This window comes from Microbacterium flavescens, assembly GCF_018588945.1.
In the GTDB taxonomy this organism is placed as follows: Bacteria; Actinomycetota; Actinomycetes; order Actinomycetales; family Microbacteriaceae; genus Microbacterium; species Microbacterium flavescens.
This window is the reverse complement of sequence record NZ_JAFIWA010000001.1, coordinates 1-57,671: the sequence shown is the minus strand read 5'-3', so window position 1 is coordinate 57,671 and position 57,671 is coordinate 1. Positions and strand designations below refer to the sequence as shown.

Annotated in this window: 32 protein-coding genes (1 of these 32 running past the window's edge); 11 read left to right on the top strand and 21 right to left on the bottom strand. The window is 69.4% G+C overall.

The genetic code is table 11. From position 1 onward, the window contains the following. The 13 genes from JX005_RS00160 to JX005_RS00100 all read right to left on the bottom strand — a co-directional run. Nucleotides 1-485, bottom strand: the 5' end (the start) of a protein-coding gene (locus tag JX005_RS00160) for an immunoglobulin-like domain-containing protein (RefSeq protein ID WP_214465300.1). The gene continues 2,500 nt to the left of window position 1, outside the view; only the first 485 of its 2,985 coding nucleotides appear in the window; it begins with the start codon at nt 483-485; its stop codon lies beyond the left edge, outside the window. A 38-nt stretch (nt 486-523) separates the two neighbouring features. Continuing rightward, entirely contained in the window at nt 524-2,035 is a 1,512-nt protein-coding gene (araA, locus tag JX005_RS00155; protein WP_214465298.1) for an L-arabinose isomerase, read from the bottom strand. A gap of 33 nt (nt 2,036-2,068) precedes the next feature. Beyond that, the gene (locus JX005_RS00150) at nt 2,069-3,664 is read right to left on the bottom strand and encodes a xylulokinase (RefSeq protein WP_214465296.1); all 1,596 of its coding nucleotides are present in this window, start codon (nt 3,662-3,664) and stop codon (nt 2,069-2,071) included. Continuing rightward, nucleotides 3,661-4,386 carry an L-ribulose-5-phosphate 4-epimerase gene (locus JX005_RS00145; RefSeq protein ID WP_214465295.1) on the bottom strand — a complete coding sequence of 242 codons (726 nt, stop codon included), beginning with the start codon at nt 4,384-4,386 and terminating at the stop codon, nt 3,661-3,663. Before JX005_RS00145 ends, JX005_RS00150 begins: the two co-directional genes overlap by 4 nt. Further along, nucleotides 4,386-5,456, bottom strand: a complete 1,071-nt coding sequence (locus JX005_RS00140; RefSeq protein WP_214465294.1) for an ABC transporter permease — start codon at nt 5,454-5,456, stop codon at nt 4,386-4,388. Before JX005_RS00140 ends, JX005_RS00145 begins: the two co-directional genes overlap by 1 nt. Next, nucleotides 5,453-6,541, bottom strand: coding sequence for an ABC transporter permease (locus JX005_RS00135; RefSeq protein WP_214465291.1), 1,089 nt, complete (start codon nt 6,539-6,541; stop codon nt 5,453-5,455). The genes JX005_RS00140 and JX005_RS00135 overlap by 4 nt, the downstream gene beginning before the upstream one ends. Then, a complete protein-coding gene (locus JX005_RS00130) occupies nt 6,538-8,145 on the bottom strand; it encodes a sugar ABC transporter ATP-binding protein (RefSeq protein WP_214465289.1) in 1,608 nt (535 codons plus the stop codon). Before JX005_RS00130 ends, JX005_RS00135 begins: the two co-directional genes overlap by 4 nt. A gap of 114 nt (nt 8,146-8,259) precedes the next feature. Continuing rightward, nucleotides 8,260-9,279, bottom strand: coding sequence for a substrate-binding domain-containing protein (locus JX005_RS00125; RefSeq protein WP_214465287.1), 1,020 nt, complete (start codon nt 9,277-9,279; stop codon nt 8,260-8,262). 251 nt (nt 9,280-9,530) lie between these two features. Then, nucleotides 9,531-10,550: a LacI family DNA-binding transcriptional regulator gene (locus JX005_RS00120; protein WP_214465285.1), complete on the bottom strand. Its 1,020-nt coding sequence runs from the start codon at nt 10,548-10,550 to the stop codon at nt 9,531-9,533. Between the two features lie 8 nt (nt 10,551-10,558). Continuing rightward, the gene (locus tag JX005_RS00115; protein WP_214465284.1) at nt 10,559-10,966 is read right to left on the bottom strand and encodes an LPXTG cell wall anchor domain-containing protein; all 408 of its coding nucleotides are present in this window, start codon (nt 10,964-10,966) and stop codon (nt 10,559-10,561) included. Between the two features lie 5 nt (nt 10,967-10,971). Beyond that, complete coding sequence (locus JX005_RS00110) at nt 10,972-12,048, bottom strand: DUF916 domain-containing protein (RefSeq protein WP_214465282.1); 1,077 nt, start codon at nt 12,046-12,048, stop codon at nt 10,972-10,974. Nucleotides 12,049-12,124: 76 nt separating this feature from the next. After that, the gene (locus JX005_RS00105; protein ID WP_214465281.1) at nt 12,125-12,757 is read right to left on the bottom strand and encodes a hypothetical protein; all 633 of its coding nucleotides are present in this window, start codon (nt 12,755-12,757) and stop codon (nt 12,125-12,127) included. 345 nt (nt 12,758-13,102) lie between these two features. After that, nucleotides 13,103-17,251 carry a beta-L-arabinofuranosidase domain-containing protein gene (locus tag JX005_RS00100; protein WP_214465280.1) on the bottom strand — a complete coding sequence of 1,383 codons (4,149 nt, stop codon included), beginning with the start codon at nt 17,249-17,251 and terminating at the stop codon, nt 13,103-13,105. 233 nt (nt 17,252-17,484) lie between these two features. Here JX005_RS00100 and JX005_RS00095 point away from each other — a divergent pair, with 233 nt between their 5' ends. Continuing rightward, nucleotides 17,485-20,181: a LamG-like jellyroll fold domain-containing protein gene (locus JX005_RS00095; RefSeq protein WP_214465279.1), complete on the top strand. Its 2,697-nt coding sequence runs from the start codon at nt 17,485-17,487 to the stop codon at nt 20,179-20,181. Between the two features lie 253 nt (nt 20,182-20,434). Here the strand turns inward: JX005_RS00095 and JX005_RS00090 are convergent, their stop codons facing one another. The 3 genes from JX005_RS00090 to JX005_RS00080 all read right to left on the bottom strand — a co-directional run bounded on the left by JX005_RS00090 (nt 20,435) and on the right by JX005_RS00080 (nt 30,397). Then, on the bottom strand, nt 20,435-23,833 hold the full coding sequence (locus JX005_RS00090; RefSeq protein WP_214465278.1) for a family 43 glycosylhydrolase: 3,399 nt from the start codon (nt 23,831-23,833) through the stop codon (nt 20,435-20,437). Nucleotides 23,834-23,847: 14 nt separating this feature from the next. Beyond that, entirely contained in the window at nt 23,848-26,775 is a 2,928-nt protein-coding gene (locus JX005_RS00085; protein ID WP_214465277.1) for an immunoglobulin-like domain-containing protein, read from the bottom strand. A 112-nt stretch (nt 26,776-26,887) separates the two neighbouring features. Continuing rightward, complete coding sequence (locus tag JX005_RS00080; protein WP_214465276.1) at nt 26,888-30,397, bottom strand: LamG-like jellyroll fold domain-containing protein; 3,510 nt, start codon at nt 30,395-30,397, stop codon at nt 26,888-26,890. A gap of 222 nt (nt 30,398-30,619) precedes the next feature. On the opposite strand from JX005_RS00080, the gene JX005_RS00075 reads away from it, so the two are divergent. The 3 genes from JX005_RS00075 (at nt 30,620) to JX005_RS00065 (ending at nt 38,293) form a co-directional block, all read left to right on the top strand. Further along, on the top strand, nt 30,620-34,054 hold the full coding sequence (locus tag JX005_RS00075) for a family 43 glycosylhydrolase (protein ID WP_214465274.1): 3,435 nt from the start codon (nt 30,620-30,622) through the stop codon (nt 34,052-34,054). A gap of 274 nt (nt 34,055-34,328) precedes the next feature. Further along, entirely contained in the window at nt 34,329-37,220 is a 2,892-nt protein-coding gene (locus tag JX005_RS00070) for an immunoglobulin-like domain-containing protein (RefSeq protein ID WP_214465271.1), read from the top strand. A gap of 179 nt (nt 37,221-37,399) precedes the next feature. Continuing rightward, entirely contained in the window at nt 37,400-38,293 is an 894-nt protein-coding gene (locus JX005_RS00065; RefSeq protein ID WP_214466024.1) for an oxygenase MpaB family protein, read from the top strand. Nucleotides 38,294-38,350: 57 nt separating this feature from the next. Here JX005_RS00065 and JX005_RS00060 read toward each other — a convergent pair whose 3' ends face one another. From JX005_RS00060 to JX005_RS00050, 3 genes are all read right to left on the bottom strand, one after another. Continuing rightward, nucleotides 38,351-40,342: an Ig-like domain-containing protein gene (locus tag JX005_RS00060; protein WP_214465269.1), complete on the bottom strand. Its 1,992-nt coding sequence runs from the start codon at nt 40,340-40,342 to the stop codon at nt 38,351-38,353. 25 nt (nt 40,343-40,367) lie between these two features. Next, nucleotides 40,368-42,674: a glycoside hydrolase family 127 protein gene (locus JX005_RS00055; protein WP_246533375.1), complete on the bottom strand. Its 2,307-nt coding sequence runs from the start codon at nt 42,672-42,674 to the stop codon at nt 40,368-40,370. Nucleotides 42,675-42,972: 298 nt separating this feature from the next. Then, on the bottom strand, nt 42,973-47,634 hold the full coding sequence (locus JX005_RS00050; RefSeq protein WP_307858462.1) for an Ig-like domain-containing protein: 4,662 nt from the start codon (nt 47,632-47,634) through the stop codon (nt 42,973-42,975). Between the two features lie 226 nt (nt 47,635-47,860). Between JX005_RS00050 and JX005_RS00045 the strand changes: the two genes are divergently transcribed. Together JX005_RS00045 and JX005_RS00040 are read left to right on the top strand one after the other, a co-directional pair. Further along, nucleotides 47,861-48,709 carry an NAD-dependent epimerase/dehydratase family protein gene (locus tag JX005_RS00045; protein WP_214465263.1) on the top strand — a complete coding sequence of 283 codons (849 nt, stop codon included), beginning with the start codon at nt 47,861-47,863 and terminating at the stop codon, nt 48,707-48,709. 77 nt (nt 48,710-48,786) lie between these two features. Beyond that, nucleotides 48,787-49,365 (top strand): DnaJ family domain-containing protein, encoded by a 579-nt coding sequence (locus JX005_RS00040; protein ID WP_214465261.1) that lies wholly within the window; start codon nt 48,787-48,789, stop codon nt 49,363-49,365. Between the two features lie 38 nt (nt 49,366-49,403). Here the strand turns inward: JX005_RS00040 and JX005_RS00035 are convergent, their stop codons facing one another. Further along, nucleotides 49,404-50,384, bottom strand: coding sequence for a LacI family DNA-binding transcriptional regulator (locus JX005_RS00035; protein ID WP_307858461.1), 981 nt, complete (start codon nt 50,382-50,384; stop codon nt 49,404-49,406). Nucleotides 50,385-50,603: 219 nt separating this feature from the next. Here JX005_RS00035 and JX005_RS00030 point away from each other — a divergent pair, with 219 nt between their 5' ends. From JX005_RS00030 to JX005_RS00010, 5 genes are all read left to right on the top strand, one after another. After that, a complete protein-coding gene (locus JX005_RS00030) occupies nt 50,604-51,902 on the top strand; it encodes an ABC transporter substrate-binding protein (protein ID WP_214465258.1) in 1,299 nt (432 codons plus the stop codon). A gap of 71 nt (nt 51,903-51,973) precedes the next feature. Then, on the top strand, nt 51,974-52,885 hold the full coding sequence (locus JX005_RS00025) for a carbohydrate ABC transporter permease (RefSeq protein ID WP_214465256.1): 912 nt from the start codon (nt 51,974-51,976) through the stop codon (nt 52,883-52,885). A gap of 1 nt (nt 52,886) precedes the next feature. Next, on the top strand, nt 52,887-53,783 hold the full coding sequence (locus JX005_RS00020) for a carbohydrate ABC transporter permease (RefSeq protein WP_214465254.1): 897 nt from the start codon (nt 52,887-52,889) through the stop codon (nt 53,781-53,783). Then, nucleotides 53,780-55,714 (top strand): glycoside hydrolase family 127 protein, encoded by a 1,935-nt coding sequence (locus JX005_RS00015; protein ID WP_214465252.1) that lies wholly within the window; start codon nt 53,780-53,782, stop codon nt 55,712-55,714. Before JX005_RS00020 ends, JX005_RS00015 begins: the two co-directional genes overlap by 4 nt. 133 nt (nt 55,715-55,847) lie before the next feature. After that, nucleotides 55,848-57,089, top strand: coding sequence for an MFS transporter (locus tag JX005_RS00010; protein WP_214465250.1), 1,242 nt, complete (start codon nt 55,848-55,850; stop codon nt 57,087-57,089). Here the strand turns inward: JX005_RS00010 and JX005_RS00005 are convergent. Continuing rightward, nucleotides 57,064-57,546: a GNAT family N-acetyltransferase gene (locus tag JX005_RS00005; protein ID WP_214465247.1), complete on the bottom strand. Its 483-nt coding sequence runs from the start codon at nt 57,544-57,546 to the stop codon at nt 57,064-57,066. The two genes, JX005_RS00010 and JX005_RS00005, sit on opposite strands and share 26 nt — an antisense overlap. Between the last annotated feature and the right edge of the window lie 125 nt (nt 57,547-57,671).

The following is a 57,671-nucleotide window of genomic DNA, read 5'->3' as shown; positions in this document are numbered from 1 at the left end:
TTGGTGTAGCCGCCCTGCGAGGAGCGCGGGCTCAGGAAGACGTGGTTACCGAGCTGCGTGGTGTTCCAGGGGCCGACGCCGTCGCCGATGACCCAGCCGAAGTGGTTCCCCGAGGTCTGGCTCGAGACGGTGTACTCGACGGTGAAGTTGTTGTCGGTGCCCGTCACCAGGCCCTTGGGGAGCGACGCATAGCCGTCCGCGCGGAAGCGCAGGATGTCATCGGCGCCCGCCTGGGCGAACGACGCGTCCGTGAGACCGGAGAGCGTCGCATTGCGGCCGTTGCCCGACACGTCGAGCAGCGACGTGCCCGAGTGCGACATGTCGTAGTGCGCGCTCGGCGCCGGGACGACCGCGGCGTTCGCGGCCAGAGGGGCGGTGAGGCCCATGACCGAGACCGCGAGGGCGGTGGCGACGGATGCCGCGACCGCGCGGCGTGCGGAACGCCGGCGCGGTGCGCGAGTGGACGGTGGCGATTGCGGTCTCATCGGTGAGGCCCCCCTCGGGTCGGGTGGTGTGTGGCTGCTCAGAAGCCCTGAGCGAGCCGGTAGTACGCCTGGTTCCAGCGCAGCTCGCGCTGGAAGCCGCGGACGGTGGTGTCCTCGTCGATCACGACGAGCTCGGTCTTGGCGATCTCAGCGAAATCGCGGAACACATCGATGCCGACGGCAGTCGTCATCACGGTGTGATGGGCGGCGCCCGCGGCGAGCCAGCAGGCGGCGCTGGTCGCGAAGTCGGGCGCGGGCTCCCACACGGCGCGGCCGACGGGGAGCTTGGGCAGATCGGGCGCGTCGACGTTCTGCACGACGTTGGCGACGAGGCGGAAGCGGTCGCGCATGTCGCTCATCGCGACCACGAGCGCCGGTCCGGCGTCGGCCGTGAAGACCAGGCGCACCGGGTCGTCCTTTCCGCCGATGCCGAGCTCGTGCACCTCGAGGCGCGGCTTCGCGGTCGTCAGCGACGGCGACACCTCGAGCATGTGGGCGCCGAGGATGCGCTCCGAGCCGGGCACGAGGTCGTAGGTGTAGTCCTCCATCAGCGACGCGCCGCCAGGGAGTCCGGCGCCCATCACGTTGGCGACGCGCACGAGGATCGCGGTCTTCCAGTCGCCCTCGGCGCCGAACCCGTAGCCCTCGGCCATGAGGCGCTGCACCGCAAGACCGGGAAGCTGCTTCAGCGCACCGAGGTCTTCGAACGAGGTCGTGAAGGCGCCGAAGCCGCCCTCTTCGAGGAACGAGCGCAGCCCGAGCTCGATCGCAGCGCCGTCACGCAGCGACTGGTGACGCTCGGCGCCCGGCTTCAGCTCGTCGGCCACGTCGTACGCGTCGAGGTACTCGGCGACCAGGGCGTCGACATCCGCCTCGCTCGCGCCCTCGACGGCCTCGACCAGCTCGTTGACGCCCCACGTGTTGACCTGCACGCCGAAGCGGATCTCGGCCTCGGTCTTGTCGCCCTCGGTGACCGCGACGTAGCGCATGTTGTCGCCGAAACGGGCGAGCTTGAGAGTGCGCACCGCGGCCCAGCCGGCGGCCGCGCGCTGCCAGTCCTCGACCTGCTGCACCACGACCGGGTTCGACACGTGGCCGACGACCGTCTTGCGTGCCACGCCGAGACGCGTCTGGATGTACCCGAACTCGCGATCGCCGTGCGCGGCCTGGTTGAGGTTCATGAAGTCGAAGTCGATGTCGGCCCACGGCAGCTCGACGTTGGCCTGCGTGTGCAGGTGGAGCAGCGGCTTCTGGAGCGCGTCGAGGCCCGAGATCCACATCTTCGCCGGGCTGAACGTGTGCATCCACGCGATCACGCCGATGACGTCGTCACGGCCGTTGACCTCGAGGGCCAGGCGCCGGATGGAATCGGAGTCCTTCAGGACCGGCTTCCACACCACCTTGACGGGCAGACCGCCCAGTCCGTCGGCCACGGCCTGGGACTGCTCGGCCACCTGACGCAGCGTCTCCTCGCCGTAGAGGTTCTGACTGCCTGTGACGAACCACACCTCGTACGAGTCGAGGCTGGTGGCGAGAGGCTGACGGGTCATGGGGATGTCCTTCTGGGTCTTCCGGGGAGGGGTTCAGAGTGCCTGCACGGCGGCTCGCTCCACGGCGAGTCCGGCGCGATAGCGCGAGAGGTAGGCGGCGAACCCGGGCACGTCTTCGGGGTCGGGCTTCACGGTGTCGAACTGCGCGTCGGCGAACACGCGATCACGCAGGTACGCGTCGAGAGGGAGATCGGATGCCTCGCCGAGGTACGCCGCGAGCACCGCGATGCCCCACGCGCCGCCCTCGGAGGCCGTCTCGGCCACCGCCACCGGCGCGTCCAGCGCTCCGGCGAGGAAGCGCTGCGCCACACCGGCGGTGCGGAACATGCCGCCGTGCGCGAACATGCGGTCGAGCGCGACGCCTTCCTCTTCGAGCACGCGCATGCCGAGCGCGAGTGTGCCGAAGACGCCGTAGATCTGCGCGCGCATGAAGTTCGCGAGCGTGAGGCGGCTGTCGGGCGTTCGCACGAACAGCGGACGACCCTCCGCCAGCCCCGCGATCGGCTCGCCGGCAAGATGGTTGTACGCGAGCAGGCCGCCCGCATCCGGGTCACCGTCGAGCGCCTCGCGGAAGAGCGCCTCGAAGACGTCATCCTCGTGGAGCTGTCCGCCGCCCACCGTGGCGAAGCGGTCGAAGAGGCTGACCCAGGCGGCGAGCTCGCTCGCACCGTTGTTGCAGTGCACCATGGCGACCGGGTCGCCGGCGGGGGTGGTCACGACGTCGAGCTCGTGGTGCACCCGCTCGAGCGGCCGCTCGAGGACCACCATCGCGAAGATGCTCGTGCCGGCGCTCACGTTGCCGGTGCGGGGCGCGACCGAGCACGTGGCCACCATGCCGGTGCCGGCGTCGCCCTCGGGCGGACACAGCGGCGCACCGGGGCGCAGCGTCCCGCTCGGGTCGAGCAGCGCCGCGCCCTCGGGCGTGAGGTCGCCTGCATGCCGGCCGGCGTCGAGGACCTCGGGAAGGAGCTCCGCGACCTGCAGTCCGTACGCGCGCTCGGAGACGAGACGATCGAATTTCTGCAGCATGTCGGCGTCGTAGTCGTGCGTGACCGTGTCGATCGGGAACATGCCCGACGCGTCGCCGACACCCAGGACCTTCCGCCCGGTGAGCTTCCAGTGGACGTAGCCGGCGAGCGTGGTGAAGAAGTCGACGTCGGTCACGTGAGGCTCGTCGTCGAGCACGGCCTGGTAGAGGTGCGCGACAGACCACCGCAGCGGGATGTTGACCCCGAAGAGCTCCGACAGCACGGCGGCCGATCGGTCGGTGTTGGTGTTGCGCCAGGTGCGGAACGGTGTGAGCAGCTCGCCCTCTTCGTCGAACGCGAGGTAGCCGTGCATCATCGCCGAGACGCCGATGGCGCCGACCGCCTCCAGCCCGACGTCGTGCCGATCGCGCACGTCGGCGACGAGGTCGGCGTATGCGGCCTGCAGGCCGGCCCACACATCGTCGATGTCGTAGGTCCACAGCCGGTCGACGAAGCGGTTCTCCCAGGCGTGGCTGCCGACGGCGATCACCGTCGACGGATCGTCGGCGAGCACGAGGCAGGCCTTGATGCGCGTCGAGCCGAGCTCGATGCCGAGCGCGGTGCGGCCGTCGAGGATCGCCTGTGCCGCCTCCGACGTCATGACTGCTCCTCTGCGTCGCGGCGCTCGTCGCCCGACTGCCCGTACACGTTCTGGTAGCGGTCGTACAGGCGGTCGATCGCCTCCTGCGGGATGGGGATCAGCGGCCCGGCCTCGCGCGCATAGTGCACGGTTCGGGCGACGTCCTCCACCATGACCGCGGCCTTGACGGCGTCCTTGGCCGAGACGCCGATCGTGAACGGACCATGGTTCTGCATCAGCACCGCTCGCGAGCGGTGGCCCGACAGCGTCTCGACGATTCCCCGGCCGATCGAGTCGTCGCCGATGATCGCGAACGGCCCGATGGGGATCGGCCCGCCGAACTCGTCGGCCATGGCCGTGATCACACAGGGGATCTCCTCACCGCGCGCCGCCCACGCCACTGCGAACGTCGAGTGGGTGTGCACCACTCCCCCGACGTCGGGCATGTGGCGGTACACGTACGCGTGCGCCGCGGTGTCGCTCGACGGGCTGCGGTCGCTCCCCGGAGTGCCGGGGATGACGTTGCCGTCGAGGTCGCACAGGATCATGTTCTCGGGAGCGAGGTCGTCGTACGAGACGCCCGACGGCTTGATCACGAAGAGGTCGGCGCCGGGCACGCGACCCGACACGTTGCCGCCCGTCCAGACGATGAGGTTGTACCGCACCAACTCGCCATGGAGCTTCGCGACGTCGGCGCGGACAGCATCGACGGATGCCTGGACCTCGGGCGTGAGGTCGGTCATCAGTGGGCCCTCCGCCTCGTCAGCACGCGCTGCAGCAGCACGAAGACGAGCAGCACGGCGCCGGTGATGATCGTGAGGTACTCGGGGTTGATCGTGCCGTCCTTGGTGATGATGAGGCGCATGGCCGCGATCACGAACACGCCGACGACGGAGCCGAGGATGTACCCGTAGCCGCCGGTGAGCAGCGTCCCGCCGATGACGACGGCGGCGATCGCGTCGAGTTCCCAGCCGATGCCGGTGACGTTCTGCGCCTTGCCGCCGACTTCCGCGGTGTACACGATCGCTGCCAGACCCGACAGCGCACCGGAGATGATGTAGATCCCGACGCGGGTCTTCGCGACCGGCAGGCCCATCAGCCCAGCGGACGACTCGCTGCCGCCGATCGCGTACACCGTGCGCCCGCTGCGGGTGCGGTGCAGGTAGAACATCCCGCCGAGCACGACGAGCACGGCGATGATCAGGCCCGGCGTCACGGTGAGGTCGTTCACCTTCGGGCCGTCGATGATCTTCCAGTCCGTGGCGAGCAGGTGGATCGGCGAGTTCTCGGGGGCCTGCACGGGCGTGGTCGAGAGGATCGAGGCCAGTCCGCGCGCGAGGAACATCATCGCGAGCGTCGCGATGAACGGCTGCACGTTGAAGTACTGGATCATGACGCCGGCGATCACTCCGAAGAGCGCGCCGAACAGGATCATGAGCAGCATCGAGAGCCAGCCGTCGATGCCGATGTTCATGAGCATGACGCCGGCGACCGAGCTGAACGCGACCACCGCACCGACCGACAGGTCGATGCCGCCCGACACGATCACGATCGTCATTCCGACGGCCAGGATGATCGTCGGCGCGAAGCTGATCAGGAGGCTCGACATGGTTCCGGCGTGGAACACCCTGCCGTACGCGACCTCGGCGTAGATGAGCATGCCGAACAGCAGCACCAATGCGGCGAGCGTGGGGATCAGCGTCTGATTGCGCTCCCACAGTCGCGCCAGGCGACCGGCGACGGCGGTGTTCTTGGTCTCCGGCAGGTTGGGGACGGGGGGAATGGCTTCGGCGAGCGTGCGCGAGGAGCTCATGCGACGGCCTCCTTCGAGACGGGCGGCGTGCCCTGTTCCGCTGCGGGTCGAGTCGGTCCGCTGGGTGTGCGCGGCGGCTTCCCGCGCCCGAGGGCCCAGGAGCGCACGCGCTCGGACTGCAGCAGCACGAGGACGATGATGACGACGGCCTTGAACGCCGGCGTGGCCGCAGCGGGGACGCCGAGGAAGAGCACGGTCTTGTTCAGGGTCGCGATGAGGAGCGCTCCGATCGTGGAGCCCACGATCGAGAACTTGCCGCCGGCGAGCGAGGTGCCGCCGATGACCACGGCGAGGATGGCGTCGAGCTCCATCAGGTTGCCCGTGCCGCCCACGCTCACCGTCATCACTTCCGAGACGCTGAACAGGCCGCCGACCGCGGCGAGCGCGGCGGAGAGGACGTAGACGCCGAACAGGATCGGACGCGGACGGATGCCGGCGAGCCGGCTCGCATGCGGGTTGATGCCGATCGACTCGATCATGAGACCGAGCGCCGTCCGGCGCATCGCCAGGGCGATGAGGGCGACGATCGCGATGGCGACCACGAAGCTCGTGGGGATGCCGAAGATCTGCCCGTTGGCGAGGAGACGGAACGGCTCGTTCGTGGCGTTGGTGTTCTGGCCTCCGGTCACGACGCGCGCGATGCCGCGGGCGGCGAGCATCATGATCAGCGTCGTGATGAAGGGCTGCAACCCGACGACCGATACCAGGAAGCCGTTGATCGCTCCGAGGACGATGGCCAGTGCGAGCGCGAGGCCGATCGCCGCCAGCATCGCGCCGATCGGCGAGGACCCGTCCAGGCTGCGGAGAGTCTCCATGGCGACCGCCCCACCGACCGCCATCATCGAGCCGACGGAGAGGTCGATGCCTCCCGTGGCGATGACGAACGTCATGCCGAGCGCGATCATGATGATCGGCGCCGAGACGCGGAGGATGTCGAGCAGGTTGCCGGTCAGCATCCCCGTCGTGGGGTTGACGCTGAGCGCCAGGTAGGCCGGATTCTTGATCGAGTTGATCAGCAGCAGCAGTGCGATGCCGACGAGGCCCCAGAACCAGGGCGTGCGCAGCGCGGTCTTGACGCGGTTCACGACGCGCTCCCTTCATGGTTGGCAGCGGAGTCTCCCGCAGTGGCCTCTTCGACGAGGGCATCCGCGGACTTCTCCGCCTCGTCGCCGGACTCGGCGGCGATGATCGAGACGATGCTCTCGGCGGTGACCTCCGGTCCGTTGACGACCTCGCCCACCTTCTCGTGGTCCTTCAGGATGACGATCCGCTCGGAGAGCCGGACCACCTCCTCCAGTTCGGAGGAGATGAACACGACGCCCATTCCGCCTTCGGCGAGCTCGGCGACGGTCTCCTGGATGTCGGCCTTTGCGCCGACGTCGATTCCGCGCGTCGGCTCGTCGAGAAGGAGAAGGTCGGGGTTGGTGGCCAGCCACCGGCCGAGCAGCACCTTCTGCTGGTTGCCGCCCGAGAGCAGGCGGATCGGACGGTCGGGGTCGTTGGGCCGCACACTGAAGCGCTCCATGTAGGTCTTGACCAGCTGGTCGACCTCGCGGGCGGGAACGCGGCGGAGCCAGCCGCGGCGGGCCTGTACGGCGAGCATGATGTTCTCGCGGACGCTGAGGTCGCCGACGATGCCGTCGTCGCGGCGGCTCTCGGTCGAATACGCGATGCCCTGCGCGAGGCCGGCCACGGGAGAGTTGAGCGAGACCTTCTTGCCGCGGAGCCGGATGGTGCCGCTGTCGGGCTTGTCGGCGCCAGCGACGAGCCGGGCGAGCTCGGTGCGACCGGCACCCAGGAGGCCGGCGAAGCCGACGACCTCGCCCGCGTGGATCTCGAGATCCGTGGGTTCGATCGCGCCCTTGCGACCCAGGTTGTCGGCGGCGAAGAGCGGAGTCACGGTCCGGTCGCGCTGCTGCGTCTGCCGGTTGGAGCCGAGGGCACGGAGCGACTCGAAGTCCTTGCCGATCATCTTCGAGATGAGCTGCGTCCGGTCGAGGTCGCGCTTGAGGTACTCGCCCACGAACTGACCGTTCCGCAGGACGGTGATCCGGTCGCTGATCGCGTACACCTGATCCAGGAAGTGTGAGACGAAGAGGATCGCGACGCCCTGATCGCGAAGGCGGCGGATGACGTCGAAGAGCACCTCGACCTCATTGGCGTCGAGGCTCGACGTGGGCTCGTCGAGGATGAGCACCTTGGAATCGGTGACCATCGCGCGAGAGATGGCGACGAGCTGCTGAAGTGCGATGGAGATCGACGACAGGGGCGCGTGGGGGTCGAGGTCGCCGAGTCCCATCCGGGTCAGGGCTTCACGGGCACGGGCGTGGGTCTTGCGCCAGTTGATGCCCGTCCAATCCCGCACCTCGTGTCCGAGCATGACGTTCTCGCCGATGGAGAGGTTCGTGCAGAGATTGACCTCTTGGTAGACCGTGGAGATGCCTGCGGCCTGAGCGGACGCGGTGCCGTTGAAATGCCTCACCTGTCCGGCGACGACGATCTCGCCGGAGTCGATCTGGTAGACGCCGGTGAGCGCCTTGATGAGGGTCGACTTGCCGGCGCCGTTCTCGCCCATGAGGGTGTGGACTTCGCCGGGAAGCAGCCGGAAGCTGACGTCGTCGAGCGCCTTCACTCCCGGGAAGGTGATGGACGCGTTGCGGACTTCGACGATCGCAATCGGTTCGATCATGGCTGCGTGGATCCTTTGCTGCAGGGGGGTACTGGGCGAAGACGAGCACGAGCGGGGGCCGCCGGAACGGCGACCCCCGCTCGCATCAGTTATCGTCTCGTCGACTGGGTCGAATCAGAAGCCCTTGCCGTCGTCGATCGCGGCCTGGCCGGCCTCGGGCGAGTCGAAGGTCTCACCGGGGACGATGATGTTCTTCTCGACGCTGTCACCCGCGAGTGCCGAGTTGACCGCCTCGACGGCGAGGTCGCCGAAGAAGGGGTTGTACTGGGCGACGAAGCTGAGCTCACCGGCGGCGAGTGCCTCGAGTGCGGGCGTGGTGCCGTCGATCGTGGCGATCTTCACGTCGGTGCCCGGTGCGAGACCGGCGGCGGTCACGGCAGCAGCCGCGCCGATGCCCATCTCGTCGTTCTGGGCGAAGATGAACTGGAGGTCGGGGTTCTCGCGCAGGACGGTCTCGATGACCGACTTGCCCTCGTCAGCGGTCCAGTTGGCGGTCTGCGCGCCGATCTTGGTCCAGCCCTCGGCGCCCTCGATGACGGCCTCGAAGCCCTCGTTCCGCTCGTTGACGACCGAGAGGCCCGGGACGCCCTCGAGCGTGAAGTAGCTCGCGCCCTCCGGGAAGGTCTCGACCGCCCACTCGCCGACGGTGCCGGCGACGTTCACGTTGTCGGGGGCGATGCGCGTGACGTAGAGGTCGTCGCTGGAGTCGACGCCGCGGTCGAGCAGGATGACGGGGATCTCGGCCTCCTGGGCCAGCTCGAGCGAGTCGTCCCAGCCGGACGCCTCGGTCGCGGTGAGGAGGATCACGTCGACCTCGTCGTTCACGAACGTCGCGAACGCGTCGATCTGCGACTTCTGATCGGTCGGGCTCGCCGCGGGAGCGTACTTCAGATCGAAGCCGGCCTCCTCGGAGAACGCGTCCTTGATCGCCTGCTCGTTGGCGTTGCGCCAGCCGCCCTCGGGGCCGACCGCGACGAAGCCGACCGTGGTCAGTTCGCCGTCGCCACCCGCGTCGCCGCCGTCGCCGTTGTCGCCGCCGCCGTTGCCGCCGCCTGCGCAGCCGGCGAGACCGAGGGCGAGGGCCCCCGCGCCGACGAAGCCGATCAGGCCGAGCATCCGCTTCTTGTTTGCCATCTCTTCTCCTCCTTGAGACTCCCCGACGCTTCTTGGTCGGCGAGGAAGTGCCGGTGCCCCAGCGGGACACTCTCGGGTGTGTGCGAGTCCATTGTGCGCGCTAACATGTCTGCGCGCAACTGGAACTTCCAGATTCGTTACTTCTCCGTTACCGCGAACATTAACACGATTGCGTGAGCGGCAACATCCCTCCGCCGTCACGAACGGCGAAGGCGCCTCTCCCACCCGGGTCGAGGCGCCTTCCGCAGAGGTCAGGCGGGCGGTGCCGCGCTCGAGCCGCGCACGATCAGCCGGGGCTCGATGATGTCGTGCTCGGTGACTTCCTCGCCTTCGATCGCGGCAATGATGATCTGCAGCGCGAGGGCGCCGAGCGCGGCGAAATCCTGCCGGACCGTGGTGAGCGGCGGCAGGAAGTGGCGCGCGTCGGGGAGGTCGTCGAAGCCGACGACGCTGATGTCCTCAGGAACGCGGAGACCGCGCTCGGACAGGCCGTGGATGAGCCCGAGGGCCATCTGGTCGTTCGCCGCGAACACCGCGGTCGCATCGGCGAAGTCGTAGGTCTTGCCGAACGAGTAGCCGTAGTCCGACGTCCAGTCGCCCACGACCGGCGGAGCGATCGGGAGGCCGGCGTCGGCGAGGGCATCCCGCCATCCCTGTTCGCGGGCGCGCGCGTCGAACCAGTCCAGCGGACCCGAGAGGTGGGCGACCGAGCGATGGCCCAGCTCGATCAGGTGCATCACCGCGGTCATGGCTCCAGCGCGCTGGTCGACCGCGGCCGTGTGCATCTCGGGGTCGGGCTCGGCCTTGATGACGAGGGTGGGAAGGCCGGTGCTCTGCTGACGCAGCATGTCGAGGGACGACGCGCGGGGGGCGATGACGCACAGCGCGTCCACGCCCTGGGTCACCAGCTCGACGACGCCCGTGTCGTTCTGCGACTCCTCGTCGTCGGAGATCGAGAACGCGCTGATCGCGTAGCCGGCGTCGCGCGCGGCGCTCTCGATCGCGCGGAGGGTGCTGTTCGGACCCCACTGGACCGGGCTGTCGACGAGCACGCCGATGCGCATGGCGCGGCGGGTGGCGAGCGCCCGGGCGATCGAGCTGCGCGTGTAGTTCATCTCATCGATGGCCTGGAGCACGCGCTCCCGGGTCGACTCGCGGATGTTGGGGTGCCCGTTCAGCACGCGGGACACCGTCATGTGCGAGACCCCGGCCTGCTTGGCTACGTCGTAGATGCTCGGGCGCTGCCAGCCCTTGGCGATCTGTTCCGACATTCTGAGACCTACCTCGCTCGACGTGAGCGGCCGGGGGCGTCACCCCGCGAGGGAACCGCCGCGTCCGTGAACGGGAGTCCCTCGGCCGCGTCGTCGGCATGCCGACCGCTGAGCACATAGTAGGGCGCGACGCCCGGCGCGTCGCGCGAACCGCTCTGGGAAGCGCGCACACGCCTCCCGATCAGCAGCGCCGTGCCCGCAGCCACGAGCACGAGTGCGAGCCACACGAAGAGAGCCGGGTAGTCCGCACCGGTGGTCGGGAGCACCCCGCCACCGCAGTCCACCGCGCAGCGGATCGGATCGATCTCGACGGTGACCAGCACGCCGCCCGAGCCCTCGATCTCATCCGCGAGCGCTGCGCCGGGCGCGAGCACGGCGGCGACGATGAGAGCGGATGCCGCGGCCATCCTGCTCACGCGGCTCACGAGGCGTCCGCCGACGCGTCGTTCGCCGGCGCGTCGTTCGCGCGGCGGCCTTCTTCACGGGCTTGATCGAGCATGTCCTGGAGCCTTTTCTTGGATCGGCGGCGGCCCCAGACCAACGCGAGGATGAGAAGGGCGATGCCCAGCAGCAGCAGCAGCTGCGGCCAGGGCACGGCCCAGACGATCGTATCGGCGGTGACCGGCTCCATGGTGGAGCTCTCACCGCCCATCGTCACGACGGTGGGCGTGACGACGACGCTCGCCGGCACGACGAACAGCGGCCAAACGTCGTCGACGAGCACTTCGAAGCGATGCGTGTCTCCGGGAAGGAGCTCCTGCGGGTTCTCCCCCTCGGCCGGGAAGGCGGCGCTCTGGCCGCCCGCGGAGACCGTTCCTCCAGCCAGAAGGATGGTGTTCCCGCGGTTCTCGACCTCGAGGCCCACCAGCACCTCGCCCGGACGGAACGGGTTCCACGAGAGCGTGTATTCGCCGGCGACAGCCTGGACGGCCGCCTCCGGTGTGAGCACCCCGGTCACTCGCGTCGTGACGCGGAAGCCGACGCGGCTCTCGACACCGACGGCGGTGCCGTCTTCGCTCTCCTGGACGGAGGTGATGGACGCCGTGATGCCCGCGGCGTGATCGCCGGGCTCGGCGTTGTCGGGCACCGTCAGGGTGAACGGCACCACGGCCGTCTCGCCCGGTCCCACTGTGACGGACTCGGGAAGCGAGATCCACGTGCCCGCGTCGACCGACTCTTCGCCGGCCGGGAGGATGTCGAACCTGCCCGCGCTCGTGTAGAAGCCGTCGGCGGCGAGCAGCGCGAACTCGACCGTCTCGCCGCTCACGTTGCGGACGGCGAAGTGATCGTCGACCGACTCCCCCGGATCGAGGGTGTTCTCGACGAAGGTGCGACCGTCCGGCCCGGACTCATTCGCCGGCGTCACCGACCACCGGATGTCGGGCGCGTCGTCATCGGCGAGAGCGGGCGCCGCGGCGCCCGCGGCCAGTGTGAGCCCGGCGAGCAGGCCGATGAGGGTGCGAAGCGCTCGGCGAGAGCGGGAGGCGTGGGACAGCACGATGGATCCAGACGTCAGGGTCGGGGCCGCTTACACGGCCCCGACCCGATTCAACACGATGAAGACGGGTGCGCGATCAGTACGCGTCTTCCCACAGCGTCAGCGTGATCGTCGCCGAGTAGCTGCCCGGCTCGACGTCAGCTGCGGTCTTCAGCTTCAGGTCGGCGTCAGCCGACCACGAACCGACCGTGCGCGCCTCGTTGGAGTCGAGGGTCAGCGCGAGCAGCTCGGCGCCCGCGAGACCGACGTTGTTTCCCGGAGCCGTGGGCTCGTCGAGTTCGGGCACGGTGCCGTCGCCCGCGGCGACCTCGCCGTCGCCCTCAGTGACGAGCGCGGGCGTCCAGCCGAGGTTCTCAGCGCCGATGGTCAGGCCGCCCGTGGCGGTGAAGTCGGACGACTGGCCGTTGACGTACCAGAACACACCGGCCGGCACCTCTTCACGGTCGTCGGTGACGGTCACGGTCGGCAGGGTTCCGGTGAACTCCCGGAACTCGGTGTCATCGGCCGCGGTGACCTCGGTCAGCGACGTCGAGTCATTGGCGACGCTCATCGTCAGCGCGCCGACGGGCTCGACGGCCTCGATGTTCACGTTGACGTCGACCTGGTCGTTGCCGACCTCGTCGGCGATCGCGGCGCCCGCGACGCCGATCAGCAGCATCCCGCCGAACGCACCGGCGGCGGTACGTGCGAACAGTCCTCGCTTGTTCATTCGTTCTCTCCAATTTCCCGGTCGGCACCCCTGCCGATCCGAACTCGCGAGCGACCGGACCATCCGGTCGTCGGGACTCGCTGGAAGCCTCAGCCGCGGCCGAGAGCCCCCGTCTCACTTGGGTCATGGCCGGCGCATTGCGCTCCGGCCCGATCGCTCGATGCCCGGAGACTCCGCGGCGCGGCGACGACCGCGTCCGCGGTCTGTGCCGTGCGGCTGGTGGAGTGACTGAGCATGTTGCACCTTTGCTCTCGGATCCGACGGTGGATCGACTGGCTCGTGTTGAATGTTACCGGCAACAGTTAGCGAGAACAAGACTCGAAACCGTTTTCGGTGTCCGAAATTTCACCCGCAGGTGGTCTCGGGGTAGGCGACCGGCACGGTGACCTCGACGGCTTCCCCGCCGAGGGTGGCCGATGCCGCGACCGACGCCTGTCCTGCCGGCAGATGCGCCAGCCGTGTCGTGAACGCAGCCGACGTCGCCTTGCCCGCTGCGAGCGCGGCGATGTCCTTGCTGCCGGCCGACGTCGTGATGCGCAGCGCCACGGGCACATCCGCGCCGTTGCGCGCCTGCACCGTCAGAACCGCCTTGCCCGCCACGCAGCGCACGGCGGCGCTGGCAGTGACTTCGAGCTGCGGTTCCTCCGAGGCACGCACGATCTCGATGCGGTACGTCGCGGACGTCGTGTGGTCCTGCGCCGTCGCGCGGAGCGTGAGGACAGTGGGCTCGTCGCCGGCGGCCAGAGTGACGGTACGCGGCTGGGTGTCGTCGATCAGCACGTCGCCCACGTACACCAGACCGCTCGCCACCGCGGGATCGGCGTCGAACGTCGCCGTCGTCGCGTCCGCGGGAACCGTGGCGGTGTACTCGTAGACGCCGTCCGTGAGCGAGGGTGCGAGCGCGCCGTCCTCGAAGGTGAGACCCGCGAGATCCGCGTCCGTGTCGTACGTGATCTTCGAGGTCGTGTAGACGCCGAACACGCCGCCGACGTAGCTCGTGCCGTTGCCCTGGAAGCGCACGGTCACCACCGGGATCTTCTGGCCGTCGCCGTCGAGGACGTACTGGCCGTTCTGGTCGCGCTTGTAGCTGTCCTTCGCCTCGATGCCCGCGAGGACGGATGCCGGGATCTCGTCGTACTGCACATAGAACGTGTTCGACCCCGCCGCGTTGGTGACGCGCTCGTTCTTGAGGAGCACGTCGTTGAGGTAGACGCTGAACGTGCGGCCGTTGTCTCCGCCGAAGTAGCGGACGCCGAGGTAGTTCTTCGGCAGGCTCGGATCGACGATCATGTCGTACTGGAAGTACGCGTCCGTGGCGATCTGGCCGTCGCGGTATCCCTCACCGAGCCACACGCCGACGCCGGACTTGTTGAACTTGTAGTTCTTGTCGGCCTCGCTGTTGTTGTCGTCGAACGACGTGAGCGAGTCGATCGTCGTCTCCTCGATGCGCTGCTGCTGCTTCCCCTTGAGGATGAGCTCCTGCGCCTGCGGTGAGTCCGGCTCGACGAGGTCCATGTAGATCGCGTAGCGGGCGCCGTACAGCGAGTACCACGGCTCGAACGTGAGCGCCTCGGTCGCGGCATCCGCATTCTGGATCTTGAAGCGCATGGTCTCGATGCCGTTCGCGTTCTCGCCGTCCGCGATGCGCACCAGGTTGTCGGCGATGCCGGCCTTGAACTGCTCCGCGTCGTCGACGACCACGTCGTTGCTGACCGTCTTGTCCGCCGTGCTCATGCGCACGAGCACTCCGGCGACGTACGTCGCGTCGACGTTGCTGCGGTTGAGCTCCGTCGCCAGCAGCACCGGGCCGTAGGCGAACGCGACCCAGTTGGGGTTCTCGGTGTTGTCGATCACGCGGACCTCGGCAGGGAGCGTGTAAGTGAGCTCATCGCCGACCGCGACGTCGACCACGACGTAGCCGTCCTCGGTGAGGGCGGCGACGTCCTGCGCCTGGCCGTTGATCTCCAGCGACGGGGAGCCGGCGACCCAGCCGGGCACCCGCAGCCGCAGCGTCGTGCCGTCGGCCAGCGCGCCTCCGTCGATCGAGTCGACCGAGTAGGTCACGGTCTCCTCGGCAGGGACGTTCGCGGTCTGCGTGAGCCGCAGATTGTGCGCGTCGTCGGTGTAGACCGAGGAGCGGAACATGTTGACGTAGACCGACTCGCCCTTGCGGAAGTAGATCGAGTCGCCGAGCTTCGTGAAGCTCTCGGTCGCCGTGCCGTGGTCGCACCAGAACTCGTCGTACGGGCGGCCGAAGACCTTGGCGTAGCCGGCCTGCATCGGCTGGAAGTACGTCATCATGCCGGTCTCGGGGTTCTGCTGCGCGACGATGGCGTTGATGTACGCGTGCTCGTAGAAGTCGGCGTACTTCACGTCAGGGGCCAGCTGGAACAGCGCCCGCGTCAGCTTGAGCATGTTGTACTCGTTGCAGATCTCGGAAGTCGAGTTCTCGCCGTAGCCCGAGGTCGTGCCGTTCGTCGCGTGCTCGTGCAGCTCGTCCGGGCCGTGGAAGTGCTCGGACTGGCTGTTGCCTCCGTTGGCGTAGGTGTGGTCGTCGACCACCATCTGCCAGAAGTTCTCGGCAGCCGTCCGGTACATGCCGAGGCTGCTCTTCTCAGCCGCCGTCAGCGTCGCGTAGAGGTGCGGGTTGTCGGTGAAGACGGTGTACCGCTTGAGCGCGCCGACGAGCTTCGGGATCGTCGTGTTCGCGTGCTTGCCGTTGAGGACGTCCTGGCCGGCGGCCAGCTGCTGGAACAGCGTCACCTCGTCGAAGTACTCCGCCGCCCGCTTGTGGGTGGGGTTCTCGGTGATGGCGTACAGCTCGTACAGCGCCTCGTTCATGCCGCCGTACTCGGTGTTGAGGATGGACGCCGGGTTGGCCTGGCGACCCGCCCAGTTGCGCACCCAGGTGCCGAAGCCGCTGGCGACCGAGAGAGCCTTCGCCGCCACGTCGGACGGAGCCTGGTCGTGCGCGTCGATGAGACCGGCGAGCACCTTGTGCAGGTTGTAGAAGGGGACGAGCAGGCCGCCGCCACCGCTCGGCAGGACGCTCGTCGAGAACGGCGAGACGTAGCCGGCATTGGTCGGATCGATGGCCGCGTACGCCGTCTGCGCGCTCTGCAGTCCCTCGACGGCGGTGGTGAGCTTCGCCAACAGCGCGGCCTTGGTGCCGGGTTCGGTCGTCGTCGCGTACGCCTGCGACAGCGCCGAGATGTAGTGGCCGAAGAAGTGGCCCTGGAACCGAGTGCCGCTCGCACGCTCCCATCCGCCGTACGGCTGCGCCGTCGTGGGCAGCCCCGCCTGCGTGTAGAAGGAGTACAGGAAGCGCTCGGGGTCGAGGCTCAGGAGATAGTCGATCATCTTCTGGTTGCCGTTGACCAGGTAGGGGTCCTCGAGCAGCACCTCGTCGAGCTCGGTCGACTCGACGTAGATCGAGGTCGAGGCTCCTTCCTGAGGCACGTCGACCTGGAACGTCTTGGTCACGGGCTCGCTTCCGCCGTAGCTCGCCGATGCCGTGAGCGTCACGGTCGCCGGCGCCGAGCTCGGACGCGTGACGGTCGCGACGCCGCCGTCGATGGCGATGACATCGGCGTCGGACGTCTCCCAGGAGATCGTCGCGCCGTTGGCCGCCTCGAGCGGCAGACCGAAGTCGGCGGCGGACGAGGACGGCACGGTCACGGTGTCGAGCCCGCGCTGGGCGATCGCCTTCGGGTCGAACGCGGGGTCGTTGGACTGCGTGAGGGACACCACGTCGGCGACCGTCGCCACGCCGTTGTAGAGCGTGTAGTCGTCGAGCAGGCCGTTCGCGTGGGCTCCGTTGTACTGCGGGCCGTTGTAGCCGAGGGTCTTCACCGTCGTGCTCTCGCCGACGATCGCGCCGGTGGCCGTGCCGGTCGCCGGGTACTTGACGGTCGAGATCTGCCGCTCGCCGTTGCGGTAGAACCGCACGTCCTTCGTCGCCTTGTCGTAGGTGACGACGACGTGCGTCCACTGCCCGGTCGGGAAGAACGCGGCCCGTGCCGTGTCGACGGCCACCTTGTACGGCTGATCGGATGCGGGACCCACCGACAGCACCAGCGGAGAGGTGTTGCTCTCGGACGTGAGGTACCAGCCGGGCGAGTTGTACGCGAGCTTGCTCCAGGCGAAGACCTGCTCGCCGCTCATCGTCGCGTTCGGCTTGTACCAGAACGACACCGTCAGGTCTGCGGGCTGCAGGTACGCGGCCGTGCCGAGCCGGATCGCGTTCGTGCCGTTCAGGTTGAACGCCTGGCCGTCGATGCCGGCGCCGTAGGCGGCCGTGCCCTTCTGCATCGTCACGGCGGCGGCGTTCGGACCCGCGTCCGTCAGATCGCCGTCGAAGTGCAGGTCGAGGACCTTGGCCGACTCGATCGAGAGAGGGGCAGCGGATGCCGCGGTCGGTGCGATGACGGCGAGTCCGGCGGCGGTCAGCGCCGTAGCCGTCGCGAGCGCCACTGCTCTGCGGAAGTTCTTCATGGTGTCAGGGCTCCTTTGGCCTGATCCCGACTCCGCGCCCCTGCTGTTAGCGGTATCAGGATGGTTCGAGTCATTGTTAGCGCGAACCGCCCAGGCTGTCAAGCAATCGGGCGAGACGTTATCGACCCTTGCCGTACCTCAGCGTGAGCGCTAACATTCCCAGCGCGCGCGACCAATCCGCGACTCTTCGCGCCCGCTCGGCCGCGCACAGCAAAGGAGCTGGAGTGACCCTCATGCCACGAACCACCTGGTCCGATGCCGGCATCCGCCGCAGGCGCCGGCCCCGCACCGCCGTCGCCGCGCTCGTCGGCGCCAGCCTGATCGCCACGGCCCTCGTCCCCCTCGCTGCTCCGGCGGCGGCGGGAGCGAGCGCAGCCGCTCCGACCAGCGGGCTGCTCGCCGAATACCTCTTCGACCAGACCTCGGGCTCCAGCATCCCGAACCGCGTCGACGGCGGCGCGCCCGCGACCGTCGTCAACGGCACCGACGCGCAGTGGACCGGCTCCTCCCTCGTCTTCGCCGGCGGCGCGAAGACGAGCACGACGGCGAACTGGGTGGAGCTGCCCGACGACGTTCTGGCCGGCGAGACCTCGGCCACCGTCACGATCGAGACGAAGCTCGACCCGACGATGAAGAACAACTGGAACTTCCTCTGGAACATCGGCAGCAACTCGACCACGCAGTACTACTTCGCCTCCGTCCGCGATAATCCGCGCACGTCGATCACCACGGGCGGCGGAGGGGGCGAGGTCAACGCCCGCTCCGGGACCGCGCTCGACGCGAACCGCTGGTACAGCCTGACCTCGGTGATCGACGGCGCCGCCGGACACATCACCTTCTACGTCGACGGCGAGCGCGTCGCCCGCACGAACACGGCGCTCACCCCGGCATCCATCACCGACCAGACTCTCAACGCCATCGGCCGCGCGCCGTACCCCGACCCGATGTACAAGGGCGAGGTGTCGTCGTTCCGCATCTACGACCGCGCGCTGAGCGCCTCGGAGGTGGCCGACGTGTCGGTGGCGGATGCCGCGATCCACGCGGCATCGCACCAGCAGGCCGCCCAGACCATCGCCGACGGCGTCGCGGGTGTGACCTTCGACGAGCCGGTGGCGACGCTGCCGACGTACGGCGGTCGCGTGAGCTGGTCGTCGGAGGACCCGTCGATCGAGATCGGCGAGGACGGCGTGACGGCGACGGCATCGCAGCCCGCGGCCGGCGAGCCCGCGCTTCAGACGACCCTCACCGCCACGGCGACCGTCCGCGGCGCCACCGCGACCCGTGAGGTCACGGTCACCGTGCAGCCCACGGCCGCCGCTGACGATGCGTTCGGCTACGCGATGGTGCACTTCATCGAGAACTCCGCCGGCTACGCCGAGAAGATCTACCTCGACGTCTCGCGCGGCGACAACCCCGAGCAGTGGGATCCGCTCAACGGCGGGCAGCCGATTCTGGCGTCCGACCTCGGCACGACCGGCGTGCGCGACCCCTACCTGACCTACAACCCCGAGACCGGGACGTACTACATCATCGCGACCGATCTGCGCGTCTTCGGCGGCGACCGGGGCGTCAGCGGCTGCATGGAATGGTGCTACTGGAGTTCGCAGGGAAGCACCAAGCTCAACGTCTGGGAGTCCAAGGATCTCGTTACCTGGAGCGACCTGCGCCAGTTCGACGTCGCCCTCTCGGATGGTGCGAAGGTCGGCGAGCTCGGCATGGCGTGGGCACCGGAGGCCACATGGGTTCCGGACTACTACGGCCCGGGTGAGGGCGGGTTCGTCCTGTACTGGTCCTCGAACCTCTACGCGAACCCCGAGCACACCGGCTCGTCGTACTCGCGCGTCCTCTGGGGCGCGACGCCCGACTTCACCCAGGAGACCTACGAGTATGGCGGCGTGTTCATCGACGCCGGCGGCAACACCATCGACACCACCATCACCCAGCACGATGGCAAGACCTACCGCGTCACGAAGGACAACTCCGCGGGCAAGGGCCTGTACCTCGAGTCGACGCCCGCCGCCGAGTGGTGGAAGCCCTCTGCGACGTGGACTCAGCTGCAGACGCGCATCGGCGCGGAGTGGGCGGGCGGAAACGCCGGCGGCGTCGAGGGCCCGGCCATCTTCCAGCGGCACGACGAAGACAGGTGGTACCTGTACGTCGACGTCATTCCGTCGACGGGCTACCGGCCGATGGAGACCACCGACCTCGACGCGGGCTTCACCCAGCTCATCAGCAGCAGCTTCTACATGGCGCCCAGCACCAAGCACGGCGGCATCGTGGGGCTGACCAAGGCCCAGTACGACGAGATCCGTGAAGCGGATGCCGCATCCGCCGTCGCCGGTGACCTCGGCGCCGTCGAGGTCGACGCCGATGCCTCCGAGGCCGACGTGCGGGCGGCCCTGCCGGCCGAGGCCGACGTGGTGCTCGCCTACGGGCGCGGTACGGCCTCGCAGCCGGTGACGTGGGACCTGTCCGACCTGGACACCGGCACGGGCGGCACGTATGAGGTGACCGGCACCGTGCGCACGATCGGTGCGAACCTCAACCAGTGGGTCGGCGCCGGCGGCTCGACGGCATGGAACGCGCCGGGCAGGCAGCTGTACAGCTCGACGGCGATCACCGTGACAGCGGACGTGGTCGTCGCGGCACCGGTGCTGCCGGTGACGGTGACGGCCGACACGCGCTGCGTGTCGGGCAAGGTGACGCTCACCGTCAAGGCGACCAACGACGGCGACGCGCCGGTCGGACTGACCGTCTCGACCACGTACGGGTCGAAGGCGATCGCCGTGCTGCAGCCCGGCAAGTCCACCACCAGCGCGTTCTCGACGCGACAGGCTTCGATCGCCGGCGGCACCGTGTCGGTCGACGTCACCGCGGCGGGTGACCGCGCCGAGGCATCCGCCTCCTACGCCGCGGCCACCTGCGGCTGAGCCTCCCCCGAGAAGGGCCCCGCCGGCATCGCCGGCGGGGCCCTTTCTTTCGCCGGCGGCGGTGGGGCGAGCGGAGCGAGGGGAACGCTCCTCGGCGGGGAACCCGTTTCGTCTCGTCGCTTCGCTCCTCGCTCAACGACCCGGACCTGCCTGCCTGAACCCGGGTCGTTGGGCGAACGCACGACAGCGCGCCGCGGGGTCCGTCCACACCCGCGGCGCGCGTCGCGTCGACCGCTCTCGCGGCCGGGTCAGGTCACCCGCACGAGGCGGGCGAGGCGTTCACCTCCACGGTGTCGGTCACCGGCGATCCGCCGATGTTCGCGGAGGCCGTGAGCGTCATCGTTCCACCGGGGATCGCCGCCAGCCGTGTCGTGAACGAGGCCGATGCGCTCTTGCCTGCGCCGAGCGCCGCGAACGTCTTCGAGCCGTACGCGCCGGAAGCGGTGGCCGACACGGGCACGTCCTCACCATTGGTCACCGTGACGACCTGAACGACCTTGCCGCTGACGCAGCGGGTGGTGACGGATGCCTCCACATCGAGTCCGGCCGGTCCGGTGACCATCACCGTCGCCGTCACCGTGCGGTTCGCCGTGGCGAGCCATTCGGTGTCGGTCATGTCGAGGATGGGGCTGCCGTCCTGGCGGAAGTACACCATCCGCACGCCGGAGTCGCGCGTGCCGTTCTGCGTCGCCTTGGCGTGGAAGACGTTGATCAGGTTTCCGTCGTCGTCGTACGTGTACGAGTTGTGACCCGGTCCCCAGTTGTCGGAGAAGACGCCCTCGTAGCTCCAGATCGCGTTGTCGCGCACGTGCCATGCATCCGGGTCGAGCAGGTCGGCGCCGGACGACGCCGTCGCGAGCCCCACGGCGTAGGTCCAGTCGATGTTCGAGCCCGAGAACGTGATCATGACCTTTCCGGCGCGCTGGATGACGAACGGTCCTTCAGCGACGGCCGAGGTGTTGGTCGACCAGCCCTTGTCGGGATACACGATCGTGGACCGCGGGCTCGAGAGCCGCCACGGGCCCGTCGTCGACGGCGTCACCGTCGCGATCTTCAGGACCGCCGGCCCTGTCGCCGGCGAGACGATCCGCTCCGACCAGGCGACGTAGTCGGTGCCGTCGTCCTCGAAGTGCGTCATGTCGAGCGTGATGCCGGTGCCATAGGTCGTGAGGGGCTGACCGGCGGCGTCGACGACGCGCTGCGGGGCCTCCCAGTCGGCGCGGACCAGAGGGTTCCCGCCGGTCTTCAGTCGCATCGTGTACGACTGCACGCCGGTCCACGAGTTGGCGCTATTGGCGTTGGCCGCGAACAGGATGTACAGGTCGCCGTCCACGACGTGCAGCTCCGGTGCCCACAGCTGGGCGTTGGTGCTGGTGCCCGACAGTCCGTAGCCGAGGATGCGGTTGTCCGGCGCTGATCCGAGCCCCGCGATCGTGTCGGCCTGACGGATGAAGAACTCGTCCTGCCCGCTGTCGTCGGTGGCGATGTACAGCCAGGTCTTGTCGCCGTTCGGCAGCGTGTAGCGCAGGACGTGCGGGTCGGCGCGGTTCGGCAGCAGCGGGAAGATCGTGTCGGTGCGCGCGAGGGTTCCGGTCACGGTGTACTCGCCGGGCGTCGACGTGTCGACGGCAGACGTGTCCCAGTCCACGCCGAAGTCGTGCGTGCCGCCGTCGGAGAACTCGGCCGTCACCTTCCCCGGCAGCTCGACCTCTCCGCCGGCGGCGATCGTCACGTCATCAGGCGCCTGCAGTCCGGTGTTCCGCACCCGTCCGAGCAGGTGCTCGGCGGTGCGGGCCTCGGTCACGGTGACGGGAACGATCGACGCCGTCTCGGCGTAGGCCACGTCGATCGTGCCGGCGCGTCCGGCGGGCTGCTGGCCGGCCTTCACGGCGGTCACCGAGCTGAAGTCGGCGGTGGTGCCGGTCAGGGTCGAGCCGGAGGCGCTGGTCCACGCGACGCGATAGGCGCTGACGCGGGAGTCCCACTCCGCCGAGACGACACCGGTCGTGCCCTGGCCCGGAAGCGGGAGGTATCCCACCTCACTCCAGTCCACGAGGTCCGGCGAGGTGAAGACGAGCGCACCGGCCGCGTCGGCCGCGCCGGCGTCGGACGTACGGCGTGCGATCATCCCGAAACCCTCATCGCCCGACAGGCGGAACACGTAGGGCCGCGCGAGGTAGCGCTTCGTCCCGTTGTTCGTCTCGGTCATGCCGCTGACGGTGGGGAACACGACGCCGGCTCCGGAGTTCAGGGCGGTGAACGTCGTCCCGTCGGAGCTGAGCGCGAGGTGGCCCGAGCGCGTGACCTCGGGATCGTCGCCTCCGCGGGTGTTCTTCGACGTGGTGTAGGCGGCGAGGCGCGAAGCCCCCGCCTCGGCGATCCGCACGTCGAGCTCGGTGGTCGCGGCGTCTTCACCGGTGCCGACAACCGCCTGAAGCGTGGCCGCTGCCAGGCCCGTGGCGGGCGCGCCCGCGATCGCCCCATCGGAGACCGAGCCCGCGCCCGATACGTGCGACCACACGACGGGCAGACCGAGTGCCGTGTCCGGCAGCACGTAGCCCTGCTCGAGCACGGAGGGCAGCAGCAGGGTCTCCGCTGCGCGCGCCGCCTGCTCGGCTGCGGTCGGCGCCTTCCGCACCGTGACCTCGAAGTTTCTGGTGGCGGTCTGACCGCGCACGGTGGCGGTCGCCGTGAGGGTGACGATCGTGTCGGCCGAGGGCTGCGTGACGTGCCCGTTCGGCGCGACGATCCCGGCGGGCTGCGACGTCCACGTCACACCGCCGGCCGTCGGAAGCACGAGGTCGGACTCGACCTGCGAGAGGTCCTGCACGTTGGCGGCGTCGAGGTCGATCGCGTTCGCCACCTCCGTGGCGGTGGCCGCGGCATCCGTCCATGACGCCGTCGCGATGTCCGCAGCCGACAGCTCCTCGTTGTACACGCGGAACGCCGAGACGCCGCCCTGGTACAGGGAGTCGCCCGCGTAGGCGCTCTTGCCGATGTAGTTCATCGTGTGGGTCGCGAGGTCGCTCAGGGCGACGGTGGAGTCCGCCTTCTGAGCGACGAGCGCTCCGTTGAGGTAGAGCTTCAGCGTCGATGTCGTCGCGTCGGCGTTCTTCGAGATCGTGGCCGCGACCGACTGCCACTGGCCCTGAACCAGCTTGGTCGCGGACGTCACCGACTGCTCGCCCGACCAGTTGGACGGGGAGATCGCCACCCGCGGTGCGACCGGCTGGATGAAGAACTGGCCGGTCGCCGAGTCGCCCGAGCCGCCGAAGTTCCACAGGAACCTGTTCCCGGACAGCGCCGTCGGGCTCGTCTCGATGACGATCGTCGCCGCGCTCTGCCCGGCGAGGAGGTCGTTCGGCAGATGAACGTGGTTCGACCCGGTGAACTGCATGTAGCCGCCCCGCCAGGCCGCTCCGCCGACGACGGTGCCGTTGCGACCGGCGCCGGAGACGTCGTTCAGCACCGTCCCGCTCGTCTCCGAGAAGTCGTACGAAGCGAGCAGCGAAGCCGGCTCCGCGCCGGCCGCAGCCGGACCGGTGACGCCGATCGCGCCGGCGACCAGCGCGGCTCCGATGAGGCCTGCGAGCGTCTTCTTCCTGCGCGCTGTGCGCGAGGCGCCTACGGCGGGGAGGTGTGTGCGATCCACCGGATCTTCCTTTCTCAGCCGCAGTTCGCGGCGGGGTAGCCGGCGTCGGTCGTGACCGTGACGGGCGCACCGCCGACGGTCGCCGTCGCCGTGAGGGTGACCGCGCCGAGCGGGATCGATGCCTGCCGCGTGGTGAACGAGGCGGACGCGCTCTTGCCCGCGCCGAGCGACGCGAAGCTCTTCGAGCCGTACGGGCCGGTCGCCGTCGCCGAGAGCGGGACGTCGTCGGCGTTGGTCACGGTGACCACCTGGACGACCTTCCCCGATACGCAGCGCGAGGTGACGGATGCCTCGACCGCGAGCGCCGGCTCATCGCCGAAGTTCACTTCGACCGTCGCGGAGGAGCCGGAGAGCACGTCGAAGCCGAGGAACTCGGCCTTCAGCTCGACCGGCTGGCCCGCGGCATCCGATTCCGGTACGACCGCCTCAGCCACGTACCCGCCGTCCCGCGCGGTCAGGACCGACTCGAACTCGACGTCGCCGACCGAGAAGCGCACCGCACCGGCCACGGCTCCGCCGTCCGCGGCCGACACCCGAGCAGTCAGCACGTCACCTGAGCGGACGGTGTCGCCCGCGACCACGCCCTCGATGTCGACCGCGGTCGCGACCTTCGTCAGCGGTGCGCCCTTCGCCGACTCCCACTGGTTGAGCGTGACGGGCATGACGCTCCCGTGCCTCGACTTGGGCAGCGAACCGGTGACGGTGCGCCACTGGGGATCCGCGAGCGACTCGGTGAACAGCGGCAGGTACCCGGTCCCGGTGAAGTCGTCGACGAACAGGTAGAAGCCTTCGTCGACACCCTCGGGAAGCGACGTGTCGCCCTGGTTCGCACGGAAGATCGTCGGGCCCTCGGTCGTGCGCGTCGTGTTGCGCGCCGTCTTGGAGATGCAGCTCGCGTCCGTCTCCCACGCGTAGTCACCGGGAACGGTGAGGGCGCGCAGCGCGGGCGAGGACTCCTGGAGGATGTCGACGCAGCCCGTCACCTCCTTGGTGAACCGGTAGAACGTGCCGTCGTCCTCGATCATGGTCGAGTCGATGCGGTCGCCGGCGTCCTGCCAGACCGTGGCGGGTGAGAACGTCACGAAGTCGCGCGTGGTGGCGTACATCACCTTGGAGTACGTCGAGTTGGGCGTGCGCGCCTTGTCGTAGGGGCGGGTGCCGTCGAGGTAGATGCGCGACGACCAGTACACGACGTACTCGCCGGCCTCGTCATCCCAGTACGCCTCGGGCGCCCAGGTCATCGAGGCGTTGGGGCCCGACACCTTCACGTGGCGCTGCTGGCTCCACGTCCGCAGGTCGGTCGACTCCCAGATCTCGAGGTGCGCGCTGCCGAAGTCCAGCGCTCGGTCCCAGCTGCCGTTGCGGCCGATCGAGAGGTCGGTCGCGATGAGGAAGAACCGGTCCCCCTCCGCCGAGCGCATGATGAAGGGGTCGCGCAGGCCCATCTCGCTCAGGGTCGAGGTGAGGATCGGCGCGCCGCCGTTCTGCACATCCCACGCCATCGCGCTGTTCCCCTGCGACGCGGCCAGATGGACGTTCTCGCCGGCAACGGTGTCGGCGGTGAAGTAGGCGAAGAGATAGCGACTGTCGACGGCGTCTCGCGGAAGCGGCGCCACCGTGACGTCGAACGTGCGGGTCGCAGCATCCACGCCCTCGCCGATCGTCGCGGTGAGCGTGACGTGCTTCGCGGGCTGACCCCACGCGGGACGTGTGACGACTCCGGGTGCCGCGTCACCGACGGCGACGTCGGAGACGACCGAGTCGTCCGAGGACGCCCACCCGATAGGTGAGCCCGCGGCGCCGCGTTCGGGCAGCGAGACGTTGCCTCGCACGGTCTCCGGCACGTGGAGCGCAGCGAGGTCGGCGGCGAGGTCGGAAGCCGTCAGAGCGGGCACCGTCACGGTGAAGGTCCGCGTCGCCGGTGCGCTCTGGCCGCGGGTGGTCGCCGCGGCGGTAAGGGTCACCGTGGCCGCCGGCTCACCCGGAGCCGGACGCCTGACGGTTCCGTCGGGCGCGATCACGGCCTCGTCCGACGAGGCCCACGAGATGCCGTGGAGCGTCACGAGCTGCAGGTCGCCGGTCACCGCGGAGGTGTCGCCGAGATCGAGTGCGGCGAGCTTGGCCGCGGCTGCGGCGGCGAGTTCAGCCGCATGGGGGACGGCGTCCGTCGCGGACAGCGCCACGACCTCACTGTCGGACAGCGCCCGGTCATAGACGTGGAAAGCCCCGACCGAGCCCTTGAAGAGCGCGTCCGGCCAGGGGGCGCGACCGATCGTGTTGAGCGACTGCGTGATGTCTGCGGGGGTGAGCGTCGTCTTGGCGACGCCGGCGCGCTGACCGTCGGTGTAGAACGTGAGCGTGTCGGCCTCGGCGTCGATGACGGCGGTGAGGCTGTGCCAGCGATTCGCCGTGAGCGCGTATCCGGTACCGTTCTTCTCACCGGCGCCCGACCCGGTGGTGATGGCCGAGCGAGCCGCGCGAGCGGTCGCGAACCAGTACTCCTGGGTCGCATCGTTGCCGATGTTCCACAGGAAGTGGTTGGTGTTCAGCATCGTGGGATCGGCTTTCACGTCGATCGACACGGTGGCCGACTGAGCGTCCGCGAGGATGTCGTCGGGCAGCTCGACCCAGTTGCCCGTCGACGTCTTGGCGCCGCCGAGGAACCGCAGCGTTCCCGCTTCGGACCGCTGATCCTCGGCATAGTTGCGCACGACCGCGTCCAGCGGATCGCCCGCCGCCGGGTCTCCGTCGGCGGTGTTGCGCAGCGCGTCGCCGGAGGTCTCCTCGAAGAGGTACTCGGCGACCAGTCCGTCGCGCAGCGGATCGGCGGCCGTGGCGGCGGAGGCGGCGGGGATCAGGCCGGCGGCCACGACGCCCGCGGCGGCCGCCACGGCCACCGTCCGTCGCATCGACCGCGTGCCGGGGTTCCTCGAGATGGTCATGTCGGTGATTCCTCGTCTCGGGTGGAAGGAGGGGATGCCGCGGCCCGGCGTCGGCGCCGGGCTGCGGGAGGGGGAGCCGACGTCGCTGCGACGTCGGCTCCCTGCCCATGCGTCAGCCGCAGGTGGCGGACTCGTACGGGGCGTCCTGCGTGGTGGTCACGGTCTCGCCGCCGATGGTGGCGGTCGCCGTGAGGGTGATGGTGCCCCCCGGGATGGCGGCCAGCCGGGTCGTGAACGTCGCCGACGAAGCCTTGCCCGCGCCGATCGACGCGAACGTCTTCGACCCGTACGGACCCGCCGCCGTCACCGACACCGGGACGTCGTCGGCATTGCGCACGGTGAGCACCTGCACGACCTTGCCCGCCACGCATCGCGACGCGGTCACGGCTTCGACGTCCAGCTGCGGCTCGGACCCGCCCACGACGGTCACCGTCGCGGTGACCAAACGGTTCTCGGGTGCGACCTCCTCATCCGACTCCATGTCGAAGATCGGCATTCCGTCCGCGGCGAAGTGGACGCGGCGCACGAACATGTCACGGCCCGTCAGCCCGCGGTTGCTGGTGCGGGCGTGGAAGACGTACAGGATGTTGTCGTCCTCGTCCATCGACCACATGCCGTGGCCGGTGCCGAGCTGCCACGCGCCGTTGAACATGCCGGACTTCTGGATCGGGTAGTTCAGCTTCGTCCACGCGGCCGGGGAGGTGAGGTCGACGTTCTGCCCCGCCTCCGCCGTGATGAGGCCGGTCGTGTACGAGTCGCCCACGCTCGATCCCGAGTAGATAATGTAGAGCGTCCCGTCCTTGGCCAGCACGTTCGGGCCCTCCGCGATGACGTTGTCCCATGCGAACTCCGGCGGCAGGATGCGCACCGGCGCGGAGGTCAGCCGCGTCGGGTCGGCGGGGTCCATCTTGGCGATGAAGACCGACCCGAGCATCTGCCAGGCGTAGTACGACTGACCGGAGTCCTCGAAGTACGTCATGTCGAGCGAGATGTTCTGCACCGGGTTCAGGATCGAGCCGTCTGCGCGGAGCACCTTCTGCGCCTTCGTCCAGTTCGCCGGCACCGCCGGGTCGAGGTGGTTGCCCTGTGCGTCCTGCTGCAGCTGGATGATGCTCGCCCTACCGGTCCACATATCCGGCTGGCCGTTGGTGCCGTTGTAGCAGGGCATGAAGAAGATCGTCAGCTTGCCGCCCACCATGTGGAACTCGGGTGCCCAGAAGCAGCCGGTCATGACCCCGCCGTCGGCGTCGGTGTCGCCCCGCTTGAGCAGGTCGATCTCGACGTTGCGACCGGCGCGGATCGCTTCGTCGGACAGGTCCTCGATGTTGTCGGCGATGCGGATCGGCATGTGCGGGCCGTTCGCCGGGTTGATCGGGTTCAGGTTGAGGTCCTCGGTCGCGATCATGAGGAACTTCGTCTGCCCGTTCCAGTCGAACTTGAAGATCGACGGGTCGGCCCGCTCGTCGGCGAACGGCGTCGCGTACTGCGGGTGCTTGATCGACCCCGTGACCTCGTACGTGCCCGGTGTGCTCGTGTCGACCGCCGCAAGGGAGTCGGCATCCCACTCGATGGCCCGCGTCGCCGCCGAGCCGTCGTTGTACGTGAGCTCTGCGCGCTGGGGCAGATCCGAGGCGGCCAGCTCGTCGCCGGCCTCGACCTCCACGGCATCCAGCGCCGTGACCCCGGTGTTGACGATGCGGCCGAACCGGACGTTGAGGGCGTCTGCGACGGAGGCCGGGATCGCGATCGCGTTGCCGGTCGCGAAGTTCGGGATGCCGGTGCCGGCCGTCCCGTCCGTCGCTGCGACGGCACCACGCTCCACGGGGCCACGGGTCGCGGCATCCGTGAGACTGCCGAAGGTGGTGTACATCGACGCGCCGGCGTCGGAGGTCCAGCTGACCACGTAGCGTTCGGCAGCCGAGTCCCACACGACTGCGGGGTCGTTGACCCCACTGGTCACGCCGACGTCGACGAGGCCGACCTCGTCGTACGACAGCAGATCGGTGCTGCGCGCGAAGAGCATGCGGTTCGTCTGCGTGCCGTCGGCACCGCCGTTGCGGGCGGTACGGGTGGCGACGATGCCGAAGCTGCCGTCCTCCAGGTAGAAGATGTGCGGGTTGCGCAGACTGCGGATGAGGCTCTCGCTGGGGCCGTTCGCCGGCACGGGCGCCGAGGTCTTCGGGAAGAAGATGCCGTAGTTCTCGTTCAGCGGAGTCCAGCCGTCCTCGGTCGACAGCGCCAGGTGCATGCTCAGCGCCACGTCGGCGTTGTTCGCCTCGGAGACGGACGTCGGCGTGCGGTGGTACGCGAGAAGCTCGTGAGCGGATGCCGGCAGCACGCGCACCGCGAACGTCCGGTCGACGTGCACACCGGTCGAGCCGTCGGTGATCCGGACGGTGATCTCGGCGTCGACGGGCTGATCCGACGTCGTGGTGATCGTCTCACCCACCTCGACTTCGCCTTCGACGCCGGTCACGGCCACCGTCGTGCCCTCCGGCGCGGCCGGCAGGGCGGCGCCCGAGCGAACGACCGAGGGGATCACGAACCGCTGCGCCAGGCGCGCGGCACGGTCTTCGGCGGTCTCCGTCGAGGGCAGCACCGTGACCGTGATGGTCTGCGTGGCGCTGATCCCGCGGAGGGATGCCTCGGCGGTGAGCTCGACCGGGATCGACGGCTGCCCGGCGAGCGGGGGCGTGACCTGACCGGTCGGAGATACGACGGCCGGGTTGCTCGAGGTCCACGTCACGCGGCCCTGCGAGGTGGGAAGGTCGATGTCGCCGCTCGTCTCGCGATCGGTGAGGGCCAGGCCCGTCAGAATCGCCTGTGCCTGCGCGCGCAGCTCGGTCTCGTTGGCCAGTGCGTCCTCGGCCGAGACGTCCGCGACTTCGGCGGCCGTCAGCGCCCGGTCGTAGACGCGGAACGACGAGATCGCGCCCTGGAAGAGCGGGTCGGGCCACGGTGCGCGGCCGATGGTGTTCAGCGACTGGTCGACGATGTCGGCCGGGGTAGCGCCGACGGACCCGTGACCGACCCGGGCGCCGTTGATGTAGAGCGAGGCCGTGCCGGCCGCTCCGTCGACGACCGACGTCACGTTGACCCAGGTGTTGGCGGTCAGCCCGCACGAGCCGGACTGCACGAGCTCTTCGACGCCGCCTGCCTTGATGCCCACGAGCGGCGTGCGCCCCGACCCGCAGTTGAGCGAGGCGAAGAAGTATTCGTTGGCTGATGACTCGTTCCCGATGTTCCAGAGGAAGTGGAAGCCGTTGAGCATGGCGGCGGATGCCTTCACCTCCGCCGTGATGGTCGCCGATTCCTGTCCGGCGAGGATGTCGTCGGGAAGCTCCACCCAGTTGCCGGTCGACGTCTTGGCACCACCTCGCAGGGTGAGCGAGCTGCCGGTCCAGTCGGCGGCCTGAACGTTGCGCACCGTGGCTGCGCCCAGGACCGAGTCCGCAGCGGTGTTGGGCACCGCCGCGCCCTCAGCCAGGTCGAAGATGTACTCGGCGACAAGACCTTCATCGGGGGCGTCCGCTACCGCGTTGCCGACCCCCATGCCCAGCACCATCGCGCCCACGGCGACAACGGCAGCTGCAGTCTTCCTGCTCCGGGAGAACACTGTCATTTCACTCTCCATCAAGTGACGCCGAACGTCGTCGCTTCGGCTGTTATCGCTCACGTTAGCGGTAACTCAACGTTGTACACCAGGCTTGAATTGCCGAATCGTCCAAATTGCTTCCCCCCGGGATCGCAAATCGACCCTTGGAATGTGAGCGGTAACGCGCTACTCTCGCGACCATGTCCCGCGAACCCGCGCGGGTCCCCTGCCGCGACGAAGAGGTTTGAAATGGCGACGAAGTCCTGGCGGCGCGTCACAGTGGCGGGGGCTGCGATCGCAGCGCTCGCCATCGGCGTGCTCGCACCCGCAGCACATGCGGACCCGGTCCCCGAAGACCCGAATCTGGTCCTTCATTACGACTTCAGCACCCCGGGGGCGGTGACCGACGTGTCCGGTCACGGCAATACGGGCACCCTTCTGGGCACGGGCGCCACGGTCGCCGACGGTGTGCTCACGCTCCCTGGCGGCGCGTCCAACAGCGGTGCCGGCCACGTGCGCTTCCCGGCGAACCTGTTCGACGGCAAGGACACGCTGACGATCTCCACGTGGCTGCGCAACGAGACGGCGGCGGGCAACTACGCCGCGATGTTCTTCGGCTCCACGTCGAACCCGCCGGCGCAGTACTGGCTGCTCAACCCGCGCAATCCGCAGAGCCGGTTCAAGACGGTCATCACCAACGGCAGCGCCCCGAGCGCGCCGTGGGGCACCGAGTACGGCATCTCTCCGACGAACGCATCGCAGGGCGTCGCCGGCCCGACGACCGGCACGGCATGGGCGATGTACACGACGGTCATCACGCCGACCTCGATCTCGGGCTACTACAACGGCGCACTCGTGGGCACGGTTCCGACGACGCGCACCGTCACGCAGTTCGGCACCGGACTGGTCGGCTACATCGGCCGGTCGTCCTACCCCGACCCGTTCTACAAGGGAGCAGTCGACGACGTGATCGTCTCGACGTCGGCCTATTCACCGGCGCAGATCGCCGAGCTGTACCACCTGAGCGAGCGGACCACGGCGGCACAGACGCAGGCGGCGCTGGCAGCGGATGCCGATGCCATCGCTCTGCCCGATGAGACGATCGCCGACCTCACGCTTCCCGCGGCCGGCGCGAGCCAGTCCCGCATCACGTGGGCCTCGTCCGCACCGGGGATCCTCGCCGCCGACGGTCAGGTCTCGCGGCCGGCGCAGGGCCAGCCCGACGCCGTCGTCACCCTCACCGGTACGTTCACTCTCGGCGGGGAGTCGATCACCCGCGCGTACGAGGTCACGGTGCCCGCCGTCGACCCGCAGCGCGACCTCGAGCGCAGCGCCGACGACTTCGATCTCGGCATCGCAGTCGTGACGGCCGGCATCGTGCTGCGCGACGCCGTCGACGACATCGCGATCGCGTGGGAGTCCTCGCAGCCCGCCGTCGTCTCCGCGACCGGCGATGTCACGCGCCCCGCGGCCGACACGACGGTCGAGCTCACCGCCACGTTCTCGCGCGACGGGAACACCGCTCAGCGCTCGTACACCGTCACGGTGAAGGCCGAGGACGCCGGGCGCGCCGTCGCCTACGTGCGCTCGGGCGGCACCGCGAAGACGGAGGTGCTGCACCTGGCCATCGCCGGCGACGGCGACCCGCTCGTCGCGCTCAACAACAACAAGGGCGTGCTCTACCCGACGTTCGGCACCGGCACATCGCAGTTCGCGAACCCGACGCTGTTCCGCAACCCTGACGGCACCTTCGGGCTGATCGCCGCAGACAACGCCGCCAACGGGCGCGTCTTCGTCTACACCTCGAAGGATCTGGTCACGTTCACGGGTCAGAAGCTCTCCACGACCAACACGCAGGGCATCACGGTCTCCCGCGCGGACGTCGCGTACGACAACGGCATCGGCGCGTACCGGGTCGTGCTCCGCACCCCCGCGGGCGCCGCCTACGAGGTGACGACGGAGGACTTCACGACGTTCAGCACGCCGCAGCCGATCACGGCGCCGGCCGTGCCGAGCATCTCGGGTCTGCCGGCGGGCGCGATCGAGGCATCCGCTCTTCCTGTCACCGCAGCCGAACTCGCGCTCCTGCAGAAGTCGCTGGGTCGGATCGTCAATACGACGGTCGACGCCGGCGACGACGTCGAGGTCGAGGTGGGCGGCGCTCTCGAGCTGCCGGAGAAGGTGCAGCTGGGCTACTCCGACGGTTCGTCCAAGCAGCTCGGCGTGAACTGGGACACCAGCACGGTCGACCTGGAGACCCCCGGCGAGTACACCGTGACCGGAACCGTGAACCAGCCTGTCTACGGCGACAGCAAGGGCATCCTCGTGCCCGAGCGCGCCGACCCGTGGGTGTTCCGCGACGACGAGCGCACCGGCGAGACGGAGTACTACCTCACGGGCTCGTACCCGACGACGCAGGCCAACCCCGGTGTGGGCTACGACCGCATCGTGCTGCGCCGCGCGGACTCGATCAACGGCCTGACCACCGCCCAGGAGCAGGTGCTGCTGTGGTCGCGCAACGCCGCGTCGCCGAACACGTCGAACGGCTCGAAGGTCGCTACCGGCGCCTACCGGTACTTCTGGGCGCCCGAGCTGCACAAGATCAACGGGGACTGGTACATCCTGTTCACGTCGAGCCGCAGCACCGACGTCTGGAACATCCGGCCGGCGATCATGCGGGCTCCCGGCAACAGCGACCCGATGGTCGCCGCCAACTGGGAGGAGCTCGGCTACATCAAGGCGGCACCCGGCGACACCTCGGCGTTCACGAGCTTCTCGCTCGACATGACGTACTTCGAGGCGAACGGCAAGCACTACATGGTGTGGGCGGAGAAGCCGGGGAGCTCCGACCTACGGATGGCGGAGATCGACCCGTCGAACCCGAGCCAGCTGATCTCGCCGTCGATCCTCCTGTCCACGCCCAACTACGCGTGGGAGCGGACCGCGAGCCAGGTGATCAACGAGGGGGCGGCCGTCATCAAGAGCGACGACGAGGTCTTCGTGTTCTTCTCGGCGTCCGAGGTCAATGAGACGTACTCGATCGGCATGCTCCGTGCTCCCATCGACGGCGACCTGATGAAGCCCGCGACGTGGACGAAGACGGGCTACCCGCTGCTGACCTCCGACGACTTCGGCGGCCAGCAGAACGGACCGGGTCACAACTCGTTCACGCTCGATGCGGATGGCAACCCGGTGATCGTCTACCACGCGCGCCCGCCGATCTCGGAGTGGATCCCCGGCGCCGACGGCGGCCTGAACGACCCGAGCCGCCATGCGCGGGTGAAGACGGTGCACTTCGCCGCGGACGGTTCGGCCGTGCTGAACCAGACGCGCGAGGAGGAAGTGGCACCGGCCAATCGCACGGTGACGCTCACCGTAACGGTCGTCGGCCCCGAGCTCGATGTCACGGCGGCCGTCGCGGCCCGCTGCGTCTCCGGCAAGGTGGTGCAGGTCGTCATCGTCACGAACGGAGAGGCCTTCCCTGTGACGCTGACGGCGACGACGAGCTACGGCACGAAGGCATTCGGTGCGGTGGCGGCGGGGAAGAGCGCTTCGGCCTCCTTCACGACCCGAGTCGTCGCCGTGCCGAGTGGATCCGTTTCGCTGAAGGCGGTGGCGACCGTGGACGGCCAGCCCGTCACGGTCGATCAGCAGATCGCCCACTCGGCCGCCAGCTGCGGCTGACGTTCGACGCAGAAGGGCCGGTTCGTACGCGGACCGGCCCTTCCGTGCGTTTTCCGGCGAGCATGTTACCGATAACGCGGAGTGCTTGACAGGCGGTCGCGCGCGACCGTACCGTGAGTCGACCAGAATTTTGTTTCCGGTAACAGCACACCCGACACCGTCACTTCCGACGGTCCGACACCTGCGCGATGATGCACACGCCCGCACCCGACGGTGACGTCGGCCCCCGGGGCACCCCTCACCTGTGCGACGTCGCCGAGAGCGAGGAATCAGCGTGAGAACGCGTCAGAGAACCAGGATCCTCGCGAGAGGCGGTGCGGTCGCCACGGCCGTCGCCCTCGCACTGACCGGCGCGGTCGCGCCCGCGGCACACGCCGCGATCGAGGCCGAGCCCCTCATCCACTACAGCTTCGAAGCCGCCTCGGGAACGACGATCCCCGACGTCAGCGGCAACAGCCACAACGCGACGCTGCGGCAGTCTGGCGGCTCGGTCAGCGGCGGCGTCCTCAGCCTGCCGGGCGGCGCACGCGGCACCGCGGCGTTCGTCGAGATCCCCTCGGCGCCCCTCGTCGGCAAGAAGGACCTGACCATCTCGACGTGGCTGTCGCCTCGCTCCGGTCCCATGAACACCGCGGCCGCCTTCATCGGCATCCAGCCGGCGAGCGGCAACGTCCCGCCGTCGTACTGGCTGCTCAACCCGAGCAACCCCAGCGGCTACGTCAAGTCCGTCTTCACGAACTCGGTCAACACGACCTCGCCGTGGAGCACCGAGGTCGGCACGGGCGGCACGGGCTCCCCCACGACACCCGCCGGGATGAACCTGTACACGACGGTCATCAACGGCACCTCCGGCCAGTTCACCGTGTACCTCAACGGCGCGCAGATCGGGCAGAACGTCATCTCGCGCAGCGTGGCCGACTTCTCGGGCAACCTCATCGCCAGCCTCGGCCGCTCGGTGTACAACGACACCAGCTGGAACGGCCTCATCGACGACTTCGCCGTCTACGACCAGGCGCTGAGCGGCGCCGACGTGCAGTCGCTGTACGCCTCGCAGGTGTTCGATCGCGCCATCCCGGCCGTGACCGTCGCCGAAGAGGCGACGGCCGACTTCACCGTGGCCACCTCGAGCGCGGGCCTCCCCGTGAGCTGGGCATCCGACAACGCCGCCATCGCGATCAGCGGCGGGAGCGCCGCCGTCACGCGCCCGGCTGCGGGCGCGGGCGACGCGAACGTCACCCTCACGGCGACCTTCACGCTCGGCGCCGAGACCCGCACCGCGACCTTCGCCGTGCGCGTGCCGCAGGAGATCGCCGACTCCGAGAAGGTGGCGCAGGATCTCACCGCGATCGAGATCGGCAACCTCGACGACATCCGCACCAACTTCTCCGTGCCGGCGACCGGCCCTCAGGGCTCCACGATCCAGTGGACCGTCGCCGCTTCGGGCGCCGACCACGCGTCGCTGCGCGACGGCGTGCGCGAGGGCTCGCGCACCGTCGAGGTGCAGCGTCCGGCAGCCGGAGCGGACGCGGTGACCGTCGAGCTCATCGCGACCGCATCCAGCGGCACGGCCTCGGCCAGCCGGACGTTCTCGGCGCGCATCCAGCCGATGCCGGCCGGTGACGACAAGACGGAGGCGTACTTCTGGACGTTCTTCACCGGTGAGGGCCAGGGGGCCGAGCGCGTGAGCATCGCGGCCTCGAAGGGCAACGACGCGCTGGCGTGGAACACGCTCAACGACGGTCAGCCGATCTTCACCTCGACGGTGGGCACGGAAGGCCTGCGCGATCCGTACATCATCCGCTCCCCCGAAGGCGACAAGTTCTACATGATCGCCACCGACCTCAAGGTCGCGGGTCTCGCGGGCGGCTTCACGACCGCGCAGATCTCGGGTTCGAAGTACATCGAGGTGTGGGAGTCGACCGACCTGGTGAACTGGTCCGACCAGCGCCACGTCAAGGTGTCGACCGACTTCGCCGGTAACACCTGGGCGCCGGAGGCGTTCTGGAGCGAGGAGCTCGACACCTACGTGGTGTTCTGGGCATCGAACCTGTACCCGACGACGAACGCTGCCGACCGCACCGCCGTGACGTACAACCGCATGATGTACGCGACCACCGACGACTTCGTCACGTTCTCGGAGCCGAAGGTCTGGATCGACGTGCGCCGCGGAACCGGCCTCGGAATGATCGACTCGACGGTGGCGAAGGTGGACGGCGTCTACCACCGCTTCACCAAGGACGAGGCGAACATGACGATCCGCCACGAGAAGTCCACGAACCTGCTCGCGACGTACTCCGGCTCGCTGCCCGGCGCGACCGGCGCGGCGGACCAGTGGACGCTCGTCAAGGCCCAGGTCGGCACCGGTCTGCCCAACGGCGAGGGACGCAACTTCACCAGCGGTGAGGGCGCGAACATCATCCAGGCGAATGAGGGCGACGTGAACGGGCTGGACTGGTTCCTGTTCATCGACCAGCCGAGCTACCACGGCGGCCCGAACCACTACATCCCGTTCGGCACGGACAACCTGAACGACGGGAACGCGTGGGTGCCGCTCGGCTCGAAGCTGCGCACCGGCCTTCCGCAGAACGCCGACGGGGGCAAGCCCCGCCACGGCACGGTGATCCCGGTCACGCGTGCCGAGTACCAGCGGGTGCTCGAGGCCTATGCACCGGACATCGCCGTCGCGACCGTCGGCGCGATGGACGTCACCACGAAGGCGGGCCTCGCACCGGTGCTGCCGCAGGCGCAGCTCACGAAGGTCGACGGCTCGCAGCAGACCGTCGACGTCCAGTGGGATGCCGTCGACCCGGCCGACTACGCGACGCCGGGCACGTTCACGGTGTCGGGTGTCGCCCAGGACGACTCGCGCATGCCCGTCGAGGCGACCGTGACGGTCGAGTCGGCGGTCGAGGTGACGGTCACGGCCGACACGCGGTGCGTCGCAGGCAAGGTCGTGCTGACGGCCACGCTCGCGAACGCGGGCGACACCGCCGCCCAGGTCGCGGTGTCGACGCCGTACGGAGCCAAGTCGGCCACGATCGCCGCGGGCAAGAAGGTGTCGTACGCGTTCAGCACGCGCGTCGCCTCCATCGCCGCGGGCGAGGTGAGCGTGACGGTCGACGACGCCGCCGTGAGTGCGGACTACGCGCTCCGCAGCTGCGGATAGCGAGCGGATGCCGCGGCCCTGAGCCGCAGCGAAGGATCGGGTCCTCGGCGCATGGCGCCGGGGACCCGGTCCTCTTTTCGCAGTCGAGCGCGGGGCCGAGGCATCCGTCGCCATGGCACGCTGGTGGGGTGACCAGGACCACGACCGGCGACCCGGCCGCGAAGACCGCGGGCCCGACCATGCGGCTGCGGGCGCGGCTGCTGACCGCGCTGTCGGGGCAGCCCGACGGGACCCCGTCGTGGGTGCGAGAGCTCGCCGAAGGCGACGACGCCGGCTGGTTCGCCGAGGACGGCCCCGCGTGGACGGTGCACTCCGGCATGGGGACGATGGTCGCCGGCATCCGCGCGCTGCTGCTGCAGGCGCTGCACCCGGGCGCACTGGCGGGCGTGCACGACTGGTCGCGGTATCGCGAAGACCCGATCGGCCGGCTCACCGGCACGGTCCGCTGGGTGATCTGCCTCACCTACGGTTCGAAGGCGCAGGCCGAGCGCGAGACCGCGCGCGTCGGGCGGTTCCATCAGCGGGTGTCCGGCACGTACGTGACGGCGCAGGGCGACGAGGTCGCCTACTCCGCCGCCGACGCCGACCTCGTCGGGTGGGTGCACCTCGCGTTCACCGACGCCTTCCTCACGTGCCATGAGACGTGGGGCAGGCCGATCCCCGGCGGCCCGGATGCGTACGTCGCCGAGTGGGCGACGGCGGGACGCCTGATGCGCGTCGACGATCCGCCGCGCACCGAGGCGGAGCTGCGGCGTCGCCTGGACGCGCTGCTCGACGGCGGCGTGCTGCGCCGGGACGAGCGCGTCGACGACGTCGTGCGCTTCCTCCGCCGACCTCCGTTCCCCGACTCCCTCGCGATGTCGCTGGCCTATCGCGTGCTGTTCGCGAGCGCGGTGGCCACCATCCCGCGGCGCTTCCGCGCGCTGCTCGGCCTGCGCCGAACGTGGCTGCCCGTCATCACAGCGACCCGGGTCATCCTGGCCGTCACCGAGAGCGCGCTGGGCTCCGGACCCCGCGCCCAGGACTTCGCGCGCCGCCGGCTGCGCCGGCTGGAGAGAGCCCACGCGAGCTGAGCCCGCGCACGCGGAACGGCCCGCGATCCGATGACCGCGGGCCGTTCCGGGGAGCGATCAGCCGCAGCTGAAGGCCTGGTAGGCCGCACTCCCCTCGTACGTCGTGTCGTCGGCGCCCGAGCCGGTCACCGCGACGTCGCCGCCGCCGATGCCGACGGTGCGGGTGGAGAACGCGATCGACGCGGTGCCGCCGGCCTTCACGGCGGTGAAGGTCTTCGACCCGAAAGCCGACTCCACCCTGATGTCGGCTGCCACGTCGTCGGCGTTCTTCACCGAGACGACGAGGGCGACCTTGCCCGCAACGCACCGCTGCGTCACGGCGGGCTGCAGGTCGAGACCGCCGCCCACCAGCGTGGGCAGTTCGACCGTCACGTGCTCCTCGACGTTGCCCGCGGCATCCTGAGCCTGCACGTGAACGTAGCGGGGGTCTTCGGTGAGCTGCACCGAGAAGGGCTCCTCGTACGTCGCGTACATGTTGTTCAGCTCACCGGTCGGCGACGCGTCGGGACCGTCCGACCACACGGTGCGCGTGACTCCTGAGCCCGGCTCGGGGTCGGACGGGGTCAGGGTCACGGTGGCCGATGCCCCGTCGACGACGATCCAGTCGATGCCGGTGGTCGGCGCGATCGTGTCGACCTTGATCGTCGCGGATGCCTCGCCCACCGCCTCGTCCTCGCTCGTCGCCCGGGCGCTGACCGTGACGTCGCCCTGGGCGTCGACCGTGAACGGTTCGTCGTAAGGCATCCAGTTCTCGCCGTCGACGCTGTACTCGATGCTCGCGATGGGGCTCGCCGTCTCTTCGGCGGTCACCGTGACCATCGGCGCGGACGTGTACCACCCCGAACCCTGCGGAGCGGAGTCGAACTCGATCGAGACGATCGGGTCGGCCTGGCTCAGCGGCTCGACGACGAACACGGTCGCGATCGCCCCCGGGGCGTACCCGGTGACCGCGCCCTCGACATCGAAGATCGCGTCGGCCTCGGCGTACTGCGCCGCCTCGATCGCGTCCCACTCGACGTCGACGTCGCTGCTCGCGGTGCCGTCGTCGTACGTGGCGCGCACCGTGTCCGGCAGCACCGGCTCGACACCCGGCGTGGTGATCGTCGCGGTGTAGTCGACGCCCTCGATCTCGTCGGAGAGCTCGTCGGCGACGTACACGGTGGCCGAGACGGTCTGTCCGTCGTATCCCGCGGGATCCCCCACGACCTCGAATTCGCCGGCGGAGGCGTACGCGGATGCCGCGACCGGCGCCCACTCCACGTCGACGTACGTCAGCGGGCCGTCCTCGCCGATCACCCAGACCTGCTCGGGCAGCTCGGGCGCCGTGCCCGTCGCGGTGCGCACCGCGACCGCCTGAGCGTCGATGAACGCATTCGGGTCCTCGGGCTCGGGCTCGACGATCGGGGCGTCGACGCCCCAGACCTCCCACTCGATGACGCTCGTGGCCTTGCGCTGGGTCTGGAAGACCACGCGATCGAGCACCAGCCGAACCGCGGTCGTGGTCACCGCGTCCCAGTTCGCCTGGACGACCGGCTGCGACGCGACGGGCGCGGCGGTGTCGAGCACGGGCACCGGGTAGCTCAGGCCGGCACCCGTCACAGGAGCCCACTCGCCTGCGCTGGTGCGGTACTCGACCTTCCACGCAGCAGGGATCATGACGCCGGAGTCGCCGCCGGGCGTGAGGTGGTTCTGCCACAGGTAGAGCTTCGACGAGCTCACGGTGACGGGGTTCTCCCACGTGTAGGTGGCGATGTCCTGCGTCGGGTTGCCGGGCGCACCCCACGTCCCCCACATGGCGGAGAGCGTGTTCGTCGGTCCGACGACGCCGTTGTTGAGCGCCGGTGCGGAGTTCCAGCCGGGAACGTAGCTGACCTCGACGGTCGGCGCGTTGTCGCCCGACGCGAGCGCCACGTTGAACGGCTCGTCGGCCGCGGTCGCGGGGATCGCGATCGCCGCGCCGCCGGCGATGAGAGCCACGGCGGCCACCACCGCCACCGCGAGCTTCCTCACGCCGAAGCGGCTCGAGCGGCCGGAGCGGAGCGTGTGCATGGATTTCCCTTCGATCATCGTCATGTCACTTGCCCCCGTCGATCGGCGCACGACCCGCGGCGAGGAGGATCTTCTGGCGGTTCCGCGCGGTGAGGAGGCCCGCGGCGAGGTAGGCCGACGACACCTCTCCCACCGCGTCGAGGAAGGCGCTCCGGTCGGCGAACGGCGCCTGCGCCCACACTTCGTCCAGCAGCGTGGTCCCCGCCCGACGGGCGTTCGCCACGCCCGAGTCCTGTCCGGCGAACGTCACCGTCGGCTCATTGCGCTGGAAGTACATGTGGTACGCGACGTCCCGGCCGTTGTAGGCCGGCTCGTAGCTGAGGCTGCCGATCGTGAACACGTTCGCCGCGGTCTTCGTGATGCCTCGGCTCACGTTGCCGCCGAGGTCGAGCCGGTCGGCGAGCGAGACCTTGAGGTAGCTCGTCGCGGAGCTCGTGGCGGTCAGCACGACCGGTCCGTACATGAGGGTCTGGATGTCCGCGCGGTCCAGGGCGGCCTCCACGCGCACCGTGAGCGGAATCCGCACGGTGATCGTGTCGCCCGCCGCCCAGGTGCGCTCGATCGTGGCGTACGAGCCCGGCTCGACCGCGACTCCGGCCGGAGTGCCGTTGACCTCGATCTCGGCACCGCGCGACCATGCCGGGATCCGCAGGTGCACCTTCAACGGCCCCGACGGCGCCGCGGTGATCGTCAGGGTCGACGTGTCGGACTCGGGATACGACGACACCTGCTCGAGTTCGAGTCCGTTCTCGTCCCACGTGAGCGTCGACGCGATGTAGAGGTTCACGTACAGCTCGGACTCGTCGGCCGATCGGAAGTAGATCCCCTCCTGATACTTGACGTGGCTCTCGAGGCCGGTCCCGCCGCAGCAGGTGCCGATGTTGCCGTTGCCGTACTCCTTGCGGGCGCCCGGCTGCACCGGGAACATGTACAGGTTCTCGGGGCCGTTGGTCGACTCCTGGTTGCGGCGTCCGCCCAGGATGTGATTGAGCACCGTCCGCTCGTAGTAGTCCATGTACTTCGGGTCCTGCTCGTTGAAGAACAGGTAGCTCGCGACCTTGAGCATGTTGTAGGCCGCGCAGGACTCGGCGTTGCGCGGTCCGATGTCACCCGCGACCGTGTTCGCCGGACCCCACAGCTCCCCCTCGCCGGTGCCGCCGTGCGCATACACGCGCCCGGGGACGACCATGTCGAAGAAGCCCTTCGTCGCGTCGAGATAGTGGTCGTCGCCGGTCTCGGCGGCGAGCTTCACATAGCCCGGGAACTGCGGGATGTGCTGGTTGGCGTGCTTCCCGTTGAGGGTGTCCGTTCCCGTGGCGCAGGCGTCCACCAGGGTGTGGAGCGTGAAGAGCTGCGCCGCGTCGAGGAACTCGCTCTTCTGCGGGTCGGCCGAGCGCCAGTACAGCTCGACGAGCACCTCGTTCATGCCGCCGTACTCGCCGGCGATGTACGAGCCCCACATGCGCGCGAGCTGTGCCGGAGTGCACTTCGACAGCCGGCTGTACACCCAGTGCCCGATGCCCTCGGCGAGCTGCAGCGCCTTCGCGCTGCCCGCCAGGGCGTGCGCGTCGAGGAGCCCGGCGAGGATCTTGTGGAGCGTGTAGTACGGGGCCCAGATCTCGCCGTAGGGGGCGAACTCCTCGAGCGCCGAGAACTGCCACTCGCCGTACGCCGAGAGGAAGCCGGGGTGCGAGTAGCGCGGCGCGCCCTGGAACTCCTGGGCGGCGAGCGCCGCGCGGCACTCCTCCAGGCCGTCCACGATCGCGTTCACCTTGTTCAGCAGCGCGAGCTCTCCGGTCGCGGCGTACGCCATCGAGACGCCGCTCAGGAAGTGGCCGCCGTAGTGGCCGCGCAGGCAGCCGCCCGCACCGGCCGTGTTCTGGCCCCGCGTGTACTCACGCGGACCCCAGCGCTGGGCCTCGGGGTTGGGACCGTACTCCTCCCAGCCGCCCGGAGGCGTCGCACCGTTGGTCGGCAGACCGGCGTTGCGGCGGAAGACGGCGAGGATCTTGTCGACCGAGTACGCCCGGTACAGCACCAGATGCTGATTGAGGGCGCGGGTGAACACGCTCTGCCCGAGCTTCACCGAGCTCAGCGGGAACGGACGCACGCTCCACGCATCGGGATAGACGAGGGTCTGCCCGGCGCGCACGACTTGCGCAGAGCGCGCCGGACCGGCCAGGCGGAAGGCGGCGCCGCTCTGCCGCGGCGCGGCGGCCCGCGCCTGCGTCGGGTCGAGGAGCGCGACGGCGGCGGCCATGCCGGCGAGAGCGACACCTCCTCCGACGACGACGTTTCGACGCGAGATTCCGGATTCGGATTCGGGTGTCATCGTGTTTCCTTTCTGATGGACAGCGAGGACGAGAGCCGGCTCGGCCGGGGGCATCGAGGCCGTTCGCCCGGGAAGTGGGAGGGGCCGAGGCGGATCGGTCGGCGAAGCACCATGATCGTGACCTCCTCGTGCACGGATCGCAGCGACGCGAAAAGCCTTTCGGTCGCTTCATCCTTGACGATAGCGCTAACAGTTACCGAGAACAATGGTCAGTTGCTGTGCGGGCCCAGACGCGAGTTCGCAGGGCACCGACGCCGAAGGCGACGTCGCCGAAGCGACGCCGCCTTCGGTCCGCGCGTCAGCCGCAGGTGGCGGCCGGGTAGGCCGCATCCACGGTGGCGGCGGCTCCGCCGGCCGTCGTGGCGACGACCTGCGCAGCGCCAGCGGTGATGCCGATGGCACGTGTCGAGAACGCCTGGCTCACCGACTTGCCCGGCTGCACGTTCTGGATCTTCTTCGTGCCATACGCCGACTTCAGCTCCAGCGTGAGCGGCTCGTCGTCGGTGTTCACACCGGTGACCACCAGCGTGACCTTGCCGGCGATGCAGCGCGTCGTCGCCGTCGCCGTGACGGCCGGCCCAGTCGGGATGCCGTCGCCCACCGTGAGCGTGAGCGTCGTCGACGTGGTGCCGGCGGTGCTCACGTACGACGGGAGCACGAGGTCGCCTCGGATCGTGTAGACGCCCGGCTGCTCGACCACGGACTCGTCGAAGTCCCACTCGACCCCGATCGCCCGGTTGTCGCGGGATCCGTCGTTGTACGACACTTCGACCCGCTCCGGAAGCACCGGCAGCTCGCCGACCTCGACGGTCTGCTCGAACTGCTGGGCACCCTGGATCGAGATCCCGCCCTGCGAGTTCTCAGGCCGCACGTAGATCCGCGCCTGGGCGATCAGCCCGTTCGCGCTGTTGGTGCCGTAGACCAGGAAGGGCTCCACGTTCGTCTCCGCCACCTGGTCGGCCGTGATCTCCTGCCACGTGAACGGCACCGAGCCGCGGTGGCCGCTGGTGTAGACCACGTCCAGCTCCTCGGGCAGCTCGGGGATCTGCCCGACCACCGTGCGGATGATCACCGGAGCGTCCACCGACTCGACGGTCTCGCCGTTCACACGCCACCTCAGCACACCCGTGCCGGCGCCCGAACCTTGCACGCCGGTGATCCGGATGCGCAGCTGGCTCGCCTCGATCGGCTCGAAGTCGAGTCGGTTGTAGGCGTTCCGGGTGAGCGCGCCGGCATAGGTCGACGTTCCACTCAGGACGACCGGCGTCCAGGTCGTGCCGTCGTTCGAGTGCTCGAGGACGTACGTGTCCGGTCGCGGCATCCGCGTGCCGCCGTTGTCGTCGTACCAGTAGATCTCGGTCGACTGGAGACGGACCGCGGACGGCCACTGGTAGCGGATCCACGCGGCGTTCGCAGCTGAGGTGCCGTTGGCCGGCTGGCCCCAGTTGCCCCACCCGTTGCCCGCGCCCGGCGACGAGCTCGCCGGCGTGGTCGCCTCGTTCACCCGGAGGTGGTTCTCCCACGACGAGGTGCCGCTGGTGGTGATCGTGGCCACGGCGCCGAACTCGGCGGACGTGGCCTTCTCGCGGAGTTCGACCTCGACATCCCGTTCGGTGGTGAGCTGCCCGTCCGTGGCGGTGAGCCGGAAGACGTACATGCCCGCCGCCGTGCCCGTCACGGTGGTGCTCAGGCTCGAAGGGCTGCTGAAGATGACGCCGGCGTCGGCCGGTGCGGACACCGTGGACCACCCGTACGTCAGCGTGCCGTCCTCCGGGATGCCGTCATCCGTCGCCGTCCCGGTGAGGGTCGTCGACAGATTGCCGTCGCGCGACCGGTCGGCCGCGGCGGTCACGACGGGTGCGTCGTTGACCACGGCGGGCACATCCCGCCCGGAGTCGAACACCTGGATCTCGGAGATCGCGGTGAACTTCGACGGAGTGTTGACGAACGCCACCCGGACCTTGCTGGCCGTCACCGGCTCGAACAGCGCCTCGTTGAACTTCGGCTGCGCGATCTTGGGCGACTTGAACGTCTCGGGGACGCTCACCCAATCGCCCGACCCGTCCTGCACCTGGATCGAGTACCGCTGCGGCTGGCTGTATCCGCCGGCCTGCCGATCGCTCACGAACCACACCTTGACGTTGTCGAACTGCTGGGGAGCGCCGAAGTCCAGCTCGACGTAGCCGTTCGCGTCGGTCGTGCCGTAGTTGCCCCAGAAGGGCTCGTTGGTCGTGAGGCCGTCCGACACCGCGTCGAGCGACACCGGCCGTTCTGTCTCGCTGATGGCACCCGGCGTGTAGTTCATCGAGCTCGTCGAGTATCCCGGCGTGTGGAAGTTGCGCCACGGCGTCGGCCGGGGCCCTGCCTGCGTGAACGACGACGAGAGCCTCGCGTCCGCGGCGAGGTTCACCGCGTCCTCCTCGAGGTCGATGCCGGCGGTCTTGAGGTACTCGACCACCCGCGCGTCCTCGATGGGCGTGCCCGCGGCGGTGGGCAGGTCGGCGCCTTCCTCGGCGACGACCTCGACGTTCAGGCCCTCGTCGGACTCCACGACCTCGTTGGTCGCGGGGTCGTACACGAAGCGGCCGAGTCCGTCGGCGGCGGCCTTGCGCTCACCGTCGATGAAGAGGCTGTAGCCCTCGCCGAGGCCGTAGTGCGAGCCGTCCTCGTCCCACACGATCGTGAGGTCGTGACCGTGGTAGCGGAGGTTGTTGACCATGAAGTGGTCGTAGCCGAGGTCGATCGGCCAGAGCTCCACCTTGTCGTCGGACCGCGGCTGGATACCGCCCATGTCCTCCACGTAGATGTAGTTCATGTTGCCGAGCATCACGTGGTTGGGGTTGTTGCGGTTGTACGTCTTCGCCGTCGCGTTCCAGTTCGAGTAGTACTCGGCCTGGTTGGCCACCCGCGCGTCACCGCCCGGGTAGATGCTCCACGCCATCCAGTCGAGCAGGCGCGCGGCGTACTCCGGCGTGACGTACTTCCCCTCGGGGTCATAGTGGCGCAGGGCCTCGCGCACGGCCCGGTACTGCACCGTGAAGTTGATGTTGGAGAAGTTGTTCGAGCCGCCGATCCCGAACTTGGCACGGTCGTACTGGTTGGCCGTGTAGAAGGGGAAGATCGGGAAATTGTCGCCGTAGCGCAGGAACCGCAGGCCGTCGACGTAGGTCTCGGCGTCCGCGGTCGGGATCAGACCCTCGGCGTAGATGTCGAACAGGTTCGACTCCTTGGCGGGGATCAGGTCGCGCTCAGCGGCACTCAGCGGGTTGGCCCCGCTGCCCGACGACGGAGCGGACTGCGCGCCGTGCGAGGTTCCGGCGAGGAACGAGCGCATCTCGGTGCTCCACAGCCGTCCGAGGATGGCGTCGCGGATGGCGTCCGCCGTGTCGCCCATCTCGTCGACCTTGTCGGCATCCGCGCCCGCGATGTCGTACAGCTGACGCGCTGCGTCGAACGCTCCCCACACGTAGGCGGACTCGGGGCGCTCGATCGTGCGCGCGCCGGGAGCCGACGCGTTCACCCGCGGGTACCCGAACGTGATGGCGTCCGAGTCGTTGCCCGGCATGTAGTTCGTGTCGTACGCGATGAGCATGTCGTCGTTGCCGTCGTAGTGCTCGAGCTGGCCGACGCCGTCGCCCTCGAAGTAGCGGGCGAAACGCTCAGCGATGTCGGCGCCGCCGCCGTGCACGTTGTAGGCCTCGAGGCCCGCCGTGCCGAGGTACTGCGAGTAGTGGTTGTTCCAGCTCGTGTGACCGGGGCTGTCGAGGAAGGCCGAAGAGCCCGAGAGCTCTCCGACGTTGAGGATCTGCCCGTACGGGAGGTACGGCGTGCGGATCCACTTGGTGTCCTGCAGGTGCATCGGCTGCGTGAGCACGACGGCGTTCTGGTACAGGTTCACGCCCTCGATGGTGGTCGGGTACTGGTAGACGTACCCGGGCTCGTTGCTGTCGAGCACGTTGTAGCGCTCGCCCCACCAGCGGTAGACGATCGCCTTCTCGATGCCCGCGTCGGGCACGTCGATGTAGGGGATGTCCTGCGCCCAGCGGCGGTTGAACTCCGTCACGCCCGTCTTGAAGGCATCGGCGGGCGCGAGCTCCGCGTACTCCTCCAGCTCCTCGCGTCCGGCCGGAAGGCCGTCGCTGTAGAGGGCGCCCACGACCGAGATGTCGACCGAGCCGCCCGCCGGGACCGTGATCTCGCGGTCGAGGTTCGTGCCGGAGCGCGCGAACCCGTCGGCCTTGAGGCCGATCCGCACCGTGGACCAGGGAGTGTCGACGAGACCGTTGTTCGCGCCGCTCGTGAGCGTGCGCGTGCCGACGAGCTCGTCGCCCGCCTCGCCCGCGCCGGTCGCCAGGGGCGAAGCCGCGCGGACGGTGAACGTCTGCGCCTCTGCGCCGGGGTTCGAGAACGTGATGACGGTGACGGCCGCGTTCTCGTGCGTCATGAATTTCCGCTGATCCGCGACGACGCCCGTGGCGCCGATGGAGTACCGCGACTTCGCGTGGCTCGGTGCGTTGAACCGCTGGGCGCCGACCTCGGTGACGGTCTGGCCCGGGACGGCGACGGTGTAGAAGTTGCCGAGGTTGTTCGGTCCGCCGGCGAAGGCGGATCCCGCGAAGCCCATCACGCCCCAGTTGCTGCCGCCGCGCATGTACAGCGACCGACCGCGGGTCTGCAGCACGGTGTTGTTCGTCGTGCCGGTGACTCCGAGCACGCGGTCGAGGTAGTAGTCGGTGCCGCCGGCTGCGAGGTCCTTCTCGAAGATCCGATCGTGCATGCTGGCCGCGGTCCAGTCGACGCCGGGCGCCAGCTTCTGCGTGACCTCGTCGATGTTGAGGTACGTCGGGTCGCCGATGTCCATCGAGTCGGTCTGGCCGTTGGTGTAGACGCCCACGTCGGACTCGTTGCCGGGGATGACGTCCGCCGTAGCGGCCGTCGGCGCCAGCGCCAGCGTTGTCACCGTGAGGGCGCATATGGCCGCTCCGGCTACGGATCTTCTCCAGTTCACAGGCGACATCGCCCATCCTCTCCATTGGGGAAACAGCTGACTCGGCAGGTCGCACCAGGACGGGTTGTCGCGCTTTGGCGAGTCGGGCGCAAGTAAACCAGCCGCCGATCGATTCCGCAATCCTTTTCGGTGATTTCGAAACGACCTCGGCGCCGCTCACCCCTGCAATGCTGGACCCATGCGCATCGCTCTCACCGGCTCGACCGGCAAGCTCGGAACCGTCGTCGCCCGCGAACTCCGCGCCGCCGGCTACGACGTCATCGGCATGGATCTCGTGGGCACGCGGGGCCCCTCGTTCGTCCAGGTGGACCTCACCGACTACGGTCAGGTGATCGACGCGCTCGGAGGCGTGGGCGATCGTCACGACGGCATCGATGCGGTCGTCCATCTCGGTGCGATCCCGGCGCCCGGCATCCGCTCCGACATCGCCACGTTCCACAACAACATGACGGCGACGTTCAATGTGTTCTGGGCGGCCGTCCGTCTCGGCATCCGTCGCATCGTCTACGCGTCGAGTGAGACCGTCCAGGGTCTCCCCTTCGACGCACCGCCTCCCTACATCCCGGTCGACGAGGCCTACCCGCCCCGGCCCGAGTCGGTGTACTCCCTCGTGAAGACCCTCGAGGAGCAGCTCGCCGTCGAACTCGTCCGCTGGCACCCCGACCTGTCGATCACGGCGCTGCGCTTCTCGAACGTGATGGTGCCCGAGGACTACGCCGAGTTCCCGTCCTTCGATTCCGACGCCCGCCTGCGCAAGTGGAATCTGTGGGGCTACATCGATGCCCGTGATGGTTCACAGGCGGTGCAGCGCGCGCTCGAGGTCGCGCCGGCCGGCTTCGATCAGTTCATCATCGCTGCCGCCGACACCGTCATGTCCCGCCCGAACGCCGAGCTGATCGCCGAGGTGTTCCCGGGCGTCGACGTGAAGGCCGGGGTCGGCGAGCGCGACACCCTTTTGTCGATCGACAAGGCCCGCCGCCTGCTCGGGTATGAGCCGCGCCACTCCTGGCGGGACCACGTCGGCTGAGCGCCTGCCACGTCTGAGTTCCCTCGGCCCCGCTTCTTCGAGTCGTCGTAGGCTCGAAGGAGACCCGGAGGTGCGCGATGACCGAAGATCCTCGGGTGGCCGCCGCCCGATACCGCCAGGAACGCGACGCGAACGGGGCCGATGCCGAGGCCCCGCCCGATGAGGAGCGCTCACCCGCGGCGCGGGCCGCGGATCGCGCCGCGTACGTCGAGACGGCGCTCCAGCAGGCGATCCGCCGCGGCGACTTCGACGACCTTCCCGGTGCAGGAAAGCCGATCCCGGGGCTGGGCGACAGCCACGACCCCGACTGGTGGATCCGCCGTAAGATCCAGTCCGAGCAGCTCAGCGGCCTGGGGCCGCCCGCTCTGATGCTGCGCGTGGAGGCCGTCGAGCTCGACGAGCGCCTCGACGCGCTGCGGACCGAGTCGGAGGTGCGCGAAGCCGTCGAGGACTTCAACCGCCGCGTCATCGAAGCGCGACGTCAGCTGCTGGGCGGTCCGCCGGTCGTGACGTCGACCCGCGACGTCGACGCCGAGGTGGTTGCCTGGCAGGGGCGGCGCGAGGCTCGGGCGGCGCAGGAGAGCGCTCCGGATGCCGCGCCCCGGCACCGCCGGAAGGGCTGGCGCCTGCGCTTCCGCTGGTCGCGGCGCGACTGACCCCGCCGTCCGGGCCACGTGGGCGCGGGCCCGCGGTCTCAGCGACGCGGGATGGTCGAGCCGCGGATGACCAGGCGCACCGGCGAGTGGTGCTCGCCGCTGCCGATGTCGACGCCGTCGATCGCGTCGAACACGCGCTGCGCCGCCTGCCGGCCGAGCATCTGGAGGTTCGCATCGATGCTGGTGAGCTCGGGCCGGGAGTTCGTCGAGAGGACCTCCCAGTTGTCGTAGCCGATCACCGCGAGGTCGTCGGGAACGCGGCGGCCGAGGTCGCGTGCCGTGTCGAGCGCGCCGCGCGCGATCTGGTCGGAGCCGCAGAAGATGGCGTCGACATCGGGATGCCGCTCCAGCACCATGGCCGCGGCATCCCTCCCCCAATGCTCGGTCCACTCGGAGAACATCGGCTCGCCCACGAGCGAGAGCCCTGCCGCTTCGAGGCCCGCGCGCGCCCCGGCGAGGCGGTCCTGCGCGGCCGCATACGACGGATCGCCGGTGATGTGGGCGATGCGGGTGCGCCCGCACGCCAGGAGATGCTCGACGGCGAGCCGGCCGCCCGAGTAGTTGTCGGGCGTGAGCGACAGGTCGCGCGGATCGTCGGACGGCGCGTACGCGTACACGACGGGGACCGGCAGGCTCTGGCCGAGCGACGGCCGCGGGTCGGTCTGGCGCCCGACGACGATGATGCCGTCCACCCTGCGGCTCAGCAGGGCCTTGAGGTGGTGCTGCTCGCGGATCGCGTCGCCGCGCGCGTCGCACAGGAAGACGTTGATCTGTCCCGCGCCGAACGCGTCCTCGGCGCCCATCAGGATCGGGATCATGAACCGGCCCTCGAGGTCGCTCGTGAGCAGTCCGACCGTTCCGGTGCGGCCGGCGAGCAGGCCCTTGGCCATCGCGTTCGGAGTGAAGGACAGCTCATCGGCCGCGCGCAGGACGCGCTGCCGTGTCGTGACCGCCACATCGTCGCGATTGTTCAGCGCCTTGGAGGCCGTCGCGACGGACACGCCGGCACGTTTCGCCACGTCGCTGAGTGTCGCCGCACGAGACCCGCTGTCGCTCGAAGTCACGAGCACCTCCTGGTTCGGAAAGGTTATCGGAGAGGCTACTTGACCACTCGACGAAACACACGATAGCGTGCCGAAAGGGATTTCGTAGGTTTCGAATCCGCGATGCACCACCACAGCGGTGCCGGCCTGGGGTCGGCGTCATCCGCTCGAAGATGAGCCAGAGGAGACAGTTGCATGTTCACCACCCGACGCCGTGCCGCACTGCGTGCAGCCACGGCCTTCGTTGCTGCGGGAGCTCTCGTCGGAGCCCTGACGGCCTGCGCCGGCAGCAGTGAGACCCCCACGCCCGCAGAGTCTATTCCCGCCGACGGCGTGGATGACGGCTCCACGCTCACCCTGTGGACGCGCGCCCCGATGGAGCGCCAGGCCAACCTCCTCGTCGACGCCTACAACGCGTCGCACGAGAACCAGGTCGAGCTCACCGTCGTCCCCAACGACGACTACGTCGCCAAGGTCGGCGCGGCAGCCGGCTCCAGCGGGCTCCCCGACCTCTTCGCCGCCGACATCGTCTACGTGCCGAACTGGGTCCAGCAGGGCCTCTTCGCCGACATCACCGAGCAGATCGACGGCCTCGACTACAAGGACGAGATCAACAAGGGACACCTCAGCGCGGGCACCTTCGACGGCGCCGAGCACGTCCTGCCCTTCGTGCTCGACCTGTCCATGCTGATGTGGAACAAGGATCTCTTCGCCGAAGCGGGACTCGACCCCGAGAAGGCGCCGGCGACGCTCGCCGAGTTCGCCGATGCCGCGAAGGCGGTCCAGGACCTCGACAAGCCGGGCGTCTCGGGCACCTCCACCGGATTGAACTGCGGCGGATGCCTCGTCTTCACGTGGTTCCCGTCCATCTGGGCATCGGGCGACCAGGTGATGAACGACGAGGGCACCGAATCGCTGCTCGCGAGCGACACCGCCAAGGAGGTCTACTCGACCTGGCAGGACCTCGAGTCCTACGGCGCCGTGGCCCCCGGCTCGGCGGACGAGACCGGCGCCACGTGGGTCGCGGGCTTCCAGGAGGGCAATGTCGGCGTCATGCCGTACCCGGCCACGCTCCTGTCGGCGCTCGAGTTCGACGCCGGCGTCGCGGGCATCCCCGGTGTGGACGGCGGCGTGTCGACCTTCGTCGGCGGTGACGGCATCGGCATCTCGAAGGACTCGAAGCTCTCGGCGCAGGCGTGGAACTTCCTCGCGTGGATGATGTCGGAGGAGGCCCAGGTGCAGGTCCTCGCGAAGGACGGCAACGCGGTCTCGCGTGCCGACCTGGCCGACAACGAGTACGCCGCGAGCGACCCGCGCCTCGTCACGATCAACGAGGTCGCGTCGCAGGGCGACACCCCGGTGGCGATGAACTTCCAGCAGGCCTTCAACGCACCCGGCAGCCCGTGGATCACTCTGGTGCGCAACGCCGTGCTCGGAGACGGCGACGCCGTCGACGCCGACAACGACGAGATCACCGCGATCCTCAGCCAGTAGTCCCTTCCCGCCGGCGGGGTGCGCTGAACGACAGCGCACCCCGCCGGCTCCTTTCCCCAAGGAGCGATGACGTGGCCTTCACCACCACCGCACGAACCGTCCGCCGTCGGCGGGCACGCAGCCCGCTGGGCGGTCCTGTCCAGGGCTGGATCTACGCGGCGCCGACCGCCCTCTTCGTCGTCGCCCTGTTCCTGATCCCCCTGCTGCTCGTGCTGCAGATGTCGGGATCGGACTGGCCGCTGCTGCGGGGCAACCTGGGCTGGAACCTCCCCGAGAACTACGTCGACGCAGTGAACCACCGCCTGTTCTGGGACTCCATCCGCTTCACCCTGCAGTACACGGTCATCACGACCGTCCTCCTCATCGGCCTGGGCCTGGGCCTGGCGCTCCTCGTGCAGGAGTCCACCGCCTGGAAGGGGATCCTCCGGACGTCGTTCCTCATCCCGAGCGCTCTCGGGCTGGCGTCGGCATCCCTCCTCTTCTACGTGCTCTACTCCCCCTTCGCCGGCCCGTTCGCCGACCTCATGCAGACGTGGGGCTTCACTTTCCTCGGCACGCCGGAGGGCGCGCTGTGGTCGACGGTGTTCCTCATCGTGTGGCGCTACGCGGGGTTCTACATGCTCCTGATGCTCGTCGGCCTCCAGGGCATCCCCGAGGACGTCTTCGAAGCCGCCCGCATCGACGGCGCGTCGCGCTGGCAGACGTTCCGGCACATCACCGTGCCGCTCCTCCGCCCGACCTTCGCCCTCACGATCGTGCTGTGCGTCACCGGCTCGCTGCTGGCGTTCGACCAGTTCTACATCCTCACCAAGGGCGGTCCGGACAACAGCACCATGACGATCGTCCAGCTGATCTACAACATCGCCTTCCAGGGCCAGAACAACCTGGGGATCGCGGCGGCGCTCTCGGTGATCGTCCTGCTCGCCCTGATCGTCATCAACGTCGTGCAGCTGCGCGCGTTCAACCGACCTGAGGAGGACTGAGATGGCCCTCACCGACACGAGCTCGACACGCACGATCGTCGCTCCCCGCCTGAAGGGCACGCCGCGGATGTCGCGCCGTACGACGCGCCTCGTGTGGGGCATCCCGTACGGCGTCTTCACCGCCGCGATCGCGATCATCTTCCTGTACCCGCTGGTGTGGACGACGGTGTCGTCCTTCAGCCCGCAGGCCGGGTCGGCCCAGACCGACGGATGGGGCTTCGGCAACTACGTCTCGCTCGCGAACTTCCAGGCCGGCATCTGGGTCTACATCGGCAACTCGCTGTTCGTGTCGCTCGTGACGGTGCTGCTGACCCTCGTCGTCTCATTCCTCGGGGGCTACGCCTTCGCCCGGTTCCAGTTCCCCGGCAAGAACGTGCTGTTCCTGCTCGTGCTGGCGATCCTGATGGTGCCGTACGCGACGCTCCTCATCCCGCTGTACGTCATCCTCAACGCCGTCGGCCTGCAGAACTCCCTGCTCGGCGTCGCGCTGGTGCTCACGATGTTCCAGCTGCCCTTCTCGATGTTCATGATGCGCATCTCGTTCGAGTCGATCCCGCGCGAGCTGGATGAAGCCGCCCTGGTCGACGGCTGCAACAGCTTCAGCGCCCTCTGGCGCGTGCTGCTGCCGGCGGTGAAGCCGGGACTCATCACGGTCGGACTGTTCGCGTTCCTCACTGCGTGGAACGACTTCATCGCGCCGCTGATCCTCATCAACGACACCAACCGCATGACGCTGCCGCTCGCGGTCGCCAACCTGCGCGGCCAGGTGATGGGCGTCATCGACTACGGCGCGACCGAGGCCGGCGTCGTGGTCCTCGCCCTCCCCTGCGTCGTCCTCTTCCTCGTCCTTCAGCGGCACTACGTCCGGGGATTCATGTCGGGAGCGTTCAAGGGATGACCATGCACACCATCACCCCGGCGCCGCAGGCGCCCGTCGTCCCCGGTCGCGGCCGGCTCCGGCCCCTCGGGCTCGGAGACGTGCGGATCACGGGCGGCTTCTGGGGCGACCGTCAGGCCATCAACGGAAGCCACACGCTCGAGCACATCGGGTCGCGGCTGGAGTCCGAGGGGTGGCTTCCGAACTTCGACCGCGCCGCCGCAGGTCGGCTGCCCGCCGGCCGACGCGGGCGCGAGTTCTCGGATTCGGAGATCTACAAGTACCTCGAGGGCCTCGCGTGGGAGATCGGCCGCACCGACGACGCCGCGCTCGAGGAGCGCTTCCGGGGCATCGTGGCGCGCGTCGCGGCAGCGCAGGAGGACGACGGATACCTCAACACCATGTTCGGGCGGCCGGGCCAGGGCGCCCGCTGGTCCGACCTCGAGTGGGGACACGAGCTGTACTGCCTCGGGCACCTGTTCCAGGCGGCCGTCGCCCGCGAGCGCACGCGCCCGGGTGCCGACGACGGGCTCCTCGGCATCGCCCGCCGCGCGGCGGACCTGGTGTGCGCGACGTTCGGGCCGGACGGCCGCGACGCCGTCTGCGGTCACGCCGAGGTCGAGGTCGGTCTCGCCGAGCTGTCCCGGGTGACGGGTGACCGCCGCTATCTGGCACAGGCGCGCATCTTCGTCGAGCGCCACGGGCGCGGCACCCTGCGGGACATCGAGTGGGGCCGCAAGTACTTCCAGGACGACATCGCCGTCCGCGACGCCAAGGCGCTGCGCGGCCACGCCGTGCGGGCGAACTACCTCGCCTCCGGCGCGGTAGATGTCGCGGTCGACACCGGCGACGGCGAGCTGCTGAAGGCCCTCCGCAAGCAGTGGGATCGGACGATCGCCCGCCGCACGTACATCACCGGCGGCCAGGGCTCGCACCACCAGGACGAGGCGTTCGGCGACGACTGGGAGCTGCCGCCCGACCGCGCGTACTCCGAGACGTGCGCCGGCATCGGCTCGATCATGTTCTCGTGGCGCCTGCTGCTCGCAGGGGCCGACGCCCGCCACGCCGACCTCATCGAGCGCACGCTGTTCAACGTCGTGGCGACCTCCCCCGCCCCGGACGGTCGATCGTTCTACTACGCGAACACGCTGCACCAGCGGGTGCCGGGCGTGCCCGCCGACCCCGACGGCACCTCGCCGCGCGCGTCGTCGTCGCTGCGCGCCCCGTGGTTCGAGGTGTCGTGCTGCCCGCCGAACCTCGCGCGGACGCTGGCGAGTCTGGAGTCGTACGTCGCGACGGCTGACTCGGACGGCATCCAGCTGCACCAGTACGCCCCCGCGACCGTCGCCACCACACTCGACGACGGCCGCCCGGTGTCGTTCGAGGTCGACACGCAGTACCCGGCCGACGGACGCGTGGTCGTCACGCACACCAGCGACGCGAGCGCGCCGTGGACCCTGAGCCTTCGCGTCCCCGCGTGGGCATCGGGGGCGACGCTGCGCATCGTCACGGCCGACTTCGTGCAGCAGCGCTCCGTCGATCCCGGCATGGTCGAGATCCGGCACGCATTCCGTGCCGGCGACGTCGTGCAGCTGGACCTTCCGATGGCTCCGCGCGTGTCGGTGCCCGACGCCCGCATCGACGCGGTGCGCGGGTGCGTCGCGGTCGAGCGCGGCCCGGAGGTCCTGGCGCTGGAATCCGTCGACCTCGCCCCGGCGGGCGTGGACGATGTCGCCTGCGTCGCGATGGCGGCGGGCACCGAGCCCGTCGAGCGCGACGGGCGGGTGTGGATCACCGTGTCGCGACTGCCGGTGGACGATGCGAGATGGCCGTACGGCGAGCCGCCGGCCGACCGCGGTGCGGCGACCGCGGAGGTGCCCCTCGTGCCGTACCACGAGTGGGCGGAGCGCGGCCCGTCGACGATGCGCGTGTGGATCCCGCAGCAGGGCTGACACGCGTCCAGACTCCGGCCAGGTGCCCCCGGGTAGACTGGGGGCACCATCCCGGATGTGTATCTACCTGGCCCACGCGGACCAAGGCGGCACGAGTGCCGCGAACCGCGGCGGACGCACACAGGAACCACCGATGCACACCACACTGGCCGCACCGCGCCGCACGACGCTCGTGCGCGAGACCGGCTTCGCCTATTTCCCGATCGCCCTGATCGCGCGGCTGCCGTTCGCGATGATGGTCGTCGGCGTTCTGACGCTCGTCGTCTCGGCGCGCGGATCGCTCGCGCTCGGCGGCCTCACCTCGGCGATGACGGGCCTCGGCACGGCTCTCATCGGCCCGCTCCTCGGCGCTGCGGCCGATCGCTTCGGCCAGCGCCGCGTGCTGCTGATCTCGGGCACGGTCAACAGCCTGCTCCTGCTCGCGATCGCGTGGCTCGCGTTCGCATCGGTTCCGGATGCCGCGCTCCTGGCCGTCGCCTTCCTCATCGGCGCGTCCATGCCGCAGGTCGCCCCGCTCTCCCGCAGCCGCCTGGTGGGCATCATCGGCCGCGCGTTCTCGAAGGATCGCCGCGCGTCGGTGGTCGGCGGGACGATGGCCTACGAGTCCGCCGCCGACGAGATCGTGTTCGTGTTCGGTCCGGTGATCGTCGGCCTCCTGGCCACCACGATGAGCCCGGCGGCGCCCGTCATCGGCGCGGCGGTGCTGGCTCTCGTGTTCGTGAGCGCCTTCGCGCTGCATCCCACCGCCTCCGTGAGCGCTGCGGACTCCGCCGACAAGCCGGCGCAGGCACCGGCGAAGGAGCTGGCCCGACCCGCGCTGGTCACCACCGTCGTCGGCGCGCTGGGCATGGGCTTGTTCTTCGGCGCGATGCTCACGTCGCTGACGGCGTTCATGGCCGAGCGCGGCGTCCCCGAGCAGGCAGGCCTGGTCTACGGGGCGATGGGCATCGGCTCGGCGGCGCTGGCTCTCGGAGTCGCGCTGTTCCCCGCCCGCTTCACCCTCGCGGCACGGTGGCTGGTCTTCGCCGGCATCCTTACGGCCGGCACCATCGCCCTCCCCTTCGCGACGACCGTCGGCGCCATGACGATGTGCCTACTCGTGATCGGCATCGGAATCGGTCCGACGCTGGTCACCCAGTACAGCCTCGCCGCCGCCCGCAGCCCGCTCGGCCGCTCGGCGACCGTCATGACGATGCTCGGCTCCGCCGTCGTCGTGGGTCAGTCCGCGGCATCCGCTCTCACCGGCCTGCTGGCCGAGGGCAGCGGCGCGACGATCGCGCTTCTCGCTCCGCTCGCAGCGGCGCTCGTCGTGCTCGCGGCCGGGGTCGCGAACGCCGCGCTCTCGCGCGTCAGGCGTTCGGCGCCGACCCGTTGAACGGGTAGGACACCCGGCCGAAGGGCCAGTCGCTCGCCAGCCATGCGGGGACGAACGCGTCGAGCCGCTCGGCGACTCCCGCGGGCGCGTCGGCGACCGTCCACCACGAGACCTCGGCTGAAGGCGTGCCGTCGACGGCGTCGAGCGGGTCGATATACACGCACCCGAGCAGGCGGTCCTCGTCGGCGGTGAGCACGGCGTAGTTGAACGACTCGTGCTGCTTCATCTCCAGCGCGTGCCGGGCGAGGTCCTCCTCGTCGGCCTCGCGCGTCATCGTCGCGGGCGGCCACCCCCACGCCTCGCCGTACATCTCCCACAGCATCGGCTGCTTGGACATCACCGCGACCATGTCGATGTCGACGTCGGCGGCACGGATGGGGCGGAGGTGCACACCTTCGGTGAGCTCGACGCGAAGCGGGTGCGCGAAGTCGGCGGGCAGCCAGGCGGGCTCGGTCATGTGGGCTCCTTCGGTCCTGGCCATTGTGCCCCACCCCACTGCCCCACCCGCCGCCCCACCCGACCGCGCCGCCACCCCGCCGCCCCACCCCACCGCCCCACCCCACCGCGAGACGGCATCGGTGC

Excerpts from the sequence above, each read along its gene's own strand:
- JX005_RS00140 (WP_214465294.1), bottom strand. The coding sequence starts at position 5,456 with ATGAGCTCCTCGCGCACGCTCGCCGAAGCCATTCCCCCCGTCCCCAAC.
- JX005_RS00095 (WP_214465279.1), top strand. The coding sequence starts at position 17,485 with ATGCCACGAACCACCTGGTCCGATGCCGGCATCCGCCGCAGGCGCCGG.
- araA (WP_214465298.1), bottom strand. The coding sequence starts at position 2,035 with ATGACCCGTCAGCCTCTCGCCACCAGCCTCGACTCGTACGAGGTGTGG.
- JX005_RS00080 (WP_214465276.1), bottom strand. The coding sequence starts at position 30,397 with ATGACAGTGTTCTCCCGGAGCAGGAAGACTGCAGCTGCCGTTGTCGCC.
- JX005_RS00055 (WP_246533375.1), bottom strand. The coding sequence starts at position 42,674 with ATGACACCCGAATCCGAATCCGGAATCTCGCGTCGAAACGTCGTCGTC.
- JX005_RS00015 (WP_214465252.1), top strand. The coding sequence starts at position 53,780 with ATGACCATGCACACCATCACCCCGGCGCCGCAGGCGCCCGTCGTCCCC.
- JX005_RS00075 (WP_214465274.1), top strand. The coding sequence starts at position 30,620 with ATGGCGACGAAGTCCTGGCGGCGCGTCACAGTGGCGGGGGCTGCGATC.
- JX005_RS00100 (WP_214465280.1), bottom strand. The coding sequence starts at position 17,251 with ATGAAGAACTTCCGCAGAGCAGTGGCGCTCGCGACGGCTACGGCGCTG.
- JX005_RS00145 (WP_214465295.1), bottom strand. The coding sequence starts at position 4,386 with ATGACCGACCTCACGCCCGAGGTCCAGGCATCCGTCGATGCTGTCCGC.
- JX005_RS00085 (WP_214465277.1), bottom strand. The coding sequence starts at position 26,775 with ATGACCATCTCGAGGAACCCCGGCACGCGGTCGATGCGACGGACGGTG.
- JX005_RS00130 (WP_214465289.1), bottom strand. The coding sequence starts at position 8,145 with ATGATCGAACCGATTGCGATCGTCGAAGTCCGCAACGCGTCCATCACC.
- JX005_RS00065 (WP_214466024.1), top strand. The coding sequence starts at position 37,400 with ATGCGGCTGCGGGCGCGGCTGCTGACCGCGCTGTCGGGGCAGCCCGAC.
- JX005_RS00020 (WP_214465254.1), top strand. The coding sequence starts at position 52,887 with ATGGCCCTCACCGACACGAGCTCGACACGCACGATCGTCGCTCCCCGC.
- JX005_RS00105 (WP_214465281.1), bottom strand. The coding sequence starts at position 12,757 with ATGAACAAGCGAGGACTGTTCGCACGTACCGCCGCCGGTGCGTTCGGC.
- JX005_RS00120 (WP_214465285.1), bottom strand. The coding sequence starts at position 10,550 with ATGTCGGAACAGATCGCCAAGGGCTGGCAGCGCCCGAGCATCTACGAC.
- JX005_RS00125 (WP_214465287.1), bottom strand. The coding sequence starts at position 9,279 with ATGGCAAACAAGAAGCGGATGCTCGGCCTGATCGGCTTCGTCGGCGCG.
- JX005_RS00005 (WP_214465247.1), bottom strand. The coding sequence starts at position 57,546 with ATGACCGAGCCCGCCTGGCTGCCCGCCGACTTCGCGCACCCGCTTCGC.
- JX005_RS00150 (WP_214465296.1), bottom strand. The coding sequence starts at position 3,664 with ATGACGTCGGAGGCGGCACAGGCGATCCTCGACGGCCGCACCGCGCTC.
- JX005_RS00060 (WP_214465269.1), bottom strand. The coding sequence starts at position 40,342 with ATGCACACGCTCCGCTCCGGCCGCTCGAGCCGCTTCGGCGTGAGGAAG.
- JX005_RS00030 (WP_214465258.1), top strand. The coding sequence starts at position 50,604 with ATGTTCACCACCCGACGCCGTGCCGCACTGCGTGCAGCCACGGCCTTC.
- JX005_RS00040 (WP_214465261.1), top strand. The coding sequence starts at position 48,787 with ATGACCGAAGATCCTCGGGTGGCCGCCGCCCGATACCGCCAGGAACGC.
- JX005_RS00010 (WP_214465250.1), top strand. The coding sequence starts at position 55,848 with ATGCACACCACACTGGCCGCACCGCGCCGCACGACGCTCGTGCGCGAG.
- JX005_RS00045 (WP_214465263.1), top strand. The coding sequence starts at position 47,861 with ATGCGCATCGCTCTCACCGGCTCGACCGGCAAGCTCGGAACCGTCGTC.